52 protein-coding genes and 1 tRNA gene (2 of these 53 only partly in view) are annotated in these 55,539 nt (G+C 72.9%); 27 read left to right on the top strand and 26 right to left on the bottom strand.

All coding sequences use genetic code 11. The annotated features are described in order from the left end of the window. From LY05_RS05785 to LY05_RS05765, 5 genes are all read right to left on the bottom strand, one after another. Nucleotides 1–1,332, bottom strand: partial view of an ABC transporter substrate-binding protein gene (locus tag LY05_RS05785; RefSeq protein WP_148922450.1) — the 5' portion only. Its footprint begins 321 nt before the window's first position; only the first 1,332 of its 1,653 coding nucleotides appear in the window; it begins with the start codon at nt 1,330–1,332; its stop codon lies beyond the left edge, outside the window. A gap of 82 nt (nt 1,333–1,414) precedes the next feature. Beyond that, nucleotides 1,415–2,248, bottom strand: a complete 834-nt coding sequence (locus LY05_RS05780; protein ID WP_148922449.1) for a pentapeptide repeat-containing protein — start codon at nt 2,246–2,248, stop codon at nt 1,415–1,417. Nucleotides 2,249–2,289: 41 nt separating this feature from the next. After that, on the bottom strand, nt 2,290–3,903 hold the full coding sequence (locus LY05_RS05775; protein ID WP_148922448.1) for a DEAD/DEAH box helicase: 1,614 nt from the start codon (nt 3,901–3,903) through the stop codon (nt 2,290–2,292). A 196-nt stretch (nt 3,904–4,099) separates the two neighbouring features. Then, a complete protein-coding gene (locus LY05_RS05770) occupies nt 4,100–4,243 on the bottom strand; it encodes an entericidin A/B family lipoprotein (RefSeq protein WP_072745819.1) in 144 nt (47 codons plus the stop codon). A gap of 51 nt (nt 4,244–4,294) precedes the next feature. Then, nucleotides 4,295–5,902 (bottom strand): peptide chain release factor 3, encoded by a 1,608-nt coding sequence (locus LY05_RS05765; protein WP_148922447.1) that lies wholly within the window; start codon nt 5,900–5,902, stop codon nt 4,295–4,297. 118 nt (nt 5,903–6,020) lie between these two features. Between LY05_RS05765 and LY05_RS05760 the strand changes: the two genes are divergently transcribed. From LY05_RS05760 to LY05_RS05725, 8 genes are all read left to right on the top strand, one after another. Continuing rightward, nucleotides 6,021–6,800, top strand: coding sequence for an SDR family oxidoreductase (locus LY05_RS05760; RefSeq protein WP_072745817.1), 780 nt, complete (start codon nt 6,021–6,023; stop codon nt 6,798–6,800). A 7-nt stretch (nt 6,801–6,807) separates the two neighbouring features. Continuing rightward, on the top strand, nt 6,808–7,350 hold the full coding sequence (locus LY05_RS05755) for a GNAT family N-acetyltransferase (protein ID WP_148922446.1): 543 nt from the start codon (nt 6,808–6,810) through the stop codon (nt 7,348–7,350). 334 nt (nt 7,351–7,684) lie between these two features. Beyond that, complete coding sequence (locus tag LY05_RS05750) at nt 7,685–8,767, top strand: ABC transporter ATP-binding protein (RefSeq protein WP_091764151.1); 1,083 nt, start codon at nt 7,685–7,687, stop codon at nt 8,765–8,767. 133 nt (nt 8,768–8,900) lie between these two features. Next, nucleotides 8,901–9,131, top strand: coding sequence for a twin-arginine translocase TatA/TatE family subunit (locus LY05_RS05745; protein ID WP_072745815.1), 231 nt, complete (start codon nt 8,901–8,903; stop codon nt 9,129–9,131). A 39-nt stretch (nt 9,132–9,170) separates the two neighbouring features. Next, entirely contained in the window at nt 9,171–9,698 is a 528-nt protein-coding gene (gene tatB, locus LY05_RS05740) for a Sec-independent protein translocase protein TatB (RefSeq protein WP_148922445.1), read from the top strand. 85 nt (nt 9,699–9,783) lie between these two features. Beyond that, nucleotides 9,784–10,599, top strand: a complete 816-nt coding sequence (gene tatC / locus LY05_RS05735; RefSeq protein WP_148922444.1) for a twin-arginine translocase subunit TatC — start codon at nt 9,784–9,786, stop codon at nt 10,597–10,599. Then, a complete protein-coding gene (locus LY05_RS05730) occupies nt 10,596–11,465 on the top strand; it encodes an ATP-binding protein (RefSeq protein ID WP_148922443.1) in 870 nt (289 codons plus the stop codon). The genes tatC and LY05_RS05730 overlap by 4 nt, the downstream gene beginning before the upstream one ends. 179 nt (nt 11,466–11,644) lie before the next feature. After that, nucleotides 11,645–12,709 (top strand): Leu/Phe/Val dehydrogenase, encoded by a 1,065-nt coding sequence (locus LY05_RS05725; RefSeq protein ID WP_148922442.1) that lies wholly within the window; start codon nt 11,645–11,647, stop codon nt 12,707–12,709. Between the two features lie 20 nt (nt 12,710–12,729). Here LY05_RS05725 and LY05_RS05720 read toward each other — a convergent pair whose 3' ends face one another. From LY05_RS05720 to LY05_RS05695, 6 genes are all read right to left on the bottom strand, one after another. Then, a complete protein-coding gene (locus tag LY05_RS05720; protein WP_148922441.1) occupies nt 12,730–14,133 on the bottom strand; it encodes a LysM peptidoglycan-binding domain-containing protein in 1,404 nt (467 codons plus the stop codon). A 39-nt stretch (nt 14,134–14,172) separates the two neighbouring features. Then, nucleotides 14,173–14,859 carry a protein-L-isoaspartate(D-aspartate) O-methyltransferase gene (locus LY05_RS05715; RefSeq protein WP_148922440.1) on the bottom strand — a complete coding sequence of 229 codons (687 nt, stop codon included), beginning with the start codon at nt 14,857–14,859 and terminating at the stop codon, nt 14,173–14,175. Nucleotides 14,860–14,871: 12 nt separating this feature from the next. Next, on the bottom strand, nt 14,872–15,657 hold the full coding sequence (surE, locus tag LY05_RS05710; RefSeq protein ID WP_072745808.1) for a 5'/3'-nucleotidase SurE: 786 nt from the start codon (nt 15,655–15,657) through the stop codon (nt 14,872–14,874). Between the two features lie 156 nt (nt 15,658–15,813). Beyond that, nucleotides 15,814–17,106, bottom strand: a complete 1,293-nt coding sequence (gene serS / locus LY05_RS05705; RefSeq protein WP_072745807.1) for a serine--tRNA ligase — start codon at nt 17,104–17,106, stop codon at nt 15,814–15,816. Between the two features lie 101 nt (nt 17,107–17,207). Next, nucleotides 17,208–18,917 carry a methyl-accepting chemotaxis protein gene (locus tag LY05_RS05700; protein WP_148922439.1) on the bottom strand — a complete coding sequence of 570 codons (1,710 nt, stop codon included), beginning with the start codon at nt 18,915–18,917 and terminating at the stop codon, nt 17,208–17,210. After that, the gene (locus tag LY05_RS05695; protein WP_148922438.1) at nt 18,914–19,210 is read right to left on the bottom strand and encodes a hypothetical protein; all 297 of its coding nucleotides are present in this window, start codon (nt 19,208–19,210) and stop codon (nt 18,914–18,916) included. The genes LY05_RS05700 and LY05_RS05695 overlap by 4 nt, the downstream gene beginning before the upstream one ends. Before the next feature lie 164 nt (nt 19,211–19,374). On the opposite strand from LY05_RS05695, the gene yajC reads away from it, so the two are divergent. The 6 genes from yajC to rarD all read left to right on the top strand — a co-directional run bounded on the left by yajC (nt 19,375) and on the right by rarD (nt 24,667). Next, nucleotides 19,375–19,701, top strand: coding sequence for a preprotein translocase subunit YajC (yajC, locus tag LY05_RS05690; RefSeq protein WP_072745804.1), 327 nt, complete (start codon nt 19,375–19,377; stop codon nt 19,699–19,701). Between the two features lie 67 nt (nt 19,702–19,768). Beyond that, nucleotides 19,769–21,436, top strand: coding sequence for a protein translocase subunit SecD (secD, locus tag LY05_RS05685; RefSeq protein WP_148922437.1), 1,668 nt, complete (start codon nt 19,769–19,771; stop codon nt 21,434–21,436). A gap of 10 nt (nt 21,437–21,446) precedes the next feature. Continuing rightward, nucleotides 21,447–22,415, top strand: a complete 969-nt coding sequence (gene secF, locus LY05_RS05680) for a protein translocase subunit SecF (RefSeq protein ID WP_072745802.1) — start codon at nt 21,447–21,449, stop codon at nt 22,413–22,415. A 17-nt stretch (nt 22,416–22,432) separates the two neighbouring features. After that, nucleotides 22,433–22,813 carry an Mth938-like domain-containing protein gene (locus LY05_RS05675; protein ID WP_072745801.1) on the top strand — a complete coding sequence of 127 codons (381 nt, stop codon included), beginning with the start codon at nt 22,433–22,435 and terminating at the stop codon, nt 22,811–22,813. Nucleotides 22,814–22,939: 126 nt separating this feature from the next. Beyond that, nucleotides 22,940–23,551, top strand: coding sequence for a superoxide dismutase (locus LY05_RS05670; RefSeq protein WP_072745800.1), 612 nt, complete (start codon nt 22,940–22,942; stop codon nt 23,549–23,551). Between the two features lie 63 nt (nt 23,552–23,614). Next, nucleotides 23,615–24,667, top strand: coding sequence for an EamA family transporter RarD (rarD, locus tag LY05_RS05665; protein ID WP_148922436.1), 1,053 nt, complete (start codon nt 23,615–23,617; stop codon nt 24,665–24,667). On the opposite strand, the gene LY05_RS05660 is transcribed toward rarD, so the two are convergent. Then, nucleotides 24,568–25,128 carry an LOG family protein gene (locus tag LY05_RS05660; protein ID WP_148922435.1) on the bottom strand — a complete coding sequence of 187 codons (561 nt, stop codon included), beginning with the start codon at nt 25,126–25,128 and terminating at the stop codon, nt 24,568–24,570. The genes rarD and LY05_RS05660 overlap by 100 nt on opposite strands. An 89-nt stretch (nt 25,129–25,217) precedes the next feature. Between LY05_RS05660 and LY05_RS05655 the strand changes: the two genes are divergently transcribed. After that, nucleotides 25,218–26,474 carry a LysM peptidoglycan-binding domain-containing protein gene (locus LY05_RS05655; protein WP_148922434.1) on the top strand — a complete coding sequence of 419 codons (1,257 nt, stop codon included), beginning with the start codon at nt 25,218–25,220 and terminating at the stop codon, nt 26,472–26,474. 72 nt (nt 26,475–26,546) lie between these two features. Beyond that, nucleotides 26,547–28,445 (top strand): ABCB family ABC transporter ATP-binding protein/permease, encoded by a 1,899-nt coding sequence (locus LY05_RS05650; RefSeq protein WP_148922433.1) that lies wholly within the window; start codon nt 26,547–26,549, stop codon nt 28,443–28,445. Nucleotides 28,446–28,775: 330 nt separating this feature from the next. On the opposite strand, the gene LY05_RS05645 is transcribed toward LY05_RS05650, so the two are convergent. After that, nucleotides 28,776–32,177, bottom strand: a complete 3,402-nt coding sequence (locus tag LY05_RS05645; RefSeq protein WP_148922432.1) for an efflux RND transporter permease subunit — start codon at nt 32,175–32,177, stop codon at nt 28,776–28,778. Continuing rightward, a complete protein-coding gene (locus LY05_RS05640) occupies nt 32,174–33,355 on the bottom strand; it encodes an efflux RND transporter periplasmic adaptor subunit (protein WP_148922431.1) in 1,182 nt (393 codons plus the stop codon). Before LY05_RS05640 ends, LY05_RS05645 begins: the two co-directional genes overlap by 4 nt. A gap of 193 nt (nt 33,356–33,548) precedes the next feature. On the opposite strand from LY05_RS05640, the gene LY05_RS05635 reads away from it, so the two are divergent. The 4 genes from LY05_RS05635 (at nt 33,549) to LY05_RS05620 (ending at nt 37,535) form a co-directional block, all read left to right on the top strand. Continuing rightward, on the top strand, nt 33,549–34,211 hold the full coding sequence (locus LY05_RS05635) for a hypothetical protein (RefSeq protein ID WP_072745795.1): 663 nt from the start codon (nt 33,549–33,551) through the stop codon (nt 34,209–34,211). 39 nt (nt 34,212–34,250) lie between these two features. Beyond that, nucleotides 34,251–35,591 (top strand): outer membrane protein assembly factor BamB family protein, encoded by a 1,341-nt coding sequence (locus tag LY05_RS05630; RefSeq protein WP_148922430.1) that lies wholly within the window; start codon nt 34,251–34,253, stop codon nt 35,589–35,591. A 133-nt stretch (nt 35,592–35,724) separates the two neighbouring features. Then, the gene (gene der / locus LY05_RS05625; RefSeq protein WP_148922429.1) at nt 35,725–37,092 is read left to right on the top strand and encodes a ribosome biogenesis GTPase Der; all 1,368 of its coding nucleotides are present in this window, start codon (nt 35,725–35,727) and stop codon (nt 37,090–37,092) included. A gap of 35 nt (nt 37,093–37,127) precedes the next feature. Continuing rightward, the gene (locus LY05_RS05620; protein ID WP_148922428.1) at nt 37,128–37,535 is read left to right on the top strand and encodes a (R)-mandelonitrile lyase; all 408 of its coding nucleotides are present in this window, start codon (nt 37,128–37,130) and stop codon (nt 37,533–37,535) included. 66 nt (nt 37,536–37,601) lie between these two features. Here LY05_RS05620 and LY05_RS05615 read toward each other — a convergent pair whose 3' ends face one another. From LY05_RS05615 to LY05_RS05575, 8 genes are all read right to left on the bottom strand, one after another. Further along, entirely contained in the window at nt 37,602–38,276 is a 675-nt protein-coding gene (locus LY05_RS05615; protein ID WP_148922427.1) for an SDR family NAD(P)-dependent oxidoreductase, read from the bottom strand. Beyond that, nucleotides 38,273–39,763, bottom strand: a complete 1,491-nt coding sequence (gene purF, locus LY05_RS05610; RefSeq protein WP_148922426.1) for an amidophosphoribosyltransferase — start codon at nt 39,761–39,763, stop codon at nt 38,273–38,275. The genes LY05_RS05615 and purF overlap by 4 nt, the downstream gene beginning before the upstream one ends. A 113-nt stretch (nt 39,764–39,876) precedes the next feature. Beyond that, a complete protein-coding gene (locus LY05_RS05600) occupies nt 39,877–40,506 on the bottom strand; it encodes a CvpA family protein (RefSeq protein WP_148922424.1) in 630 nt (209 codons plus the stop codon). A 43-nt stretch (nt 40,507–40,549) separates the two neighbouring features. After that, nucleotides 40,550–41,926: a DNA repair protein RadA gene (gene radA / locus LY05_RS05595; RefSeq protein WP_148922423.1), complete on the bottom strand. Its 1,377-nt coding sequence runs from the start codon at nt 41,924–41,926 to the stop codon at nt 40,550–40,552. 46 nt (nt 41,927–41,972) lie between these two features. Next, nucleotides 41,973–42,719 carry an ABC transporter ATP-binding protein gene (locus LY05_RS05590; RefSeq protein WP_148922618.1) on the bottom strand — a complete coding sequence of 249 codons (747 nt, stop codon included), beginning with the start codon at nt 42,717–42,719 and terminating at the stop codon, nt 41,973–41,975. 17 nt (nt 42,720–42,736) lie between these two features. Further along, complete coding sequence (locus tag LY05_RS05585; RefSeq protein ID WP_072746088.1) at nt 42,737–43,522, bottom strand: MlaE family ABC transporter permease; 786 nt, start codon at nt 43,520–43,522, stop codon at nt 42,737–42,739. A gap of 44 nt (nt 43,523–43,566) precedes the next feature. Further along, nucleotides 43,567–44,691 (bottom strand): alanine racemase, encoded by a 1,125-nt coding sequence (alr, locus tag LY05_RS05580; protein WP_148922422.1) that lies wholly within the window; start codon nt 44,689–44,691, stop codon nt 43,567–43,569. Beyond that, nucleotides 44,678–46,285: a replicative DNA helicase gene (locus LY05_RS05575; protein ID WP_249041869.1), complete on the bottom strand. Its 1,608-nt coding sequence runs from the start codon at nt 46,283–46,285 to the stop codon at nt 44,678–44,680. Before LY05_RS05575 ends, alr begins: the two co-directional genes overlap by 14 nt. Before the next feature lie 233 nt (nt 46,286–46,518). On the opposite strand from LY05_RS05575, the gene LY05_RS05570 reads away from it, so the two are divergent. Further along, nucleotides 46,519–47,169 (top strand): peroxiredoxin, encoded by a 651-nt coding sequence (locus tag LY05_RS05570; RefSeq protein ID WP_148922421.1) that lies wholly within the window; start codon nt 46,519–46,521, stop codon nt 47,167–47,169. Nucleotides 47,170–47,280: 111 nt separating this feature from the next. Here LY05_RS05570 and ppa read toward each other — a convergent pair whose 3' ends face one another. After that, nucleotides 47,281–47,817, bottom strand: coding sequence for an inorganic diphosphatase (gene ppa / locus LY05_RS05565; RefSeq protein WP_148922420.1), 537 nt, complete (start codon nt 47,815–47,817; stop codon nt 47,281–47,283). 133 nt (nt 47,818–47,950) lie between these two features. Then, complete coding sequence (locus LY05_RS05560; RefSeq protein ID WP_249041868.1) at nt 47,951–48,643, bottom strand: aspartate/glutamate racemase family protein; 693 nt, start codon at nt 48,641–48,643, stop codon at nt 47,951–47,953. 201 nt (nt 48,644–48,844) lie between these two features. Between LY05_RS05560 and LY05_RS05555 the strand changes: the two genes are divergently transcribed. From LY05_RS05555 to LY05_RS05540, 4 genes are all read left to right on the top strand, one after another. Beyond that, a complete protein-coding gene (locus LY05_RS05555) occupies nt 48,845–50,119 on the top strand; it encodes an NAD(P)/FAD-dependent oxidoreductase (protein WP_148922418.1) in 1,275 nt (424 codons plus the stop codon). Nucleotides 50,120–50,225: 106 nt separating this feature from the next. Beyond that, nucleotides 50,226–51,194: a TRAP transporter substrate-binding protein gene (locus LY05_RS05550; protein WP_148922417.1), complete on the top strand. Its 969-nt coding sequence runs from the start codon at nt 50,226–50,228 to the stop codon at nt 51,192–51,194. Nucleotides 51,195–51,275: 81 nt separating this feature from the next. Further along, complete coding sequence (locus LY05_RS05545) at nt 51,276–51,806, top strand: TRAP transporter small permease (protein WP_072745781.1); 531 nt, start codon at nt 51,276–51,278, stop codon at nt 51,804–51,806. Further along, nucleotides 51,803–53,116, top strand: coding sequence for a TRAP transporter large permease (locus LY05_RS05540; protein ID WP_072745780.1), 1,314 nt, complete (start codon nt 51,803–51,805; stop codon nt 53,114–53,116). The genes LY05_RS05545 and LY05_RS05540 overlap by 4 nt, the downstream gene beginning before the upstream one ends. A 394-nt stretch (nt 53,117–53,510) precedes the next feature. Here the strand turns inward: LY05_RS05540 and LY05_RS05535 are convergent. Further along, nucleotides 53,511–53,595: transfer RNA gene (locus LY05_RS05535), tRNA-Leu, on the bottom strand. Nucleotides 53,596–53,725: 130 nt separating this feature from the next. Continuing rightward, nucleotides 53,726–54,466 carry a competence/damage-inducible protein A gene (locus LY05_RS05530; protein WP_249041879.1) on the bottom strand — a complete coding sequence of 247 codons (741 nt, stop codon included), beginning with the start codon at nt 54,464–54,466 and terminating at the stop codon, nt 53,726–53,728. A 207-nt stretch (nt 54,467–54,673) separates the two neighbouring features. Between LY05_RS05530 and sfsA the strand changes: the two genes are divergently transcribed. After that, complete coding sequence (gene sfsA, locus LY05_RS05525) at nt 54,674–55,420, top strand: DNA/RNA nuclease SfsA (RefSeq protein WP_148922415.1); 747 nt, start codon at nt 54,674–54,676, stop codon at nt 55,418–55,420. Then, nucleotides 55,417–55,539 carry the start of a type I methionyl aminopeptidase gene (map, locus tag LY05_RS05520; RefSeq protein WP_249041867.1) on the top strand. It continues 732 nt past the right edge of the window, so 123 of the gene's 855 nt are visible here — the first part of the coding sequence; its start codon is at nt 55,417–55,419; its stop codon lies off the right edge, out of view. Before sfsA ends, map begins: the two co-directional genes overlap by 4 nt.

The following is a 55,539-nucleotide window of genomic DNA, read 5'->3' as shown; positions in this document are numbered from 1 at the left end:
GAAGGGATGGCGCGTCCAGTCGCGCCAGAACGCGTCGGCGCGCAGCAGCCGCCGGCGCACCCGGATCCCAGCATCCAGCAGCTGCGCGGCCACCGCGTCGCCGGTGTCGCGGCGCCAGTCGTCGTCCAGCGAGATCAGCTCGTGTTCGAAATCGGCCAGCCCGGTCTGCGCGATCAGGCGCCGCGCCTCGGCCGGGTCGGGGGCGCGCCGCGGCAGGGGGAAATAGTCGGGATGCATCGGGCCGACATGGTGGTTCTCGGCGATCCAGCCGCGATTGGCGTGGCCCAGCTCGAGCACCACCGTGTTGTCCACCGCCAGCTGGAAGGCGCGGCGCAGGCGCGGGTCGGCATAGGGCCGCAGCGCGCCCAGGCGCGCGTCCACCCGCATCCGCGCCACCGCCGTCGCGCCCGAGATCACGTCCGAGCGGTTGAGCCCCATCTCGTCGAAGCGGACCACGAACGAGGCGCCCGTCTCGTGAGTCATGTCGATCTCGTCGCGGGCGAAGGCCTCGGCCCAGTCCGAGGGATCGGCGCCCAGGTCCAGATACTCGATCCGGTCGAGCGCGACGCGCCCGCCCCACCAGCCCTCGCGGCGGATCAGCGTCGCGCGCCGCCCCGGCTCGAGCGCGGCCAGCGCGAAGGGGCCGGTTCCGACCGGATGGGCCATCAGATCGCCCCCCGCGCGGTCGAAGTCGCGATGAACCAGCAGGGCCGGATAGTCGGCCATGCCGGCGACGAGGGTGGCGTCGGGAACCAGCGGGCGCAGCTCGACGGTGTGGGCGTCGATCGCGCGCGCGGCGCCGGCCGCCAGGCGCCCCTCGGCCGGATCGATCAGCGAGGCCATGCGCGCGGCCATCGAGTTGCCCGGCGTGGCGCGGTCGCACCAGCGTTCGAGGTTGAACAGCACGTCGCGCGCATCGAACGGGTCGCCGTTCGACCAGCGCACGCCCTTGCGCAGGCGCAGAACGGTGCGCCGCGCATCGCGCGAGACGCTCCAGCTTTCGGCCAGCCATGGCTCGAAGGCGTAGTCGGCCGTGTATCGCACCAGCGTCTCGCAGGTTCCGCGCGCAAGGTTGGCCTGCTCGGGCGTGTCGAACAGGCGCGGATCGCCGGCGGCGCGCACCGGCATCTGGCAGCGCAGCACGCCGCCGGGCGGCGCGGGCGGCTGCTGCGCGACGGCCGGCAGCCCAGCCAGCGCGCGCGCCAGCCCCGGCGCCGCGCCGAAGATGGTGGCCAGAGCCATGAAGCTGCGACGGTCGAGCAGCCCCGCGCGCGCCTCATGCGCAAGGCGCGCGAGGCGGTCGTCGGGGGGCGAGGGCGGCGGCTTGCTCATCGCGCGATCGGCCCGGTCGGCTGCGGGGCGTTCATGCGGTCATCATCCCCGCCGGCACCGCGCTTGGCAAGGCTTGCGCCCGTCAGTCGCAGGGGTCGATCGAGAATCCCTCGGGCAGGCGGGTCGTTTCGTCGCCGCAGGCCATGCGCAGCCGCTCCTTGGTCAGGCCGCGCGCGCCGCGCAGGTCGGCGCCCGTCAGGCGGGTGCGGCGCAAGAGCGCTCCCTCGAGCTGCGCGCCGCGCAGATCCGCCCCGCGCAGGTCGGCGCTGGACAGGCGCGCGTCGGTCAGGTCGGCGCCGCGCAGGATCGCGCCGGCGGCGTGGATGCGGTCCATGTCGGCCCCGCGCAGGCGGGTTTGCGACAGGTCCGCGCCCGCCGCCTCGGCGCGCTCGAGCATGGCCTCGTCGGCCAGCGCGCCGGCCAGCTGCGCGCCGGTGAGGTCGGCGCGCCTGAACTCGGCGCCGCGCAGGTCGGCGTCGCGCAGATCCGCGCCGGTCAGCACGCTGGACGCCGCGTCCGCCTCGCGCAGATCGGCGCCGCGCAGATCCGCGCCGCTCAGCTCGGCCTTCTCGATGTCGGCCCCCCGCATGCGCGCGCCGCGCAGATCGGCGTCGCGCAGGCTGGCGCGCTCGAGCTCGGCGCGGCGCAGATCTGCGCCGGCAAGGATGCAGCCGTCGAGCCGCGCCTCCTTCAGATCGGCCTCGCGCAGGATCGCCCTGGACAAATCGCAGCCGCGCAGGACGATCGCGCGCAGGCCTGCCGCGCGCAGGTCGCAGCCCGGACAGCCGCCCGATTGCGTCAGGCGCTGCGCCAGGGCCGCGTCGTCCGCGCGCTGCGCAAGATCGGCGAGGGGCGGTCGGGGCGCCGTCGCCGCAGCGAGGGCGGCGAGGGCCAGCAATGCGCGCAGCGGCTTCATGACGCGATGATAGGCCGGCGGCGCGGGCGCGTCGACCCCGCTCAGACCGCCGCGCCTTCGCCCGACGGGCTGTCTTCGGCGGGGGAGGGGGCGTCGGCCTCTTCCTCCTCGGGGTCTGCGTCGCGGGCGCTGGCGGCGATCAGCTCGTCCACGTTGATCGGCTGCAGCAGGAAGGCCGGCACATGATCGCCCAGCCCCACCACCTGCCCGCCGCGGCGGCGCTCGGGGCGGGCGCGGGGGGCGGGAGCCTCGTCCTGCTGCGCCGAAGGCTCGGCGCGCTTGCCCTCGCCGCGGCGGGCGCGGACGGGGCGCGGCGTGGGCGCGTCGGGGGCGGGCGCGTCGGGCGCGGCCGCCTTGGGCGCGGCATCGGGCTCGGGCGCGCGTTCGGCCGCGGGGGGCTGCGCGGGCGCGGCTTCGGCCGCGGCCTCGGCGGCGCTCTTGCGGCGGCCGCGGCGGCGCGGGCGCGCCTCGGCCTCGGGCGCTTCGCCCTCGGGCGCGGGCGCCGGCGCGGCAAGGGGCGAGGGCACGCGCGGGATCCTGGCCTTGACCAACTCTTCGATCTTGTCGAGGTGCTTTTGCTCGTGCGGCAGGCACAGCGTCACCGCCACGCCCTTGCGCCCGGCGCGGCCGGTGCGGCCGATTCGGTGGACGTAATCCTCGGAATGGATGGGCACGTCGAAGTTGAAGACGTGGCTGACCGAGGGAATGTCCAACCCGCGCGCGGCCACGTCCGAGGCGACGAGGATCTGGATCTCGCCGTCGCGGAAGCCGTTGAGCACGCGCGTGCGGATCGACTGGTCCAGGTCGCCATGCAGCGCGCCGGCGTTGAAGCCGTGCTTGACCAGCGACTTGTGCAGCACGGACACGTCGCGCTTGCGGTTGCAGAAGATGATGGCGTTCTTGAGCGCCTCGCCCTCGGCGCGCATCAGCGCGCGCAGCGCGGCGCGCTTTTCCGAATCGGCGCGGTCCTTGCGCGAGGGGGTCAGCTCGCACACGCGCTGCTCGATGTTCTCGCCGGTCGTGGACTGGCGCGCCACCTCGACGCGCACGGGCGCGTGCAGGAACTGCTCGGTCAGGCGCGTGATCTCGGGCGGCATGGTGGCCGAGAAGAACAGCGTCTGGCGGGTGAACGGGGTCAGCGAGAAGATGCGCTCGATGTCCGGGATGAAGCCCATGTCGAGCATGCGGTCGGCCTCGTCCACGACCATGATCTGCACGCCGGTCAGCATCAGCTTGCCGCGCTCGAAATGGTCCAGAAGCCGGCCGGGCGTGGCGATCAGCACGTCCACGCCGCGGTCGATCAGGCGGTCCTGATCCTTGAAGCTGACGCCGCCGATCAGCAGCGCCATGCTCAGCTTGTGGTATTTGCCGTAGATCTCGAAATTCTCGGCCACCTGGGCGGCCAGCTCGCGCGTGGGGCACAGCACCAGGCTGCGCGGCATGCGCGCGCGCGCGCGGCCCTGCGCCAGGATCGAGATCATCGGCAGGGTGAAGGCGGCCGTCTTGCCGGTGCCGGTCTGGGCGATTCCCAGAACGTCGCGGCCCTTGAGCGCCTCGGGGATGGCCTTTTGCTGGATGGGGGTCGGCGTTTCGTAGCCGGCCTCCTGGATGGCCTGAAGGACCTTGGGATCAAGGTCGAGGTCGGAAAACTTCATGTAGGTCCTTGCGTGAGAGGATCCATGCGGATCTGCGGTCCATGTCGGCCGCTAACTCTCAGGCGGCCGCGTCCTGCGCGCCCGGATCGGCGCGGCGCTGCGGCGCACCATACGCCGATGGCGGCGCAAGTCAAGAATCCTTGCGAATCGCGCCGCCCCGGCAAGCGCCCCGCCCCGTCCGGAGCGGGGCGGCGGGTCACTGCGAGATGGCCTTGCTGGTCTTCTCGGCGGCCTTCTCGATCGCCTTGCCGCCGGCCTGGATGTCCTTGCCGGCGCCTTCGACGGTGTTGCACGCGGCAAGGGCCAGCGCGGCGGTCAGGATCGCTGCTGCTCGGATCATCTCTTGCTCCTTTGGTCGCTCGTGCGCGTCGCCCGGCGGAGGGCGCGCGGGTCAGGCATGGGTTTCCTTGACGGCCGACAGGCGCACCTCGGGATGGTCGCGCGCGGCCCGGTCCAGATCCCATTGCATGCGCGTCATGTAGACCGGGTCGCCGTCGTGATCATAGGCCATGTGCCCCCGGTTCGCCTTGATGAAGGCCTCGACCGCCTCGCGCGGGCCCGAGATCCAGCGCGCGCCGTTGAACTGGGTCGGCTCGAGGCGCACGGGAAGGCCGTACTCCTGCTCGATCCGGCTGGCCAGCACCTCGAACTGAAGCGCGCCGACCACGCCGACGATGAAGCCCGAGCCCACCGCCGGCTTGAAGAGCTTGGCCGCGCCCTCCTCGGCGAACTGGGTCAGGGCCTTTTCCAGATGCTTGGCCTTCATCGGATCGCCCGCGCGCACGCTTTGCAGCAGCTCGGGCGCGAAGGCGGGAATGCCGGTGAAGCGCAGCTCCTCGCCCTCGGTCAGCGCGTCGCCGATGCGCAGTTGGCCGTGATTGGGCACGCCGATGATGTCGCCGGCCCATGCGTCGTCGGCCAGTTCGCGCTCGGCCGCCATGAACAGCACCGGGTTGGCGATGGTCATGGTCTTGCCCGAGCGCACGTGCCGCAGCTTCATCCCGCGCCGGAAATGGCCCGAGCACAGGCGCAGGAAGGCCACGCGGTCGCGGTGCTTGGGGTCCATGTTGGCCTGCACCTTGAACACGAAGCCGGTGACGGCGGGCTCTTCGGGGCGCACCTCGCGCGAGGCGGCGGGGCAGGGGCGCGGGGGCGGGGCGTATTGCGCAAGGCCGCGCATCAGCTCCTGCACGCCGAAGGAATTGATGGCCGAGCCGAACCAGATCGGCGTCAGCGTGCCCTCGAGAAACGCCTTGCGGTCGAAGGCGGGCAGCAGGCCGCGGGCCATCTCGACCTCTTCGCGCAGCTCGGCCAGCAGGTCGGCGGGCACATGCTCGGCCGCGCGCGGATCGTCCAGCCCGTCGAGCTGCACCGCCTGGGCGCGCACGTTGCGCTCGGCGCGGTCCATCAGCACCAGGCGGTCGTGGATCAGGTCGTAGCAGCCGATGAAGTCGCGCCCCTTGCCGATGGGCCAGCTGGCGGGGGCGACGTCGATGGCCAGGCTTTCCTGGATCTCGTCGATGATCTCGAAGGTGTCGCGGCTTTCCCGATCCATCTTGTTGCAGAAGGTCAGGATGGGCATGTCGCGCAGGCGGCAGACCTCGAACAGCTTGCGCGTCTGGCTTTCCACGCCCTTGGCGCCGTCGATGACCATCACCGCCGCGTCCACCGCGGTCAGCGTGCGGTAGGTGTCCTCGGAGAAATCCTCGTGCCCGGGGGTGTCGACCAGGTTGAACCAGTGGCCCTCATGCTCGAAGGACATGGCCGAGGCCGAGACCGAGATCCCGCGCTCCTGCTCCATCTTCATGAAGTCCGAGCGCGTGCGCCGCGCCTCGCCCTTGGCGCGCACCTGGCCGGCCATCTGGATCGCGCCGCCGTAAAGCAGCAGCTTCTCGGTTAGCGTCGTCTTGCCCGCATCGGGGTGCGAGATGATGGCGAAGGTCCGGCGCCGGGCGATCTCGGGCGGCAGATGGGGCGATATGTGTCCTTGGTCCAGCATGGCGGCTATGTAGCGCCGCGCCGCGCCGCTGGAAAGGGGCAAGCGCGCCGGGCGTTGCGAAGGCGCGCGCCGCGGCCTAGGCTCGGCGCCCGAAGCATCGCCAGGCAGGGAGCGAGTCATGGATCTGGGCATCAGGGGCAGGCGGGCGCTGGTGTGCGCCTCGTCGAAGGGGCTGGGGCGCGGCTGCGCCGAGGCGCTGGCCGAGGCGGGAGTCGATCTGATCATGAACGCGCGCAGCCCGGGGCCGCTGGCGCGCGCGGCCGAAGAGATCCGCGCCGCCCATGGCGTGAAGGTCGAAGAGGTCGCCTGCGACGTCACGACCGAAGAGGGGCGCGCGCAGCTGATCGCGGCGGCCGAGGGCGTGGACATCCTCGTCACCAACGCCGGCGGGCCGCCGCCGGGCCTGTGGTCGGACTGGGAGCGCGAGGACTGGCTGGCCGCCATCGAGGCGAACATGCTGACGCCCATCATGCTGATGAAGGCGCTCATGCCGGGCATGATCGCGCGCGGCTGGGGGCGGGTGGTCAACATCACCTCGCAGTCGGTGCGCGCGCCGATCCCGCAGCTGGGCCTGTCGAACGGAGCGCGCACGGGCCTGACGGGCTTCGTCGCCGGCACGGCGCGCCAGGTCGCGCCGCATGGGGTCATCGTCAACAACCTGCTGCCGGGCATCCACGCCACCGACCGCGCCGACGCGCTGGACGCGGCCGTGGCGGCGGCCGAGAACATCACCATCGAGGAGGCGCGCGCGCGCCGCGCCGCGACCATCCCCGCCCGCCGCTATGGCACGCCGCGCGAGTTCGGCGCCATGTGCGCCTTCCTGTGCTCCGAGCATGCGGGCTTCATCGTCGGCCAGAACATCCTTCTGGACGGCGGCGCGGCCAATCTGACGATGTGAGCGCCCGATGAGCGGCCCCGGCCCCGGCCGAGGCGCGCCGCGCGTCGAGGCGGGCCGGCGCGCCGACGGCGCCGATTGCGCGCGCATCGAACACGCTTGCGCGCGCATGTTCCTCGCCAGCCCCCATCCCGAGGTCGCGGCCGACGGGCCCGCCCCGGCCGCCGCCTTCGCCGACTGCGCCGAGGCCGGGCGGCTTCTGGTGGCGCGCATCGGCGGCCGCGTCGCGGGGTTTCTGGTCTGGGAGGTCGAGCGCGACAGCCTGCATGTGTGCGAGCTGGACGTGGACCCCGCCTTCCAGCGCCGCGGCGTGGCGCGCGCGCTGATCTCGGCGCTGGCCCGGCGCGCGCGCGCCATGGACCGCGCCGCGCTGACGCTGACCACCTATGCCGACGTTCCCTGGAACGCGCCGGTCTATGCGCGCCTGGGCTTCGCGCCGATCCCGCCCGAGGAGTGGACCCCCGAATGCCGCGCCGACGTCGCCGCGCTGCGCCGCGCGGGGCTGGACGCCTCGTCGCGCATCGCGATGCGGCGCGATCTGGAGGCGCGATGACGCCGCTTGCGCGCTCGCGCCTTGCCCCGGGGCCCTCGGATTGCTATCTGCCATGTCAACCTGAGCGAAATCATCGGCAATATCGTCGCCGAGCGACGAGGCGGGAGCGGCCGTGACGCACGACATCGAGAACACCGGCGGCGCCTCGGGCGCGGCGGCCCGCGCGGTCGAGCGCGAGGCGCAGGACGGGCGGGCGGACGAGGCGTCCGCCGCCCGCGCGCGCTCCGAAGCGGGGCCGCAGACGCGCGCGCATCCGCGCCCCGAGCTCCCCGCGCGCGAGCCGGCGCACGAGCTCGCCCCCCGGCGGCCCGCCCGCCCCGCGGCGCCGCCCCTTCTGGCGCCGCCGCGCCTGGCGCTGGCGGGCCTGCGCAAGGATTACGACGGGCGGCGCGTGGTCGACGACGTCTCGCTCGAGGTCGAGCCGGGCGAGCTCGTCTGCCTGCTCGGCCCCTCGGGCTGCGGCAAGTCCACCACGCTGCGCATCGCCGCCGGCGTCGAGCGGCAGGACGCGGGCACGGTCGCGCTGGACGGGCGCGTCGTTTCCGACGGCGTCCGGCACGCGCCGCCCGAGGCGCGCTCGATCGGGCTCATGTTCCAGGATTTCGCGCTGTTTCCGCATCTGACGGTGGCGCAGAACGTGGCCTTCGGCCTGCCGCGCGCGCGCGCCGCCGAGGCCGAGACCTATCTGCGCCGCGTGGGCCTGGGCGGGTATGGCGACAAGTTCCCGCACATGCTTTCGGGCGGCGAGCAGCAGCGCGTGGCTCTGGCGCGCGCGCTGGCGCCGCGGCCGCGGGTGATGCTGATGGACGAGCCCTTCTCGGGCCTCGACCAGCGCCTGCGCGACGAGATCCGCGACGACACGCTGTCGGTGCTCAAGGAGGAGGGGACGGGCGTGCTGCTCGTCACCCACGAGCCCGAAGAGGCCATGCGCATGGCCGACCGCATCGCGCTGATGCGCGGGGGGCGCATCGTGCAGGTGGGCGCGCCCTATCACATCTACAACCACCCGGCCGATCTCGAGGCGGCGGCCTTCTTCTCGGACGTCAACGTGATCCGCGCGGTGGTGCGCTCGCGCCAGACGGACACGCCCTTCGGCCTGTTCCTGACGCCCGACCTGCCCGACGGGGCCGAGGTCGAGATCGTCATCCGCCCGCAGCACCTGCGCATCGAGCTCGACCGCGGCCAGCCCGCCCCGCGCGAAAGCGCCGAGCATGGCGTGCCCGCCTATGGCCGCGTCGAGCGCGCGCGCTTCATGGGTTCGGAAAGCCTGATCGAGGCGCGGATGGAGCATGACGGCGCGATCCTGCGCGCCACCACGCCCGGCGCCTTCCTGCCCGAGCGCGGAACGGGGCTGTGGCTGTCGATGCGCCGCGACCGCTGCTTTCTGTTCCCCGCGCGCCCCAGGGCGGGCGCGTGAGGGCGCGCGGGGGGCGCGTCGGGACGCCTGGTCGCGCCCGCGCGCCGTTTTGGCCCTTTCGCCCGGGCGCGGCATTCAATATGTGTGAAGCGGAGCCGGGCGCGAGGCGCCCGCGGAATTGGGAGTATCCGGCATGAGCCCGAGCATCTGGCAGATTCTCATCGTCGTCCTTCTGGTCGTGGTCCTTTTCGGTCGGGGCAAGATCTCCGGCCTGATGGGCGACGTGGCCAAGGGCATCAAGAGCTTCAAGAAAGGCCTGGCCGAGGATGACGAGCCGCAGAAGGTGGCCGACGAGCGCCGCGCCGAGGACGGCAAGGTGATCGACGTCACCCCCAGCGCCGAGGCGCAGAAGAAGGAAGGCTGATCGGGCCGCCGCCCCAGCCGCCGCCACGGAGGTCCGCGCATGTTCGACATCGGCTGGTCCGAGCTGCTGGTCATCGGCGCGCTGGCGCTGATCGTGGTCGGTCCCAAGGACCTGCCGGTCATGCTGCGCACGCTGGGCCGCTACGTGGGCAAGGCGCGGGGCATGGCGCGCGAGTTCCAGCGCACGCTCGAGGACGCCGCGCGCGAGGCGGACCTGCCCGAGCTGCGCGACGTGCAGCGGCAGGTCTCGGGCCTTTCGCGCGACATCGGCTCGAGCGCGCGCGCCTATGCCGACCGGCTGGGCGAGGACAGGAAGCCCGCCAAGCCGGCCCCAGGCTCGCTCGACGCCGCCGACGAGGCCGAGAACGCCGCCTGGCAGGCCGAGCAGGCCGCGCGCAAGGCCCGCGCCGAGAAGCTGGCGCAGATCGAGGCGGACGCCGCCGCGCTCGAGGCCGAGGCCAGGGGCGAAACGCCCCCCGCGCCCGCGCCCGACGCCGCCCCGCGGGCCCCGGCCGACAACCCGTCCGGCGCGCGCCCCGCCGTTCCGCCCGCCGCGCCCGACGCCTGACCGCCCGCCAGGCCCGCGCCGTCGCCCCGGCGGCCGGCCGGGCGCGGCCCTTCGCCCGCCGCTCGCCCTGAAGGCCACGCAAGACATGACCGACGACGACATCGACGCCTCGACCGCGCCCCTGATCGAGCACCTGGCCGAGCTGCGCCAGCGGCTGATCTACTCGCTGATCGCGCTGGCGGTGGCGGCCGTGATCTGCGGCATCTTCGCGCGCGAGATCTACGATTTCCTCACCGCGCCGCTGCGCCACGAGCTGATCGCGCGCGGGCAGGACGCCAAGCTGATCTACACCCAGCTTTACGAAAAGTTCTTCGTCCATCTGAAGATCGCCGTCTGGGGCGGGTTCTTCCTGGCCTTCCCGGTCATCGCCATGCAGGTCTGGCGCTTCGTCGCCCCGGGGCTTTACGCCAACGAAAAGCGCGCCTTCCTGCCCTTCCTGATCGCCACGCCGGTGCTGTTCCTGATGGGCGCCTCGCTGGTGTATTTCCTGGTCATGCCCATGGCGATCGACTTCTTCCTGGACTTCCAGGCGCCGGGGTCGGACGGGGATACGGGCATCGAGTTCCTGGGCAAGGTCAACGAGTATCTGAGCCTCGTCATGACCTTCATCCTGGCCTTCGGCATCTGCTTCCAGCTGCCGGTGCTGCTGACGCTGCTGGGGCGGGCGGGGCTGGTGACGGCCGACGGGCTGGCCAACATGCGCCGCTACGCCATCGTCGGCATCGCGGCCGCGGCGGCGGTGCTGACGCCGCCCGATCCGATCAGCCAGCTGGGCCTGGGCATCCCGATCTACCTGCTTTACGAGATCTCGATCTTCCTGGTCCGCGCGGCCGAGCGCAAACGCCGCGAGCAGGACATCGCCGACGGGCTGATCGACCCTGACGACGAGGACGAGGCATGAGCGAGCCCGCCTTCGCCAACGCCGACGCGCTGACGCGCATCGCCGAGGCGCTCGAGCGCATCAGCCCGCCGCCCGCCGCCATGCCCGACTGGAGCGCCGAGGCCTATGTCTGGCACGTCGCGCCCGACCGGCTCGAACCCGTGCGCCGGGTGGCGCGGGTGGATCTGGCGCTGCTGCGCGGGATCGACCGCGCGCGCGACACGCTGCTCGAGAACACGCGCCGCTTCGCGCAGGGTCTGCCGGCGAACAACGCGCTGTTGTGGGGCGCGCGGGGCATGGGCAAGTCCTCGCTGGTCAAGGCTGCGCATGCCGCGGTCAATGCCGGCGCGACGCCGCCGCGGCTGATCCTGGTCGAGATCCAGCGCGAGGACATCCCCTCGATCGGCCGCCTGATGCAGCTGCTGCGCCGCGCCGAGGACCGCCGCTTCATCCTGTTCTGCGACGATCTGAGCTTCGATCACGATGACGCCCATTACAAGTCGCTCAAGGCGGTGCTGGACGGCGGCGTCGAGGGGCGGCCCGAGAACGTGATCTTCTACGCCACCTCGAACCGCCGCCACCTGATGCCCCGCGACATGATCGAGAACGAGCGCGCCTCGGCCATCAACCCCTCCGAGGCGACCGAGGAGAAGGTCTCGCTGTCCGATCGCTTCGGCCTTTGGCTGGGCTTTCATCCCTGCTCGCAGGACGAGTTCCTCGAGATGGTGCGCGGCTATCGCGACGCGCTGGGCATCGAGATCGACGACGACGCGCTGCGCGCCGAGGCCATCGAGTGGCGCCAGACCCGCGGCGCGGTCTCGGGGCGCGTGGCCTGGCAGTTCATCACCGATCTGGCGGGGCGCAAGGGCGTGCGCCTGCGCGGCTGACGGGCGAGTCGCGGCGCATTTCCTGCTTGGCCGCAAGATTGGGACAGGATTGCGCCTCACCGCCTTCCAAGGGGCGCGCATCCTCAAACGGTCCCCGAACGGCCCCGCATCCGCAAAACCGGCCTCGGGCTTCGGCGCTACTCTTTACGCTAGGTAAAGGCGAAAGAGGGAGGAACGCCATGACGCCCTTCGACCATCCCGAATTCGACGATCACGAACAGGTCGTCTTCGTGCGCGACGCCGAGGCCGGCCTGTTCGGCATCATCGCGCTGCATGACACGACGCTTGGCCCGGCGGCGGGGGGCTGCCGCATGCACCCCTACGCGACGCATGAAGAGGCCCTGCGCGACGTGCTGCGGCTGAGCCGGGGCATGACGCTCAAGAACGCGGCGGCGGGCCTGCCGCTGGGCGGCGGCAAATGCGTGATCGTCGCCGACCCGGCCCGCCCGGACAAGGAGCGCCTGCTCGAAGCCATGGGCCGGCATGTGCAGTCGCTTGGCGGGCGCTACTGGACCGCGATCGACGTGGGCGTGAGCCCGCGCGACGCGGACGTGATCGCGCGCGCCTGCGACTACGTCTTCTGCAAGGCGTCCGAGTATCCCGACGGGTTCGACCCGTCGAAATTCACCGCTTGGGGCGGCTTCGTCGCCATCAAGGCGACGCTTCGGCGCCTGTTCGGCGACGAGAGCCCCGCCGGGCGGCGCATCGCCGTTCAGGGGCTTGGCGGCGTGGGGCGCGAGCTGTGCCGCCTGCTGCGCGAGGCGGGGGCCGAGCTGGCCGTGGCCGATGTGAACGAGCCCGCGCTGCGCCCGGTGGTCGAGGGTCTGGGGGCCGAGGCCGTCGATCCCGCGCGCATCCACGCGGCGCCGGCCGATGTGTTCGCGCCTTGCGCGCTTGGCGGGGTGCTGAACGACCGCACCATCCCCGAGCTGGGCGCGCGCGCCGTCTGCGGTCTGGCCAACAACCAGCTCGAGGCCCCGCGCCACGCCGAGGCCCTGCGCGCGCGCGGAGTGCTCTACGCCCCGGACTTCATCGCCAATGCGGGCGGGGTGATCGGCGCCTCGGCGCCGATCTGGGGCGGCCCCGACCGCGCCGCGGCCATGCGGCGGATCGAGGGGATCGGTCAGACGCTGGACGCGATCTTCGCCCGCGCCGAGGCCGAGGGCCTGACCACCGAGGAGGTGGCCGAGCGCATGGCCGCCGAGCGGATCGCCGCCGCGCGCGCCGCGCGCAATGCCGCCTGAGGGCCCGGCGCGGCGCGGCGTCAGAAGTGGTTCTCGGGATCTTCCGAGAAGGCGCCGCGCCGCACCTCGAAATGCAGCGTCGTCGGATCGCCCTCGGCCACCGTGCCGATGGTCTGGCCGCGCGTCACCCGCTGACCTTTCGACACGCGCGCATCGGCCAGGCGGCCATAGACGGTCATCAGCCGGTCGGGATGGCGCACCAGCACGATGGTGCCCCAATCGCCCAGCGACTTGGACACCAGCGCCACCTCGCCATCGGCCGCGGCGCGCACCGGATCGCCCGGCTTGGCGGCGATCTCGATCCCGTCATTGCGCCCGGCCGGGCCGCCTTGCCCAAAGCGCAGCACGATCGGACCGTCGATGGGGCGCATCAGCTTGCCCTCGGCGGCCTTGGCGGTCTGCGAGGCGCCCGGCGCGGCGGTTTCGCTCGCCGTCTTGGGCGGCGTCGCGCCCGGCGCTTCGGGGGGCGTCTCGGCCGCCGGCCGCGGCGCCGGCGCCGGCTCGGGCCGGGCGTCCGCCTCGGCGGCGCGCTCGGCCGGGGTCTGGTAGCGGCTGAGCTGCGGCGACTTCAGCCTGGGCGGCGGAACCGTGTCGGCCGGCAGCGGCGCGCCCGCGACGGCGGGCGGCGGCGCGCCCGCGCCGGCGCCGGGCGCCGCAACGCGCGCCGGCGCCTCGTCGCTGGGCTTTTGCGGCGCGTCGGCGGGCAGGGCCAGCACCTGCCCGGGCATGACCGCGTAACTGGGCGCGCGCAGCCCGTTCCAGGAGATGATCGCATCGGCGGGCACGCCGGTCTCGCGTGCGATGGAATAGACGGTCTCGCCCGGCTTGACCGTGCGGTAGACGATGCGCGTGCCGCCATCCGGGACGTCGGCGGCGGGCGCCGCGCCGGGCGCATTCGCGGCCGGGGCGCTCTGGCCCGAGGCGTCGGGGCCCGGCGCGCGTTCGATGGCCGCGCCGATGGCGGCGGGGTTCCAGCCCTGGGCGGGTTCGGGCGCGGGCGCCGCCGCGGCGGGCGCCGGCGCCGGTTCGGGCGCGGGCGCGGCGGCGCCATAGCCCTCGGCGCGGGGCGGCAAGACCAGCTCGTCGCCCGGGCGGGGGCGATAGCCCGTCGGCAGGCCGTTATAGGCGGCAAGCTCGGACGGGCGCAGGCCAACGCGAGCGGCCATCGCCTCGAGCGTGTCGCCGGGCCGGGCCTGGACCACGGCGTAGTCGCCATAGTCGATCACCCCGCGCGAATCGCTGGCGGGCGCCTCGGACAAGGGCTGGGGGCGAGGCGCCTCGGGGCGCGCGACGGGCCTTGGCGCGACGGCGGTCGGCGCGCCGGGAACGGGCGCGCGCGGCTCGTCCCAGCCGCAGGCGGTCAGCGCCAGCAGGCTCAGCGCCACGGGGCCGGCGCGCAGCGAAAAGGCGTTGGGCTTGGTCATGGCGTCCTCGTTCGGTTGGGTGCGGGCCGCGGCCGCGGTCTAGCCCTCGTCCGGGTCTTCGGCCATGCCCTCGAGCAAGGGCACGAAACGCACGGGCGCAAGGTCCTGATAGTCCAGCCCCTCGGGCGTGCGGCGGATGCGGATCAGCTGCTGGATCTCGTCGCTCTGCCCGACGGGCAGCACCATGACGCCGCCCACCCTGAGCTGCGCCAGCAGCTCGGAGGGCGTGTCCTCGGCCGCGCAGGTCAGGATGATGCGGTCGAAGGGCGCCTGCTCGGGCAGGCCCGAGGCGCCGTCGCCGGCGATGACGGTGACGTTGTGCAGGTCGAGCTCGCGCTCGAGCAGGGCGCGCGCGCGCCGCGCCAGCGGGCGGTGGCGCTCGATCGTGTAGACGCGCCGCGCCAGTCGCGCCAGAACCGCGGCCTGATAGCCCGAGCCGCAGCCGACCTCGAGCACCTTGCAGCGCGGCGTGACCTCGAGCGCCTGCGTCATCAGCCCCACGATCGAGGGCTGCGAGATGGTCTGCCCGCAGGCGATCGGCAGCGCCACATCCTCGAGCGCGCGATCGCGAAAGGCCCGGTCCAGGAACAGCTCGCGCGGGGTGCGTTCGATGGCGTCGAGCACGCGCGCATCCGTCACCCCGCGCGAGCGCAGGGCGAAGACCAGCTTCATGCGCCCCTCGCGCAGGGCGTCGGGGGCGTCGTCATGCTCGGGCGCCGCGCTCATGGACCCCTCTCCTCAGCCGAGCGCGGCGGCGATCTCGTCCAGCCGGTCGGCGGCGGTGAGATCGGCGCGCATGGGCGTGACGGTGATCCAGCCCTCCGAAGCCTCGCGCGCGTCGACGCCGGCGGCGGCCTCGCGGTTGCCGCGGCCATGGGCCAGCCAGTAATAGGTGCGCCCGTTGGGGGCGATGTGCTCGCGCACCTCGAAGGCGCCGCCGGGGCGCCGGCCCTGGCGGGCGGCGCGCACGCCGCGCACCTTGTCGGCGGGCAGGGGCGGGAAATTCACGTTGTAGAACAGGCCGTAATCGGCCTTCTCGTCCCAGGGCAGCTCGAGGATCCGGCGCACCACGCGCGGGCCAAGGCGCCGGGCGGCCTCGAACGGATCGGCGGCGTCGATGTTCTCGGGTCCGTAATACTGGCTGAGCGCGATGGCGCGCACGCGCTGCAGCGCCGCCTCGATCGCGCCGCCGACCGTGCCCGAATAGACCACGTCCTCGGCCACGTTGTGGCCGCGGTTGACGCCGGAAATGACCAGATCGGGCGGCGCCTCGGCCATCAGGCGGCGCAGCGCCACGATCACGCAATCGGCGGGCGAGCCGTCGACCGCCCAGCGGCGCGCGCCCAGCGGCACGAGGCGCATGGGCTTGGTGTAGGAGATGCAGTGCGCGACGCCGGACTGCTCCATTTCCGGCGCGACGACCCAGACTTCGCCGTTCGGTCCGGCGACCTCGCGCGCGATGTCCTCGGCCGCGGCAAGCCCCTCGGCCGTGATTCCGTCGTCATTGGTGATGAGAATACGCATGCGCCCTCTTTCCGCTTGTCGGCGAAGACTTAGCGGCTTGATCGGGGCGCGTCCAGCGCCCGCGCGCGGATGTCGGGTCCGCGCGCGGGCGGCCGCATCGGGCGGCGAGGATGATCCGCGGCGATCTCGGCTCCGATCCGCGCGCGGGCGGCCGGATCAGGCCAGCGCGCCGTCGGGGCGGATGACGGCGGCGCCGCCCATGTAGGGGCGCAGGGCCTCGGGCAGGCGGATCGAGCCGTCGGCCTGCTGGCCGTTCTCGGCCACCGCGATGAGCGTGCGCCCGACCGCCAGGCCCGAGCCGTTGAGGGTGTGGACGAACTCGGGCTTGGCGCCGTCCTCGCGGCGGAAACGGGCGTTCATGCGCCGCGCCTGGAAGTCGCCGCAGTCCGAGCAGGAGCTGATTTCGCGATACTTGCCCTGGCCGGGCAGCCAGGCCTCGACGTCATGCGTGCGGCGGGCGCCGAAGCCCATGTCGCCGGCGCACAGAACGACGGTGCGGTAGGGGATCTCGAGCGCCTCGAGCACGGCCTCGGCGCAGCGCGTCATGCGCTCGAGCTCGTCGCGGCTGTCTTCGGGGCGGACGATCGAGACCATCTCGACCTTCTCGAACTGATGCTGGCGCAGCATTCCGGCGGTGTCGCGGCCGGCGCTTCCGGCTTCCGAGCGGAAGCACTGGGTGTGCGCGCACAGCCGCCGGGGCAGGGCGCCGGGTTCCAGAATCTGCCCGGCGACCGTGTTGGTCAGCGTCACCTCGGCGGTGGGGATGAGCCACCAGCCGTTCTCGGTGCGGTAGCTGTCCTCGGCGAATTTCGGAAGCTGACCCGTGCCCAGCATGGCCTCGTCCTTGACCAGAACCGGGGTCCAGGTTTCCTCGAGCCCATGCGCGCGCGTGTGAAGATCAAGCATGAACTGCGCCAGCGCCCGGTGCAGGCGCGCCATGGCGCCGCGCAGCATCACGAAGCGGCTGCCCGACAGCCGCGCGGCGGTCTCGAAGTCGAGGCCCGCCGCGGCCGCCGGGATCTGGTAGTGCTCGAGCGGCGCGAAGTCGAAGGCGCGCGGCGTTCCCCAGCGGCGGATCTCGACATTGTCGTTCTCGTCCGTCCCGTCCGGGACGTCGTCGTAGGGAAGGTTGGGGATTTCCATCAGCATGGCGCGCAGGCGCTCGTCGAAGGCGCGCGCCTCGTCCTCCAGGCGCGCGATCTCGTCCTTCTTCTGCGCCACCAGTTCGCGCAGCCGGGCGAACTCGGCCTCGTCGCCGGCGGCCTTGGCGGCGCCGACGCGTCTGGATGCGGCGTTTCGTTCGGCCTGGGCGGCTTCGGCGGCGGCGATCTTCTCGCGCCGCGCGGCGTCCAGCTCGAGGATGCGCGCCGCGACCGGCGCGAGCCCCCGGCGCGCCAGGGCGGCGTCGAAGGCGGACGGGTTTTCGCGGATCTGGCGGATGTCGTGCATGGCTCGCGTTTCCGGTGGTTTCCTGAGAGCCGCGGTTATGCCCGAACCGACGCGAATGTAAAAGAGCCCCGCCGCGCCGGCGCGCGGCGGGGGCGGGCCGGTCAGGCGGCCGCCGCGCGGCCGCCGGCCCCCAGATCGAAGGCCGAGACCAGCTCGGACAGCGACGTCGCCTCGGTGCGCACATGGCGCGCGGCGCGGGCGGCCTTTTCCGCTTCGGCGGCGTCGGCCTGCGTGGCCTGATCGAGACGCGAGACCGAGGCCGAGGTGGCGGCGACGCTGGCGGTCTGCTCGCGGCCGGCTTCGGCGATGGCGCTGACGGTGGAGGCGAGGCCTCGCACGCGCTCGGCGATCAGCTTGAGGGTGTCGCCGGTTTCGCCAACCAGACGCACGCCGTCGGCGACGCTGGCCGAGCTTTCCGAGATCAGCGCCGAGATGTCGCGCGCGGCGTCGGACGACTGGCGGGCCAGGGCGCGCACCTCGGTGGCGACGACGGCGAAGCCCTTGCCCGCCTCGCCGGCGCGCGCAGCCTCGACCGCCGCGTTCAGGGCCAGCAGGTTGGTCTGGAAGGCGATCGCCTCGATGACGTCGATGATCGAGGCGATGCGCGCCGAGCCGTCCTCGATGCGGCGCACGGCGCCGATGGCGTCGGCGATGCGCCGCTCGCCGGTTTCGGCGGCCGAGGCGGCGTCGCGCACCATGCCCTCGGCCTCGTCGAGGCGCGCGCCGTTCGAGGCGACCGAGGCGGCCATCTCTTCCATCGCGGCGGCGATCTCCTCGAGCGAGGCGGCGTTCTCCTCGGCGCGGCGGGCGGTGCCCGTGGCCGACTGCTCGATCTCCTGCGAGGCGTCGCGGACGGCGGCGACGGTTTGGACGATCTCGGCGATCATGGCCCGCTGCCGCTCGGCGGTGCGGTTCAGGGTGTTGCGCAGGGTTTCGAAACGGCCGCGGCGCGGGCGCTCCATGCGCGCGTTCAGGTTGCCGGCGGCCATCGCCTCGGCCTGGGTCTCGATGTCCTCGAACACGCCGTCGATCTCGGCGTAGAGCTGGTTGAGGCCCTCGGCCAGCTTGTTCAGCGTCTCTTCGTCGAAGCGCGCCTTGATCCTTGCCCCAAGGTCGCCCTCGAGGCCGCGCGCGACCGCGGCCGAGAATTCCTTCTCGAGCGTTTCGAGCATCTGGGCGCGGCGGGCGGCGTCGCGGGCTTCGGCGGCGCGAGCCTCTTCATGCGCGGTCTGGGCGGCGCGCGCCTGCTCGGCCGCTTCGGCCTGCGCCCGCTGCGCGCTTTCATGCAGCGCCTTGCGGTCGATCGCGGCAAGGACGAGGACGATCGTCTCGATGACCAGAATCGCCGCGTGCACGCCCACGCGGGCAAGAGTGGACGCAAGATCGGCCGATCCCGGGAAGACGAGCTGAGGCGCGGCAAGCGCGAAGACCACGTGATGGACCGCGGCCAGACCGGCGCCCGCCAGCAGGGCGCGCGCGTCGGCCATGGCCGAGAGCGCGGCGAGGAGCGCAAAGAAATACATGTGCGCGTCGATCTGCCACGGATGGCCCGTGAAGGCCGCGACCAGCGCGCAGGCCTGGCCCATGATCGCCAGCGCCAGCGCCGCGCGGCCGGCCGGCCCGCCCACGCGCGCGGCGCCCTCGGCCATGAGGCAGAGCGCGACGGCCGCCGCGCCGACCCACAGCGCGGGCCCGCCGGCCATCCAGGCGATCGCGGGCAGCAGCGCCGCATGCGCCCAGTTGGCGGCGGCCAGCTTGCGCGCCGCCCGCTCCTGACCGGCGGCGAAGGAGGAATCGGATGGGTGCGTCATTGGGAAACTCCACAGATCATGGCGAGCGTCGCGCCGTCGAGGACCGTCCAGGCGCCCGCCGCCACAAGGCGGCGAGGCAGGTCCGGGCCGCCTTCGACCAAGGCCCCGAAGGGCGCCCGGAAGGGGAGCAGCGGCGCCCCGCCGGCCCTGTCGATGACCGCGTCCGCGTCGCGCCAGGGCGGCACGACGGCGACGTAGGGGCCGGAGCCGGGCGTCGGCGCCGCCACCAGCGCGCCCAGCGGCGCGGCGAGGGCGATGGCGACGGACGCGGCGGCGATCAGGCTTGCGCGCATGGCGGGCTCCGGCACAGGGGCGTGGGCGGGTTGCGCGCCCAGCTAAGCGCGCTTTCCTTAAGGGCGCGCTAACGCGGCGCGCCTTGCATCGGCCGCGCCCGGGGCTATAGTCCGGCCGAGTTCAAGCAAGCGGGGCCCGAGCGCCCCCGGCATATGGAGAGACCATGTTCGTGACCCCGGCCTACGCCCAGGCGGCGGGCGGCGCGCCGATGGGGGGCTTCGGCTCCTTCATCCCGCTGATCCTGATCTTCGTGATCTTCTACTTCTTCCTGATCCGTCCGCAGCAGAAGCGCGCCAAGGAGCACCGCGAGATGCTGGCCGCGCTGCGCCGCGGCGACCAGATCATCACCCAGGGCGGCATCATCGCCAAGGTGGTCAAGGTCAAGGACGACGAGGTCGAGGCCGAGATCGCCGACGGCGTGCGCGTGCGCGTGGTCAAGAACACCATCGCCACGGTGGTGTCGCGCACCGAGCCGGCGAAGGAAGCCTGAGGCCGCGCCTCGCTCTGGCGGCCCGGCGCCCGCGCGTTGGGCCGCGCGTCGTTCAGGAAAGGCGCCCATGCTTTATTTCCCTGCCTGGAAGAAGGCGGTCGTGATCCTGGCATGCCTTGCGGGCGTGCTGTTCTCGCTGCCGAACCTGTTCTACGACCGGGTCGAGCGCGCCAATGACGCGCGCAAGGCGCTCGAGGCGGGCCGGACCGATCCGGGGCTGGCCGAACAGGCGGCGCTGTGGCCCGCCTGGCTGCCCTCGGGGCTGGTCAATCTGGGGCTGGACCTGCGCGGCGGCGCCCATCTGCTGGTCGAGGTCGAGCTGGCCGACGTCTATGCCGAGCGCATGGACGCGCTCTGGCCCGAGGCGCGCAAGACGCTGCGCGAGATCCGCGACCTGATCGGCGGCTTTCGCCGCGTCGATCAGGGCGGCCCCGAGCTGCGCATCCGCCTGAACGATCCGGCGGGCATGCCGCACGCGATCAAGGCGCTCGAGGCGCTGGCGACGCCGGTGGGCGGCGGCCTTCTGGGCGCGGGCGGGCCCGACATCGAGGTCGAGGCCCAGGGCGACGAGGTGGTGGTGCGCCTGACCGAGGCCGCGCGCCGCCAGATCGACGAGTCGACCATGGCGCAGTCGCTCGAGATCATCCGCCGGCGCATCGACGCCGCTGGCACGCGCGAGCCCACCATCCAGCGTCAGGGCCGCGACCGCATCCTGGTGCAGGTGCCCGGCGTCGGCTCGGCCGAAGAGGTGCTGGCGCTGATCGGCACCACGGCCAAGCTGACCTTCCACCTGGTCGACAGCGCCTCGGCCGACGCCAACACGCGCCCGGGCCCGGGAAAGATCAAGGTTCCCGACGCGGACGATCCCCAGCGCTTCTACATTCTCGAGCGCGAGGCGCTCATCACCGGCGACCGGCTGACCGACGCGCAGCCCGGCTTCGACCAGCAGACCGGCCAGCCGGTGGTCAATTTCCGCTTCGACACCGCCGGCGCGCGCCGCTTCGGCCAGGTGACGGCGGCCAATGTCGGGCGGCCCTTCGCCATCGTGCTGGACGGCAAGGTCATCACCGCCCCCGTGATCCGCGAGCCGATCACCGGCGGCGCCGGGCAGATCTCGGGCTCGTTCACGGTCGAAAGCGCCACGCGCCTCGCGATCCTGCTGCGCGCCGGCGCGCTGCCCGCGCGCATCAAGGTGCTCGAGCAACGCACCGTCGGGCCCGATCTGGGCGCGGACTCGATCGCCGCGGGCGAGCGAGCGGTGGTCGTCGCCTTCGTCGCCGTGCTGGTCTTCATGGTGCTGGCCTACGGCCTGTTCGGCGTCTTCGCCGACATCGCGCTGATGTTCAACCTGGCCATGCTGATCGGCGCGCTCAGCGCGCTGGGGGCCACGCTGACGCTGCCCGGCATCGCCGGCATCGTGCTGACGGTGGGCATGGCGGTGGACGCCAACGTGCTGATCTTCGAGCGCATCCGCGAGGAGCTGCGCGCCGGCAAGGGCCCCGCCCGCGCCATCGAGCTGGGCTATGAGCGCGCCTTCTCGGCCATCGTGGACGCCAACGTCACCACGCTGATCGCGGCGGTGATCCTGTTTGCCATGGGCTCGGGCCCGGTCAAGGGCTTCGCCGTCACGCTGGGCATCGGCATCCTGACCTCGGTCTTCACCGCGGTGCTGGTGACGCGGCTCATCATCTCGATCTGGTTCGCCGCCCGGCGTCCCCGAACGCTGACCGTCTGAGGAGCGCGCAATGAGACTCAAGCTGGTTCCCGACGAGGTCCGCTTTCCCTTCATGCGCTGGACGCGCCTTGCCGTGACGCTGTCGGCGGCGGCGGTGCTGGCCTCGATCGTGCTGCTCTTCACGGCGGGGCTGAATTTCGGCATCGACTTTCGCGGCGGCACGATGATCGAGGCCCGCACCCCGCAGCCGGCCGAGATCGCGCGCGTGCGCGCGGCGGTCGGCGCGCTGGGGCTGGGCGACGTGCAGGTGCAGGAGTTCGGCGACCCGCGCGACATCCTCGTGCGCGTCGAGGCCCAGCCCTCGGACGCCGAGGGCGACCAGATGCAGACCGTCAAGCGCGTGCGCGAGGCGCTCGAGGCCGAGATCCCCGGCGTCGAGATCCGCCGCGTCGAGGTGGTCGGCCCCAAGGTCTCGGGCGAGCTGATCGTGCAGGGGGCGCTGGCGGTGGCGCTGTCGGTGCTGTCGGTGCTGGTCTATATCTGGCTGCGCTTCGAGTGGCAGTTCTCGCTGGGCGCGGTCATCGCGCTGGTCCACGACGTGGTGCTGACCATGGGCGTGTTCTCGGCGCTGCAGCTGCAGTTCAACCTGTCGACCATCGCGGCGCTGCTGACCATCGTCGGCTACTCGCTGAACGACACGGTGATCGTGTTCGACCGCGTGCGCGAGAACCTGCGCAAATACAAGGAGATGCCCCTCGACAAGCTGCTGGACCTGTCCATCGGCGAGACGCTGAGCCGCACGCTGATGACCTCGGGCACCACGCTGCTGGCGCTGCTGGCGCTGTATTTCCTTGGCGGCGAGACCATGCGCGGCTTCACCTTCGCCATGATCTGGGGCATCGTGGTGGGCACCTACTCGTCGATCTTCATCGCCGCGGCGGCGGTGCTGCGCCTTGACGTCAAGCGCGACTGGTCGGGCGGCGCCGGCGGCGCGGCCAAGGGGCCGACGGGGGTGAACTTCAACGGCGCGCAGGTCTGAGCGCAGCGGAGGGCGCGATGCGCATCACCGAGATCGACTTCGAGGACCGCCAGCCCATCGACGCCTATGGCGCCGGCGGCTTTCGCGTCGGCGGCGCGCGCTACGAGGGGGCGCTGGCGCTGCTGCCCTCGGGCCCGCGCCCCTGGCCCGAGGCGCCGGCCGCGGCCGCGCAGCTGAGCTGCGAGGTCTTCGCGCCCGTCCTGGCCGAGGCGGCCGAGATCGACGTTCTTCTGGTCGGCATGGGCGCCGACGTCGCGCCCCTGCCGGACGAGGCGCGCGCCGCGCTCGAGCAGGCCGGCATCGGCGTCGAGATCATGGGCACCGGCGCCGCCTGCCGCACCTACAACGTGCTGCTGGCCGAGGGGCGCCGGGTGGCCGCGGCGCTGCTGCCCGTTTGATCCGCCGGATGGGAAAGGGTTGAAACCTTTTGCTTCCATCCGCTTTTTGTCGGACTAGATGAGCGGCGAGGGCGCGGCATGATTCCGCCGCGCCGCTCATGCGACTTCGCTCAGAGGAGGACCAAGATGGCTTTCGAACTTCCCGATCTTCCCTACTCGCACGACGCGCTGGCCGATCTTGGCATGTCGCGCGAGACGCTCGAATACCACCACGACATCCACCACAAGGCCTATGTCGACAACGGCAACAAGCTGGTCGCCGGCACCGAGTGGGAAGGCAAGCCGATCGAGGAGATCATCCGCGGCAACTACCAGCCCGGCGCGGTCGCCCAGAACGGCATCTTCAACAACGTCGCCCAGCACTGGAACCACACCCAGTTCTGGCAGATGATGGGGCCGAAGGGCCGCGCGATGCCGTCCGAGCTCGAAGCCCGGCTCAAGGACGCCTTCGGCTCGGTCGAGAAGTTCAAGGAAGAGTTCGCCGCCGCCGGCGCCGCGCAGTTCGGCTCGGGCTGGTGCTGGCTGGTCAAGGAGGGCGACGCGCTCAAGGTCACCAAGACCGAGAACGGCGTGAACCCGCTCTGCTTCGGCCAGACCGCGCTGCTGGGCTGCGACGTGTGGGAGCACTCCTACTACATCGACTACCGCAACCGGCGTCCGGCCTATCTGCAGAACTTCCTCGAGAACCTGGTGAACTGGGAGAACGTCGCCGAGCGTCTGGCCGCCGCCGGCGGCTGACGCGGACGGCGCCGAGGCGCAAGGCCCCCGCCCATCGCGGGGGCCTTTCTTGCGAGGACGGCCATGAGCGCGGGCACGAGTCGGCGACGCGACGCCCAGCCTCCGCGCCCCGGCGCGGCGGCGGCGGCGATCGTGGCGGCGGCCACGGTTTGGGGGCTGTCGCCGATCTACTACAAGGCGCTCTCGCATGTGCCGCCGATCGAGATCCTGGCGCATCGCACGCTCTGGAGCCTGTTCTTCATCGGCGGCTTCGCGGCGCTGAGCGGGCGCGGCCCCGAGGCGCTGCGCGCGCTGGCCGAGCGCGCCTCGGCGCGGGCGCTGGCCTTCGCGGCGGCGATGATCTCGGTCAACTGGCTGCTGTTCATCTGGTCGGTGCAGTCGGGGCGCGCGGTCGAGGCCAGCCTCGGCTATTACATCTTTCCGCTCGTGGCGGCGGGGCTTGGCGCGGCGTGGCTGGGCGAGCGCTTCAACCGCGCCCAGGCGGCGGCGCTGGCGCTGGCGCTGGCGGCGACGGGGTTGCTGACCTGGGGGATCGGGCGCCCGCCCTGGATCGCCCTCGCGCTGGCTTTCAGCTTTGGCCTCTACGGCATTGCGAAAAAGGGGCTTTCCGTCGGACCGATCGCGGGCGTGGCGGCCGAGGTCGCGCTGCTGGCGCCGATCGCGGCGCTGTGGCTGGCGGGGGCGCATCTGTGGGGGTGGAGCGACTTCACGGGCAAGCCGGGCGGCCTGTTCGGAGAGGGTTGGCGCGACAGCGCCATGCTGGCCTTTTCGGGGGTGCTGACGGGCGCGCCGCTGATCCTGTTCTCGCTGGCGGCGCGGCGGCTGCGCTATGCGACGGTGGGATTGATAAGCTACCTCAACCCGACGCTGCAATTCCTTTGCGCAACGCTGCTTTTCGCCGAGCCGCTCAGCCCCTGGCATGGTCCGGCGCTGGCGTTGATCTGGCTTGGCCTGGCGATCTACACCCGCGACGGGCTGGCGCAGGAGCGGCGCGCGCGCCGCGCGGCGGCCGAGCTTCAGCGCGCCTGCGCCTCGACCAGGTCGAGCGCGGCCTCGGCGTCGGGCGCGGCGGCCAGCGAGGCCGGCACGTCCGCGCCGCAGAACCCGCGCGCGTGAAAATGCGCGATCAGCGCCAGCAGCGGATCCCAGAACCCCGCCACGTTCAGCGCCACGATCGGCTTGCGGTGCAGGCCCAGCTGGCGCCAGGTCAGCGCCTCGAACAGCTCGTCCAGCGTTCCGGCGCCGCCGGGCAGGGCGACGACGGCGTCGGCGTTCATGAACATCACCTTCTTGCGCTCGTGCATGGTCTCGGTGACGATGAGCGCCGAAAGATCGGCCTTGCCCACCTCGCGCGCGCGCAGATGCTCGGGGATCACGCCCAGCGTCCAGCCGCCCGCCTGCTGCGCGGCGCGGGCGACCTCGCCCATCAGGCCCACATCTCCCGCGCCATAGACCAGACGGTGCCCGCGCCGCGCCAGGGCGGCGCCGAAGGCGCGCGCGGCCTCGGCATAGGTGGGGTCGTCGCCCATGCGCGAGCCGCAATAGACGCAGATGGAAAGGGCAGGGCTGTCGGTCATCGGAAGGCTCCGCGAAGGGCGCCGATTGCCGGCGCGCGGCGGCGACTATATATCGGTGTCATGAAGGTTTTCCAGACGATGAGGGCGCGATGAGACGGGGCGCGCTGAGGGCGACGGTCGCCCTGGCGGCGCTTGCGGCGCTGGGCGCGGCGGGGCTGCGCGGCTGCGCGCCGCCCGAGCTGCGCCTGGCCGCGCCGGACAGGCCGGCCGGGGGCGCGGCTTCGGCCGTCGAGACCGCGTCCGCGCCCGAGCGCGCGGCGGCGCCCGAAATAGCCGCCGCGCCCGCCGCCGAACCCGGTCCCGGACCGGGCCGCGAACCGGGCGCGGCATCGCCCGCCGCGCCGGCGCCGGCTTCGGCCAGCGCTCCCGTCCCCGATCAGTCCGCCGCTGAATCGGCCCCGGCTTCGACCTTGGGCACGGGGTCCGAGGCCGTGCCGGCCGAAGGGCGCGAAGCCGCCGCCGCGCCCAGCTTCGACATCGCGCGCGTCGAGCCCGACGGCGCGGCGCTGATCGCCGGCCGCGCCGCGCCGGGCGCCGAGGTCGAGCTGACGGCCGACGGCGCGCCCGTGGCCCGCGCGCGCGCCGGCGCCGACGGCGCCTTCGTGCTGATGGCCGAGCTGCCCGTCCGCGCGCCCGGCGGAGCGCTGCGGCTGGGCCTGCGCGCCTTCGGCCCGGACGGGACGGCCGCGACCGGCGCGCAGGAGGTGATCGTTCTGGCTCCCTCGGCCCCCGCCGCCCCCGGCCGCGAGGACGCGCCACGCGCGGGCGCGCCCGGCGCCGAGCCGGCGGCGGTCGCGGGCGGCGCCCCGACGCCGCCCCCCGCGAAGGCCGAGGCTGCGCCCGCGGTGGTCGCGCTCGGCCCCGAGGGCGCGCGACTTGTGCAGCCGCAGGCGCCGGCCGACGGTGCGGTGACGCTCGACCTCGTCAGCTATGACGAGAAGGGCGCGGTCACCGTCTCGGGCAGGGGCAGCCCGGGCGCTGTCGCGCGCGTCTACGCCGACGGCGCGCATCTGGGCGACGCGGCGGTGGACGGCGCCGGCGCGTGGAGCGCGCAGCTCGATGCGCTGGACGCGCCGGGCGACTACACCTTGCGCGTCGATGAGGTGGACCGCGCGGGCAAGGTGCGCAGCCGCCTCGAGACCCCCTTCCGCCGCGAGCCCGCCCGGGCGCTGACCCCCGGCCAGGTGGTCGTGCAGCCGGGCGCCAGCCTCTGGCGCATCGCCCGCGCGCATTACGGCGCGGGCGCGCGCTATGTGGTCATCTACGAGGCCAACCGCGCGCGCATCCGCGACCCCGACCTGATCTATCCGGGGCAGGTGTTCGACCTGCCCGGCGCGCCGCGCTGAGCGCGCCGTCCTTCCTTTGCGCCATCGGCCCCGGGCCGCCCGCAACCCCGCATTCTGGCAGGAGCCGCCCTCATGTCCGCATTCCGCCGCTCTGCGCGCGCCCGGCCCCCGGCCGAAGATCCCGCCTCGGGCAAGGCGCGTCGGCGCGCCAGCCTGCGCATCATCGCGCGCGTCGCGCCCTATCTGTGGCCGGCGGATGCGCCATGGGTGCGGCGGCGCGTGGTCGCGGCGCTGATCCTGCTGGCGCTGGCCAAGGTGGCGACGGTGGCGACGCCGTTCTTCTACAAGGCGGCGGTCGATGCGCTGGCGCCGGCGCCGGACGCGCCCCAGGCCGTGGGCTTTGCGCTGGCGGTCGGCCCGATCGGGCTGGTGGCGGCCTATGCGATGGCGCGGCTCATGGGGGTGGGCTTCGCCCAGCTGCGCGACGCGCTGTTCGCGCGGGTGGCGCAACGGGCGCTGCGGCGCATGGCGCTCGAGACCTTCTCGCACATTCACGCGCTCAGCCTGCGCTACCACGTCTCGCGGCGCACGGGCGGGCTCAGCCGCATCATCGAGCGCGGCGTCAAGGGCGTCGAGTTCCTGCTGCGCTTTCTCGTCTTCTCGATCGGCCCGCTGGCGCTCGAGCTGGCCATGGTCGCGGCGGTGTTCGCGGTCGAGCTGGACCTGCGCTATTTCCTGGTGGTGGCCGCGACCATCGCGCTTTACGTCTGGTTCACCTTCGCCGTGACCGAATGGCGCGTGAAGATCCGCGCCGAGATGAACCGCCAGGACGCCAGCGCCAGCCAGAAGGCGCTGGACAGCCTGCTCAACTACGAGACGGTCAAGTATTTCAACGCCGAGCGGCGCGAGGCCGCGCGCTACGACCGATCGATGGCGGCGTATGAGGGCGCGGCCGTGCGCACGGGCGTCTCGCTGGCCTTCCTGAACCTGGGGCAAAGCCTGATCATCACCGCCGGGCTTGGCGTCGTGATGGCGATGGCCGCGCAGGGGGTGATGGAGGGGCGGCTGACGGTGGGCGACTTCGTGATGGTCAACGCCTTCATCATCCAGATCACCATGCCGCTGAACTTTCTGGGCACGGTGTATCGCGAGATCCGCCAGGCGCTGACCGACATGTCCGATATGTTCGAGCTGCTCGACCAGCCGCCCGAGATCGTCGACCGCCCCGGCGCGCCCGATCTGAAGGTCACCCGCGGCGAGGTCGCCTTCGAGGACGTGCGCTTCGGCTACGAGCCCGACCGGCCGATCCTCAAGGGCGTGAGCCTGCGCGCCGAGGGCGGGCGCACGCTGGCGGTGGTCGGGCCGACGGGCTCGGGCAAGTCGACGCTGGGGCGGCTTCTGTATCGCTTCTACGACGTGCAGGGCGGGCGCGTGACCATCGACGGGCAGGATGTGCGAGAGGTCGCGCAGGACAGCCTGCGCCGCGCCATCGGCGTGGTGCCGCAGGACACGGTGCTGTTCAACGACACGATCGGCTACAACATCGGCTACGGCAAGGAGGGCGCGACCCAGGCCGAGATCGAAGAGGCCGCGCGCGCCGCGCAGATCCACGATTTCATCGCCTCGCTGCCCCAGGGCTACGAAACCATGGTGGGCGAGCGGGGGCTCAAGCTGTCGGGCGGCGAGAAGCAGCGCGTGGCGATCGCGCGCGCCATCCTCAAGAATCCGCCGATCCTGATCCTGGACGAGGCGACCTCGGCGCTCGACACCGAGACCGAACGCCAGATCCAGGACAGCCTGCGGCGGCTGAGCCGGGGGCGCACGGTGCTGGTGGTGGCGCACCGGCTTTCGACCGTGGTCGATGCGGACCGGATCGTGGTGCTCGAGAACGGCGAGGTGGTCGAAAGCGGAACCCATGCCGAGCTGCTGGCCCGCGGCGGCCGCTACGCGCAGCTGTGGAAGCGTCAGGAAAGCGGCGAGGGCGAGGGCGAGGGCGACGCCGAAGCCGCCCCGGCGGACGAGGCGCGCTGAGCGCGGCGCGTCGGCGACGACGCGCCGCCCAAGCCATGCAGGATCCGCCCGCCCGGCGCCCTTGCGCGCCGGCTCAACCCTTCGCACCGCCTTTGGACTGCGCGCCCGGCGCACTTGGCGCCCTTGGGCGCCCGCCGGAATGTCAGCCTGGTTGGCGATCCGTCCGATGCCTAGGGCGCCATGCCGGACCCGCCTGCCGGGATCGCCCTCGGGTTCCTTCGCGCGCCCGGGGTCAAGCCGTCGCGTCGCGGATGGGCGGCGCATCGGGCCGCTTGCGACGCCGAGGCCGCCCGGCGACGCGGCAATCGCCCCGGCCGCGTCCTGGCGGGCCTACTCGGCGGCCTCGGCCGGTGGGCCGCCGTCCTTGTTGCGCCCCTGTTCCGGGGTCGCTTCGGGGGTCGGGCGGCGCGGCGCCCTGGCGGGGGCGGGGGGCGCGTCGGCCCGGATGGCGGCCGCGCCCAGGGGGGCCGCGGCGCTCCAGATCAGATCGCCGGCGCCGGCGCGCCGGGCCGCGCGCGCCAGGCGCAGATCGTCCCGCGCGCGCGCCGAGAACAGGGCCCGCAACCGCAGCGCCGCCGCCTCGCGCCCGCGCCCGACCCACACCCGCGCGGCCAGGGCGGCGGGGGTGAAGATCAGCGTCAGCGCCGTCGCCAGCCCCAGGCCGAACACCACCGCCGTGGCCAGCTGCTTCCACCACAGCGCCGTCGGCGCGTCGATGGTGTAGCCGCCGTTGAGGAAATCGACCGACACGCCGAACATCATCGGCGTCAGGCCCGCCATGGTGGTGATGGTGGTCAGCAGCACCGGGCGGATGCGCTGCTCGGCGGTGCGCACGATGGCCTCGATCGGCGGCATGATGCGCGCGAACTCCTGGTAGGTGTCGATCAGCACGATGTTGTTGTTCACGACGATTCCCGCCAGCGCGACGATGCCCGTTCCCGTCATGATGATCGAGAAGGGCTGCTCCATCACGATCATGCCCACCAGCACGCCGGCCACCGACATCACCACCGCCGTCAGCACCAGCGCCGAGTTGTAGAACGAGTTGAACTGCGCCAGCAGGATCACGAACATCAGTCCCAACGCGCCGACGAAGGCCTTCATCAGGAACTGCTGGCTTTCGGCCTGCTCTTCCTGATCGCCGGCGAAGGCGGCCGAGACGCCCGCGGGCAGCGGGTTGGTCTTCAGCCACTCGTTCAGCTCGGCGATTTTCTGGTTGGCGTTCACGCCGGGCGCCACGTCGGCCTTTACGAAGAAGAAGCGCTCGCCGTTGTAGCGCTGGATCTGGCCCAGCTTGGGCTCGGGCGCGCGCGAGACGAAGTTGCTCAGCGGCACCAGCCCCTGGGGCGTGCGCACGCGCATGCCGTCCAGCGTGGCCAGGGTGCGCTGATCCTCGGGATAGCGCACGCGGATCTCGATCTCGTCATCCGAGCCGTCGGGGCGCATGGTGTCGAGCAGGACGCCGCGCGTGACCAGGCTGACCATGGCGCCGATGGTGCTGACGTCGGCGCCGAAGCGGCCGGCGGTGGCCACGTCCACGTCCAGCTTCCAGTCGATGCCGGGCAGGGGGCGCGTGTCCTCGATCTCGACAAGGCCGGGGGTGGCGTCGAAGCGGGCGCGGGCGATGCGCGCCGCCTCGAGCAGCGCGTCCCAGTCCTGCCCGGTCAGGCGCAGCTGCACGGGCTTGCCCTGCTGCGGGCCCTGGCGCTGCTGCTCGATCTCGGCGAAGACGCCGGGATAGATCGAGATGCGCTCGTTGATCTCGGCCAGGATCTCGTCGCCCGGGCGCCGCGTTCCCCAGGGGGCCAGCTCGATCTGGATCTGCCCGACCGCGTCCAGCGGCTTGTTGCCGCCGCGCTGGTTCAGCCCGCCCTCTCCGGCGAAGGAGAAGACCGACGCCACGCCGTCGACCCCGATGATCAGGTCCTCGACCGCCTTGACCAGGCGGTCGCGCTCGGCCAGCGACAGGTTCCCGCGCGCGCGCACATAGGCGTTGGCGCGCTCGGGCTCGGTCTTGACGAAGAACTCGACGCCCTTGTTGTTCGCGCCATACCAGGTGAAGGCCGAGAACACCGCCGCGCAGGTCAGCGCGATGGCGACGAAGGGCATGACCGGGTTGCCGACGATGAAGGCGGTGAAGCGCCCGAAGGGCGTGCGGCGCACGCCCGCCTGCGGAACGGGCCGCGGCGCGCGGCGCGGCGCGCGCCCCAGCATCGCCCCGAGGCCCGCGCCCGCGCGCTCGACCGCGCGGCTCATGCGTCCGGCGACGCCGCCAAGCACGGGCAGGTAGATCAGCGCCACCACCAGCGAGGCCGACAGGACGAAGATCAGCGTCACCGGCAGGTTGCCCATGAACTGACCCGGAATGCCCGGCCAGAACAGCATGGGCAGGAAGGCGCACAGCGTCGTCGCGGTGGACGAGACGATGGGCCAGAACATGCGCCGCGCCGCCTCGGCGTAGGCGCGCATGGGGCCGGTCCCCTCCCTGATGCGCTGGTCGGCGTATTCGACGACCACGATGGCGCCGTCCACCAGCATGCCCACCGCCAGGATCAGGCCGAACATCACGATGTTGGTGATGGACATGCCGAAGATGGCCATGAAGGCGAAGGTCAAGAGGAACGAGGTCGGGATGGCGAAGCCCACCAGCAGCGCCGAGCGCAGCCCCAGCGCCCCCAGAACCACCACCATCACCAGCGCGATCGCCGTCAGCACCGAGCCTTCGAGCTGGCTGACCATGCCGGCCACCTTGGTCGATTCGTTCATCGCGTAGCTGACCTTGACCGCCTGGCGCAACGGCTCGGGCCAGGCGGCGACGGCCTGCTCGACGCGCGCGCGCACGGCCGCGACGGTGTCGATCACCGGCTGGCCCTTGCGCTTGACGATCTGCAGCGCGACGGTGGGCTTGCCGTTGTAGCGGGCGGTGCCCTTGGCGTCCTCGAAGGTCAGGCGGATGGCGGCCACGTCGCCCAGCGTCACCACACGGTCGCCGTTGGTCTTGACCGGCAGGGCGTAGACGTCGCGCGGGGTCTCGAAGCTGCCGGGCAGCTTGATCGAGAACTGCCCCGAGCCCGACTCGAGCGCGCCGGCGGCCACCAGGCGGTTGTTGGCGGTGACCACGCGCGTCAGCTCCTGGGCGGTGATGTCGTAGGCCTCGAGCTTGAGCGGGTCGATCACCACCTCGAGCATCTCGTCGCGCTGGCCCGCAAGGCCCGCCTCGAGCACATGCGGCAGGCTTTCGATGTCGCGCTGCAGGTCCTTGGCCAGGCGCAGCATGGTGCGTTCGGGCGCGTCGCCCGAGAGCGCCACCACGAGGATCGGGAATTCCGAGAAGTTGAACTCGTCGACGCTGGGCTCTTCGGCGCCGGCGGGGAACTCGGTCCGGGCCTTGTCCACCGCCTCGCGCACGGCGGCGATGGTGGCGCTCTTGTCCCAGCCGAATTCGAATTGCAGCAGCACGCCGGCGTAGTTCTCGGCCGCGAAGGAGGTCATCTTGTCAAGACCCGTGACCCCGCGCAGCTCCTGCTCGAGCGGCTTGACCAGAAGCCGCTCGCTGTCTTCGGCCGAGATGCCGGGGAAGGGCGCCGAGACGAAGATCATCGGGATGTCGATGTCCGGCTCGCCCTCCTTGGGCAGCGAGACATAGGCGATCCAGCCCGCGCCGAGCGAGAGGGCGATGAAGGCCAGGATCATGCGGGCCCGCGCGACGGCCCAGTCGACCATGCCCGTCATCGCGCGTCGCCCGCCTCGGCGCCCGCGCCGCCGCGCGCGGCGTCGCCCGCGGCGTCGCCGGCCAGCGCGTGCGCGGGCGGCGAGACCACGCCCCCGTCCTCGGGCGTCCAGCTCACCTCGGTGACCAGGACGGGCCTGCCCTCGCCGACATATTCCTGGCCGACGACGATGACCATGGCCTCGTCGGGCAGCCCGCGCACCCACACGCCCACCGGTTCGTCGCGCAGGATCTCGACGGGGACGAAGCGCGCGCGCCCGCCTTCGGCCACGCGCACGCCCAGCCGGCCCGAATCGTCCAGCGTCAGCGCCGCCTGCGGCAGCATGTGCGCGCGCTCGCCCGTCAGCGGCACGGCGATCTCGGCGGTCATGCCGTCGCGGATGGCGGCGTCGGGATTGGGGGCCTGGACCTCGACGCGGAAGGTGCGCGTGGCCGGATCGGCCGAGCGCGAGACGAAGCTGATCCGCCCCGCCAGCGGCCGCCCCGAGGCCAGGCGCCCACGCGCCTCCATGCCGGGGGCCAGGCGGTCGACGTCCACCTCGGGCACGAAGCCGACCAGCTTGATGGGATCGAGGGCGATGACCGTCGCGCACACGTCGCCGTTGCGCAGGAGCGCGCCGGTCTCGGCCGCGTCCGTTTCCAGAAAGCCGTCGAAGGGCGCGGTCATCACCAGCTTCTCGATGTCGCGCCGAATCGCGGCCAGGCGCGCGCGCGCGGCCTCGAGCTGGGCGCGGCGCGCGGCGGCCACGATGTCCGAGGCGTAGCCCTTGCGCGACAGGGTCTGCGCGGCGCGGTCGTCGGCCTCGGCGCTGGCCAGCGCGGCTTCGGCCTCGGCCAGCTGGGCGGCGCGCGCGCCCATCTCGATGCGGCACAGCACGTCGCCCTTGCGCACCTCGGCGCCGGCGCGCAGCGGGTCCGAGATCACCAGCCCCGAGGTCTCGGCCCGCACCTCGACGCGGCGCTGCGCCTCGGTGCGTCCGCGCAGCGCGATCTCGCTTTCCACCGGGCGCGCGCGCGACAGGAAGCCGGCCACGCGCATCGGCTTCTCCTCGGCGTGGGGGGCGGCCTGGGCGGCGCCGGCGGGGGGCGGCGGCTCCTGCCCGCGGGGGGGCGTGGCGACGACCCACCAGTAAAGCCCGGCCGCGACCAGCGCGGCGGTCAGAAGATGTGCAAGGCGCATGACCAGCTCCGTTCGACGCATGCGGCCGCGGCGGCGCATGCGGGGGCACAATATGGCCTGCATGCGCGGGGCGGCAAGGTTGCGCGCGGGCGGCCTTGACAATATACGCCCGATCAGCGCCTTTCGGTCGCAGGACGGACGGAATTTTTCCGCGCCGCCGCCCGCGCGCGGCGCGAGACGGGAGTGCAGGCAGTTGAGCGACACCGACAGCTTCATCCAGGAGGTCACCGAAGAGCTGCGCCGCGACCGGCTCTTGCGGCTGTGGCGGCGCTTCGGCCCGGCGGTGATCGCGGGGCTGACGCTGATCGTCCTGGCCGCGGCCGTGTTCAGCTGGCGCGAGCACCGGCGCGAGGAGGCCGCGCGCGAGACCGGCGGCCGGCTGATCGCCGCCGCGCGCATCGACGACCCCGCCCGGCGCGCCGAAGCCTTCGCCGCCGTCGCCGAAGCGGCCGCCCCGGGCGCCGCGCTGCTGGCGCGCATGAGCGAGGCGGGCGCGCTGGCCGATGCGGGCAAGCCCGAAGAGGCGGCGCGGCTGCTCGACGCGATCGCCGCCGATGCGGGCGCCGATCCCCTCTGGCGCGATCTCGCGGGCTGGAAGGCGCTGATGCTGCGCGCCCCCGACATGAAGCCCGAGGCGCTGGCCGAGGCGATCGCGCCCTTCGCCGCCGAGGGGGCGACGCTGCGCCCGCTGGCGCTCGAGGCGCGCGCCGTCGCGCGGCTGCGCGCGGGCGACGCCAAGGGCGCGCGCGAGGACATGGCCGCCGCGATGTCCGACCCGCGCGCCACCGCCGAGCTGCGCGAGCGGCTGGGCGCTCTGGCCGAGGCGCTGCCCGCCTCGGGCGAGGACGGCGCCTGAGCGCGCCGCGCGCCGCGCCTTGCAGTCAGGAGGATACGCATGACCCGTCGCCTTGATCTCGCTCGCCGCGCGCTGCGCATCGGGGGGGCGGCCTGCGCGCTTGCGGCGCTGGGCGCGTGCGCGTCCGACGACGAGGCGCGCCTTGCCGGCGAGCGGCTGCCCGTCTTGCCCGCCGGCGCCGCCGAGCAGGCGCCCGCAAGCCCCGAGACGCGCCCGATCCCGCCCGCCATCTCGGTCGCCGACTGGACGCATGTGAACGGCGACGCGGCCCATTCGGCCTTCGACGGGGCCGGTCACGTCGCCGCGCCCGCCGCGCCGCGCGCGGTCTGGAGCGTCGACGCCGGCGCCGCCTTCGAGGACATGCCCGCCCCCGGCCAGCCGGCCGTGGCGGGCGGGCGCGTCTTCGTGCGCGACGGCGAGGCGGCCCTCTTGGCCTTCGACGCCGCCTCGGGCGCGCAGCTCTGGCGCGTGGACCTGACCCCCGAGGGCGAGGACCCCGAGGCCGGCTTCGGCGGCGGCGTCGTCGCGGCCGACGGGCGCGTCTACGCCACGACCGGCTTTGGCGAGGCGCTGGCGCTCGACCCCCGGGACGGGCGCATCATCTGGCGCCGGCGGGTGGACGGGCCGGTGCGAGTGGCGCCCGCGGCGGCGAACGGGCGCGTCTTCGTCGTCACGCGCGCCAACACGGCCCACGCGCTGAACGGCGAGGACGGCGCCGAGCTGTGGCGCATGGACGCGGCCAGCGCCCGCGCCGGCGCGCTGGCGGGCGCGCCGCCGGCGACGCTGCGCTCGGTGGTGGTTCTTCCCTTCGGCTCGGGCGAGCTGACGCTGGCGCGCGCCTCGGGCGGGCTGCAGCTGTGGACGGCGAACCTGGCGGCGGGGGGGCTCGGCGCCTCGGGGCTGGCGGCGTTTCCCGACGTGACCTCGGCGCCGGTGATCGTGGGCACGGACATCTATGCCGGCGGGGCGGGCGCGCAGCTGACCGCCATCGACGGACGCACGGGCCGGCGCAAGTGGACGCGCGCCTTCGGCGCGCTCTCGCCGGTCTGGCCGGCGGGCGACAGCGTCTTCGTCGCCTCGACCGAACCCGCGCTCATGCGCCTCGACGCGCAGACGGGCCGCACGCTGTGGCGCGTCGAGCTGCCGGGCTACGCCGACCCCGACGACCGCGAGGGGCCCATCGCCTGGCGCGGCCCCATCCTGGCCGGCGGGCGGCTGCTGACCGTCTCGTCCGACGGGCGCATGCTGGCGCATGATCCTGTCACCGGCGCCCAGCTGGCCGAGACGCGGCTGAGCGGCGGCGCGTATTCCGAGCCGCTGGCGGCGGGCGGCGCGATCTATGTGCACACCGCCGACGGCCGCCTGACCGCGCTGCGCTGAAGCGCGCGCAAGACACGCCGCGGGCCGCCCCGCCGCGCAACGCGCGGGCGGCGCGGCCCGTCGCCGCATTGGGCCCCGCCCGCCGGGCGCGGGCCGCGAACTGGTTCCGCGCGCAGCGCGGATGGAGCATGACATGTCATTCAAGCTGGCGATCGTCGGAAGACCGAACGTTGGAAAATCGACCCTCTTCAACCGCCTCGTGGGCAAGCGCCTGGCGCTGGTGGACGACCAGCCGGGCGTCACCCGCGACCTGCGCGAGGGCGAAGCGCGGCTGGGCGATCTGACCTTCACGGTCATCGACACCGCCGGCCTCGAGGAGGCCGACCCCGAAAGCCTGCCCGGGCGCATGCGCGCGCTGACCGAGCGCGCCGTGGACATGGCCGACGCCTGCCTGTTCCTTCTGGACGCGCGCGCCGGCGTGACCCCGCAGGACGAGGTCTTCGCCGACATCCTGCGGCGCAGGAACGGGCGCGTGATCCTGGGCGTCAACAAGGCCGAAGGCGCGCAGGGCGAGGCCGGCGTGCTCGAGGCCTGGCGCCTGGGGCTGGGCGAGCCCATCGGCCTGTCGGCCGAGCATGGCGAGGGCATGGGCGATCTTTACGCGGCGCTCGAGCCGCTGGTGGCCGAGCACGAGGCGCGCGAGCTGGACGCGCCGCGCCCCGACCGCCCCATCCAGCTGGCCGTGGTCGGTCGGCCCAATGCCGGCAAGTCGACGCTGGTCAACGCCATACTGGGCGAGGACCGGCTGCTGACCGGCCCCGAGGCCGGCATCACCCGCGACGCCATTTCGGTGAATGTGTCGTGGGGCGGGACCGATTTTCGCATCTTCGACACCGCGGGCATGCGCAAGAAGGCGCGCGTGGTCTCGAAGCTCGAGAAGCTCAGCGTCTCGGACGGTCTGCGCGCGGTGCGCTTCGCCGAGGTGGTGGTGCTGCTGGTCGACGCCCAGAACCCCTTCGAGACGCAGGATCTGCGCATCGCGGACCTGGCCGAGCGCGAGGGGCGCGCGGTGGTGGTGGCGGTGAACAAGTGGGACCTGGTCGAGGACAAGAATCGGCGCCTGCGCGAGCTGCGCGAGCAGTTCGCCCGCCTTCTGCCCCAGCTCAAGGGCGCGCCGCTGGTGGCGGTCTCGGCCATCCAGGGCAAGGGGCTGGACAAGCTGCGCCAGGCGGTGCTGGACGCGCACGAGGTCTGGAACGCGCGCATCTCGACCTCGCAGCTGAACCAGTGGCTGCGCGAGCAGACCGAGGCCCACCCCCCGCCCGCGCCCGGCGGACGGCGGATCAAGCTGCGCTACATGACGCAGATCAAGAGCCGCCCGCCCAGCTTCCTGGCCTTCTGCCAGCGCGCCGACGAGATGCCCGAAAGCTACACGCGCTTTCTCGTCAACGGCTTGCGGCGCGATTTCGGGCTTGAGGGCACGCCGATCCGCCTGACCTACCGCAAGGGCGAGAACCCCTTCGAGGGCAAGGCGCGCGCGCGCGGCAAACCGCGCGGCTGACCGCCGGCCCGCCGGCCGGCCAGAAGGAGGACGCCATGAAGATCGAGACCCTGCGCGAACGCGCCGCCCGCCGGGCGCCGGAGGACTATTTCGTCGGCGAGGTCTGGATGCAGACCGTCGCCGCGCCCGAGGCGCCCTCGCGCCTGTCGGCGCTGACGGTGTCCTTCGCGCCGGGCGCGCGCACGGCCTGGCACACGCACCCGGCGGGGCAGACGCTGCTGATCCTGTCGGGGCGCTGCCGGGTGCAAAGCCGCGGCGGTCCGGTGCGCGAGCTGGGGCCGGGCGACGTGGTGCGCTTCGCCCCGGGCGAAGAGCACTGGCACGGCGCCGCGCCCGATCAGCCGATGACGCATCTGGCGATGCAGGAGGCCGTCGACGGCGTGACCGCGCACTGGCTCGAGCAGGTCTCGCAGGACGACTACCTGACGCCGCCGCAGGATTGAACCTCGGGGGCCGGGGCGCGGGGCCGGGATGCCGGCCCCGCGCCGCCTTCGGCCGCGCGCCCGCCTTCAGCCCAGCGCGTCGAGAATTTCCGGCAGCAGCCGGGCCGCCGCCGCCGGCGGCGTCGCCAGCGCGGCGCGGTCCTCGCCGGGGCGAAAGCGCGCGCGCACCGCCGTCGCCATGAGCGGCGGCGTCAGAAGCAGCACCTTCGGCCCGAGGCGGCGGCACTCTTCGGCCCAGCACAGCGCCGCCGCGCGCGCCGCCGCCTTCGAGGCGGCGTAGGCGCCGTGGAACGCCCCGTCATTGCGCGGATCGTCCATCAGCGCGGCCACGCCCGACGGCGCCGCGCGCAAGAGCGGCTCGAGCATGCGCACCAGCTGCGCCTGCGCGCGCGCATTGACCGCCATGGCTCGGTCCCAGTCCTTGACGTTCAGATGCGACGCGGGGGTGAGCGGCGGCGCATGGACGGCGCAGTTCACCCACAGGTCGAGCTTGCCCCAACGCTGATGGATCGCGGCGCCGAGGCGGGGCAGGGCGTCGTCGTCCGACACGTCGGCCGGAACCAGCGTCGCCTCGCCGCCGCGGGCGCGGATGGCGTCGTCCAGCTCCTCGAGCCCGCCGACGGTGCGCGCCAGCGCGATCACATGCGCGCCGCGCGCGCCCAGCTCCTCGGCCAGAGCGCGGCCAAGCCCGCGGCTTGCGCCCGTGACCAGGGCGATCTTGCCGGCCAGCGGCGCGCTCATCGCGCGTCCTCCAGCTCGAGCGCGCCCTCGCTCAGCGCGTCCGAGGGCGGGATCGGATACTGCCCCGAGAAGCACGCGTCGCAATAGCGCGGCGCCGAGGGGTCGCGGCCGTTCTCCTCGCCCACGGCGCGGTAAAGCCCGTCGAGCGAGATGAAGCGCAGGCTGTCCACGCCCAGATAGGCGCGCATCTCTTCCTCGGTCATGCGCGCGGCCAGAAGCTTGTCGCGCTCGGGCGTGTCCACGCCGTAGAAGCAGGGCCAGGCGGTGGGCGGCGAGGCGATGCGGAAATGCACCTCGGCCGCGCCGGCGTCCACGATCATCTCGCGGATCTTGCGCGAGGTGGTGCCGCGCACCACCGAATCGTCCACCAGCACCACGCGCTTGCCGCGGATCAGCGCGCGGTTGACGTTGAGCTTGAGCCGCACGCCCATGTTGCGGATCTGCTCGGAGGGCTCGATGAAGGTGCGGCCCATGTACTGGTTGCGGATGATCCCCATGGCGTACGGAATGCCGCTTTCCTGGCTGTAGCCGATGGCCGCCGGGGTGCCGCTGTCGGGGATTGGGCAGACCAGATCGGCCTCGACCGGCGCCTCGCGCGCCAGCTCGACGCCGATGGCGCGGCGGCTCTCATAGACCGAGCGGCCGCCGATCACGCTGTCGGGGCGCGAGAAATACACATGCTCGAAGATGCAAAAGCGCGGGCGCGCCGGCTCGAAGGGGCGGAAGCTTTCGACGCCCTTCTCCGAGATGATGACCATCTCGCCCGGCTCGATCTCGCGCACGAACTCGGCGCCGCAGATGTCGAAGGCGCAGGTCTCGGAAGCCAGCGCCCAGCCCTCGCCCAGACGCGCCAGCGACAGCGGGCGCACGCCCAGCGGGTCGCGCACGCCGATCATCTTCGAGCGCGTCAGCGCGATGATCGAGAACGCGCCCTCGACGCGGCGCAGCGCCTCTTTCATGCGCTCGGGGATGTTCTTCTGGAAGCTGCGGGCCATCAGATGGATGATGACCTCGGTGTCGGACGAGGACTGGAAGATCGAGCCGCGCTCGATCAGCTCCTTCTTGATGGCGCGGGCGTTGGTCAGGTTGCCGTTGTGCGCGACGGCGCAGCCGCCCATGGCCAGGTCCGCGTAAAGCGGCTGCACGTCGCGGATGGCGGTCTGCCCCTTGGCGCCCGAGGTCGAGTAGCGCACATGGCCGATGCCGCTGCGGCCGGGCAGGGCCTCTATCGTCTCGCGCTGGGTGAAGTTGTCGCGCACATAGCCCAGCCGGCGCACCGAGCTGAAGCCGATCTCGGGGTCGTAGGTGACGATGCCCGCCGCCTCCTGTCCGCGATGCTGCAGCGCATGCAGGCCCAGCGCCACGAAGCTGGCGGCGTCGGTCACGTTGAAGGCGCCGAACAGGCCGCATTCCTCGCGCAGCTTGTCCGGGTCGTCGCTGTCGAAGGGGTGACGCGGGAAGCGGGAGGCGATGTCGGCGTCGGTCATGGTCGATGCGCCCTCGGTCGGCGTTGGCGGGCGGCCCGCGGCGCGGGCGCGGGGAAGGTTCGGTGGCCTTATATCGGCCGCCCGCGGCGCTGTCACCCGCCGCGGGCGCCGGCTCAGCGCTCGGCGGGCGCGGCGCGGCCGTTCGGGGTCAGCGCGCCGGCGCCGGCGCCGGGGGCGTCCAGCTCGAAGAAGCCGCCGCACTCGGCGGTCAGCTGGTTGACGGGCCGGCGGATCCAGTCGGGCACGGTGCGCGGGGCGTTGTTTTCGATGATGTTGGCGGCCTCCTTGATGAGGGCGACCGAGCGCGCCTTCTCGATGGCGGGCAGGCGTTCGGAGGGCGGCATGATCTGCGCGTAGATCAGCCAGGCCACGGCCACCAGCGCCACGCCGCGCGCTAGGCCGAACAGGAAGCCCAGCGCCTTGTCCACCGCGCCGAGGGGCGATTCGCGCACCGCCGAGGAAAAGAGCGGCGTGAAGATCGACAGGAAGATCAGCGCGATGGCGAAGACGACCGCGAAGGCCACCAGCTTGGACAGGTTGCAGTTGCGCTGCAGGATGTCGCCGATGGTGGGGGTCTCCTTGAGGATGGGCTCGACCAGCGGCGCGCCGTAAAGGGCCAGGATCGCGGCCAGGATCCAGCCGCCGATGGCCAGCGCCTCGCGCGTGAAGCCGCGGGTGAAGGCCAGCAGCCCCGAGACCAGCGTCACCACAAGAACCGCCCCGTCCGCGATCGTATACTCCATCAGGTCGCCCCCATGCCTTTCAACGCCACTCGCGCGCCGCGCCTCAGCCCTCGGCGAAGACCTGGCCGACGAATTGGGCCAGGTCGTCGAATCGCCGGACCGTCATGCCAGATTTCGCCGCCAGCTTCACCTGCGAAGGCGTCAGCGCGGCGCGAAATCCCAGCTTCTCGGCCTCGCGCAGCCTCAGGTCGGGCTGCGGCGCCGGACGCAGAGCGCCCGACAGGCTGATCTCGCCGAACACCACCGCATCGGCCGGCGCCGCCGCGCCGCGCACCGCGCCCAGCAGCGCCGCCGCCACGGCCAGGTCGGCCGCCGGCTCGCTGACGCGCAGGCCGCCGGCCACGTTCAGATAGACGTCGTGCTGCGCCAGCGAGACCCCGCAGCGCGCCTCGAGCACCGCCAGCAGCATGGCCAGGCGGCTCGAATCCCAGCCCACCACCGCGCGCCGCGCCGAACCGGGCTGCGCCGGCGCGACCAGGGCCTGGAACTCGACCAGCACCGGGCGCGTGCCCTCGAGCCCGGCGAACACCGCCGAGCCCGGCGCGGTCGTCTCGCGGTCCGACAGGAACAGCGCCGAGGGGTTGAGCACCTGCTTGAGCCCCTTGCCGGTCATCTCGAAGACGCCGATCTCGGAGGCCGGGCCGAAGCGGTTCTTGACCGCGCGCAGGATGCGGAACTGATGGCCGCGCTCGCCCTCGAAATAGAGCACCGTGTCGACCATGTGCTCGACCACGCGCGGGCCGGCGATCTGGCCGTCCTTGGTCACATGCCCGACCATGATCACCGACACGCCGCGGCGCTTGGCGAAGCTGGTCAGCTCGTGCGCCGCGGCGCGCACCTGGCTGACCGAGCCGGGGGCGCTGTCGACGTTGTCGGCCCACATGGTCTGGATCGAGTCGACGATGGCCACCGCCGGCCGCTCGGCCTCGAGCGTGGTCAGCACGTCGCGCAGATTGGTCTCGGCCGCCAGCAGCACCGGCGCCTCGGCCAGGCCCAGACGCGCGGCGCGCATGCGCACCTGCGCCGAGGCCTCTTCGCCCGTGACGTAGATCGTCTTGGCCCCGCGCCGGGCGAAGGCGGCGGCGGCCTGCAGCAGAAGGGTGGACTTGCCGATGCCCGGATCGCCCCCGACCAGGATCGCCGAGGCCGGCACCAGCCCGCCGCCCAGCACGCGGTCCAGCTCCTCGACGCCGACGGCGAGGCGCGGCGGGTCGGGCTCGGTCCCGCTCAGCGCCGACAGCTCGAGCACCCGCCCGCGCGCCCCGCCCAGCGAGCGCGAGGCCGGCCCGGCGGCGGAAAGGGCGGTTTCTTCCTCGATCGCGTTCCACGCGCCGCAGGCGTCGCAGCGCCCGGCCCATTTGCGGTGCGCCGCGCCGCATTCGCGGCAGACGAAGGCGGCGGGGGTCCGGGCCTTGGCCATCGCCCTCAGCCCTGCGGGCGCGCGCGCGGCGCGGCGGCGCGCGGGCTCATCTGACCGCCTCGATCGGACCCTCGGCGCGGCCGTGGATGAACTGGTCCACATAGGGATCGCCGCTGTCGTCCAGCCGCGAAACCGGGCCGCGCCAGCGGATCCGCCCCTCGTGCAGCATGGCCACCGTGTCGGCGATGGCGCGCACCGAGCTCATGTCGTGGGTGATGGTGATGGCCGTGGCCCCCATCTCGGTCACGAGCTCGCGGATCAGGTCGTTGATGACGCCGGCCATGATGGGATCGAGGCCGGTGGTGGGCTCGTCGAAGAAGATGATCTGCGGATCGGCGGCGATGGCGCGCGCCAGGCCGACGCGCTTTTGCATGCCGCCCGACAGCTCGGCCGGGTAAAGGTCGGCCACGTCCGGCCCCAGCCCCACGCGGCGCAGCTTGTCGACCGCCAGCGCGCGCGCCTCGGCGCGCGGGCGCCGCGCGGGGCCGCGCAGCAGCCGGAAGGCCACGTTCTCCCACACGCTCAGGCTGTCGAACAGCGCGCCGCCCTGGAACAGCATGCCGAAGCGTTCGAGCATGCGCGCGCGCCGCTCGGGCGTCAGGGGCTGGCCTTCGAGCAGGATCTGCCCCGAATCGTGCGGGATCAGGCCGAGGATGCATTTGAGCGTGACCGACTTGCCCGTGCCCGATCCGCCGATGACGACCAGGCTTTCGCCCCGCGCCACCGCCAGGTCCACGCCGCGCAGCACATGCTTGGCGCCGAAGCTCTTCGAGACGCCGCGCAGCTCGATCATGGGGGTGCCTGCGTCGCTCATGAGGAGAACAGCGCCTCGGTCAGGATGTAGTTCGCCGCGAAGATCAGGATGCAGGCCGAAACGACCGCGTTGGTCGTCGCGCGCCCGACGCCCTGCGCGCCGCGGCCCGAATTGTAGCCGTGATAGCAGCCCATCAGCGCGACGATGAAGCCGAAGGCCGCGGCCTTGATCAGGCCCGAGGTCACGTCCTGAAGCAGCAGGTAGTCGGCGGTGTTGCGCAGATAGGCGCCGGGGTTGAAGCCCAGCCGCTCGACCCCGACCAGGTAGCCGCCCATCACCCCGATCACGTCCGAGACCGCCGCCAGCATGGGCATGGCGATGACGGCCGCCAGGATGCGCGGCGCGACCAGGTATTTCATCGGGTCGGTGGACAGGGTGGTGAGCGCGTCGATCTGCTCGGTCACGCGCATGGTGCCCAGCTCGGCCGCGATCGAGGCCGAGACGCGCCCGGCCACCATCAGCGCCCCCAGCACCGGGCCCAGCTCGCGCACCATGCCGATGGCGACGATCGAGGGCACGACCGACTCGGCGTTGAAGCGCGAGCCGCCCAGATAGATCTGCAGCGCCAGCGCGCCGCCGGTAAACAGCGCCGTCAGCCCCACGACAGGCAGGCTGAAATAGCCGATGCGCAGGATCTGGCGGCCCAGCTCGGCCGGATACCAGGGCGGGCGCGCGGCATGGGCGACGGCCGAGACGGCGAAGAGCGCCAGCGCGCCGATGGCGCGGCACAGCTCGAGCGTCGCCGCGCCGATGGCGGCCAGAAAGCCCTGGATCGAGGTCATCACGGTCATGCGCGCGCCGCGTCCTTTCTTGCCTGGGGCGGGGCTCAGCCCGCCGCCTCGTGCGGATCGGCCTCTGTGTAGCGGCGTTCGTAGCGCGCGCCAAGAGAGGTGAGGATCTCGTAGCCGATCGTGCCCGCGGCGGCGGCCAGCTGGTCGACGCTCTGATTGGGGCCGAGGATCTCGACCATGCGGCCGGGGGCGGCGCGCGGATGGTCGGTCAGATCGACGGTGAGCATGTCCATGCTCACCCGGCCGACCAGCGGGGCGGGGCGCCCGTCGAGCCACACCTTCGCCCCGCGCAGCGCGCGCGGCAGGCCGTCGGCGTAGCCCGCCGGCAGCACCCCGATCATGCTGTCGCGCGGCGCGGTCCAGCTAGCGCCGTAGCCCACGGATTCGCCGCGCAGGATGCGCCGCACCTGAAGGATGGGCGCCTCGAGCCGCACCACCGGGTCGGCCTGGGCGAAGGGCAGGCCGCCGTAAAGCCCGATCCCCGGGCGCGTGAGGTCGAAGTGGAACTTCTCGCCCAGCAGGATGCCGCCCGTGGCCGCAAGCGACATGCGCGCCCCCGGCGCCGCCGCCGCCAGCAGCGCCGAGCGCCCCGCGAAGGCGCCGCGCTGGCGCAGGTTCATGCCGTGCTCGGGCTCGTCCGCGCAGGCCAGGTGCGAGAGCAGCAGCGTCGCGCGCGCCTCGCCCAGCCCCTCGGCGCGCAGCGCGTCCAGCTCGTGCATGCCGAAGCCCTGGCGGTTGATGCCGGTCTCGATGTGCAGCCCGACCTCGAGCCCCTCGGGCAGATCGGGCAGGGCGGCGCGGAACTCGCGCAGCTGGCGCAGCGAACACAGCACCGGGAAGAGGCGCGCCTTGGCGAAGAGTTCGCGCTCGGCCGGGGTGAAGCCGTTGAAGATCCAGATGTCGGGCCCCGGCCCCAGGATGCGCCGCAGCGCCGCGCCCTCGCGCGCATTGGCGACGAAGAAGCTGCGCGCCCCCGCCCGCGCCAGCGCCGGCGCCACCCGCGCCATGCCCAGCCCGTAGGCGTCTGCCTTGACCACCGCGCCCGTTTCGGCGCCGGGCGCGCGCGCGGCCAGGGCGCGCCAGTTGCGCGCGATCGCGTCCAGATCGACCGTCAGCCGCGCCGTCTGCGACCAGGGGGCCTCGGGATCAGAATCCGCCATCGGGCGCCTGCTCGGGACGGGCCAGGTTGCCGAAGCGGGTGAAGCGGCCCTCGAAGGCCAGCTCGACCGTGCCGATGGGGCCGTGGCGCTGCTTGCCGATGATGACCTCGGCCTTGCCCGCGACGCGCTCCATCACCTCCTGCCACTTCATCATCGCCTCCACGTCGTGCTCCGAGGGCTTTTCGCGCTCCTTGTAGTATTCCTCGCGGAAGACGAACATCACCACGTCCGCGTCCTGCTCGATCGAGCCCGACTCGCGCAGGTCCGACAGCTGCGGGCGCTTGTCCTCGCGCGCCTCGACCTGGCGCGAGAGCTGCGAGAGCGCGATGACCGGGATGTTCAGCTCCTTGGCGATGGCCTTCAGGCCCTGGGTGATCTCGGACACCTCGTTCACGCGGCTGTCCTTGGCGCTGGCCGGACGCACCAGCTGCAGATAGTCGATCACCAGAAGGTCCAGCCCGTGCTGGCGCTTGAGCCGGCGCGCGCGCGCGGCCAGGGTCGAGATGGGCAGCGCCGGCGTGTCGTCGATGTAAAGCGGCATGCGCTCCAGCTCGCGGCTGGCGTCCACCAGGCGCTGGAACTCCTCCTCCTCCATGTCGCCGCGGCGGATCTTCTCGGAGGGCACGCGCGCGGCCTCGGAAAGGATGCGCGTGGCCAGCTGCTCGGCCGACATCTCGAGCGAGAAGAACCCCACCTTGCCGCCGTCGATCGTGCCGAAGGTGCCGTCGGGGCGCTCGCCCTCGCGATAGGCGCGGGCGACGTTGAAGGCGATGTTGGTGGCCAGCGTCGTCTTGCCCATCGAGGGGCGCCCGGCCAGGATCAGCAGGTCCGACGGGTGCAGACCGCCCAGCTTGCGGTCCAGGTCGATCAGCCCGGTGGGAATGCCCGCCAGCCCCCCGTCGCGCTGATAGGCCTGGTTGGCGACGTGGATCGCCTCGATCGAAGCGGACAGGAAGCTCTTGAAGCCGCCCTCGTATTTGCCCTTCTCGGCCAGAGAGTAGAGGGCCTGCTCGGCCTCGACGATCTGCTCGCGCGGCTCGGTCTCCAGATCCATGCGCGCCGCCTTCCAGCGGATCTCCTCGCCGATGCGGATCAGGTCGCGCCGCACCGCCAGGTCGTGGATCGTGCGCGCGTAATCGGGCGCGGCCGAGACCGACACCGCCGCCCCCGCCAGGCGCAGCAGATACTCGGCGCCGCCGATCTCGCGGATGCCTTCGTCCTGCTCGATGAAGGCCTTGAGCGTGACCGGCGTGGCCAGCATGCCCTTGTTCACGCGGCTGGCGATCAGCTCGTAGATGCGCTGGTGGACGGGGTCGTAGAAATGGTGCGGCTCGATGATCGAGGCGATGCGGTCGAACACCTCGTTGTTGACCAGCAGGGCGCCCAGAACGGCCTGCTCGGCCTCGATGTTGCACGGGGCGGGCAGGCCCTGCGCGGCCGCGGCGCCCGGGGGCGCCGGAACCGCCGCCGGATCGGGGCCCGGATCGGGGGCCGCATCGTCGTGGGGCCGCGCGCCCGCGTCGCCGGCGCCGGCGGGATCGGGATAGGCGCCGGCCATGGGATCGGCGGCGGGGGGCGGAATGTCGTCGTGCATGGCGTGCTCCGAGTCGGGCCGCGATCCTACCCTCGCGCGCCGCCAAGGGCGAGGGGGCGCGTCCGCCCTTCAAGCGCATGGCGCCGCCGCGCCGGCCGCGCGGCGGTCGTGCGGCGATGTGGCGCGCGCGGGCGGTTGCAACCGGGCGCGCCGCGGCCCATCTTCTGCCGGACGACGCAGGCGAGGCCTGCGAAGCCGGGCGGCAGACAAGCCCCGCAGACAAGGAGAGAGTCATGAGCCTTCGCATCAACGACATCGCCCCCGATTTCGAGGCGGACACCACCCAGGGCCGCATCCGCTTTCACGAGTGGATCGGCGACAGCTGGGCCATCATGTTCTCGCACCCCAAGGATTTCACCCCGGTCTGCACCACCGAGTTCGGCGCCGTCGCGCGCCTGTCGCAGCAGTGGGCGACGCGCGGCGTGAAGGTGATCGGCCTGTCGGTGGACCCGGTCGAGGAGCACCGCAAATGGGCGGCCGACATCGAATCCTTCTCGGGCGCGAAGGTGGACTTTCCCATCATCGCCGACCCCGATCTGAAGATCGCCAAGGCCTATGACATGCTGCCCGCCGAGGCCTACAAGGCCGAGACCCCCGCCGACACCGCCACGGTGCGCGCGGTCTACGTCATCGGGCCGGACAAGAAGATCAAGCTGATGATGATCTATCCCATGTCCGTGGGCCGCAACTTCGACGAGATCCTGCGCGCCGTCGATGCGCTGCAGCTGTCCGAGGGCGTTCCCGTCGCCACCCCCGCCAACTGGCGCCCGGGCGAGGAGGTGATCGCCGCCCTGTCGCTGTCGGACGACGAGGCGCGCCAGAAGTTCGGCGGCTTCGACGCCAAGCTGCCCTATCTGCGGCTGGTCAAGCTGCAGGGCTCGTAAGCCGCGCCATCGGCGCAAGGCGCATGCGAAAAGGCCCCGCCGGAGCGCTCCGGCGGGGCCTTGCCGTTGCAGCGGTCGCGCGGGGCGCCGGGCCGGGCGCCCCGCGGGGCGTCACTTGCGCGCGGCCTCGACCGAGGCCTGCAGGATCGCCTCGGCCTCGGCCTTGTCGCCCCAGCCGATGACCTTGACCCACTTGCCCTCTTCAAGATCCTTGTAGTGCTCGAAGAAGTGCTTGATGCGCTCGCGGGTCTTGAGCGGAATGTCCTCGAGGTCGCGGATGCCCGCCTGGAAGGGATCGACCTTCTCGACCGGGACGGCGATCAGCTTGTCGTCCATGCCGCCGTCATCCTCCATCTTCAGCACGCCGACCGGGCGGCAGCGGATGACCACGCCCGGCGCCAGGTCGAAGTCGCACAGCACCAGCACGTCGGTCGGATCGCCGTCGGCGTGCAGCGTGTTGGGCACGAAGCCGTAGTTGCAGGGGTAGAACATGGGCGTGTTGACGATGCGGTCGACGAAGACCGCGCCCGAGTCCTTGTCGATCTCGTATTTCACCGGCGCGCCGCCGCCCGCGCCGCCGGTGATCTCGATCACCACGTTGATGTCCGAGGGGGGGTTCTTGCCGGCGGGGATCTTGTCGATGTTCATGCTCGCTCCTGCTTGTCCGGGCCCGCTGCGGGGCTTGTCGAGGCGGTGATGAGGGCGGGCGCCCCGAGCCGGTCGCGGCGCCGTCCGGGCGGGCCATAGCACGGCTTGCCGCAGCGCAAAAGAGGGCCGCGCCTCAGGGCGCGCGAAAGCGCGGCGGGCGCAGCCCGGCATGGAACCAGGTCAGGAAATCATGCGCCGAATGGGTCGGCAGGCCCGTCGCCTCGGCCACGTCGGCGGCATAGGGGCACATGTTCGCGCATTCCAGCACCAGCGCCCCGACGCGCGGATGCGCCGCGACCAGCGCGCGCGCGGCGCGGATCATCTCGGCCCGCGCGGCCTCGCGGTCCAGCTCGGGCAGGTCCTCGAGCAGCGTGCGCGCGAAGGCCGAGCGCGGATCGAGCCCGCCCACCGGCGCGCCGGGCGGCACGTCGGCGGCGCGCAGATGCGCCGCCGTCAGGCTTCGCGCGCTGACGGTCAATATGCCCGGAACGCGCCCCGGCGGCAGCGTCGCCGCCACGAGCCGCGCCTGCATGAGCGACGAGCTGGCCACCGGAACCTCCAGCGCCGCCGCCAGCGCGTCCTGGAACACCGACAGAAAGCCGCAGGTGGTCGCCACCCCCGCGCAGCCCGCCGCCGTCAGCGCGCGCCCGGCCTCGATCACGGCCTCGAGCAGGGCCGGCGGCGCGCGCCGCGCCCCGCGCAGCACCGCCGCCTCGGGCGTCGCGCCGCGCGCCACGGCGAAGCGCACCGGAAAGGGCCAGCTTGCGCGCGCGCCCACATCGCCGGGAATGCGCGGAAAACGGGTGTCGAGAACGATGATCCCCAACGCCGGCGCGCCTTCGGCCGCGTCTGGAAGGGGGCCGGGCGGCCGGACGGCCTCGGGAGGCGGGATCGACGGCATGTTCGGCCCGATCGTGCAGGGGCGCCCGGGCGGGCGCGTTGACAAGCCGCGCGCGCGGCGGAAACCTGCCCGCAGTCTGCCGGCGGCGCGCGGCGCGCGCAAGGCCGCGCGAAGGAGGGCGAAGACATGCGCGAAGTGGCGAAGGGGGGCGGCGAAGCGCCCTCGGCGCTGGTGATCGGGGCGGGCATCACCGGCGTGGCGGCGGCCGAGCGGCTGCGCCGCGAGGGCTGGCGGGCGACGCTGGTCGATCCGGTCGAGCCCGGCGATCCCGAGCAGGCCTCGTTCGGCAATGGCGGCATCCTGGCGCGCTGCGCGGTCGTGCCCGTCTCGACGCCGGGGCTGGCGCTGCGCGCGCCGCGCATGCTGCTCGACCCGGGCAGCCCGCTCTTCCTGCGCTGGCGCGACCTGCCGCGGCTCATGCCCTGGCTGGGTCCCTTCCTGCGCGCCGGGCGCGAGGCCGAGGCCCGCCGCATCGCCGCCGCGCTGGCCATGCTGACCGAGGACAGCGTGCGCCAGCACCAGGAGCTGGCCGCGGGCACGCCCGCCGCGCCCTTCATCCGCACGGGGGAATACGCCTATCTCTACGCCTCGCGCACCGCCTTCGAGAAGGACGCCTGGGGCTTCGCCCTGCGCCGCGAGCTGGGCTTCGCCTGGCGCGAGGCCGACGGCGCGGCGCTGCGCGCGGCCGATCCGGCGCTGAACCCGCGCTACGATTTCGCGGCGATCTTCGAGGATCACGGCTGGATCGCGTCGCCCGGCGGCTACGTCGCCGCGCTGGCGCGCCATTTCCTGCGCCAGGGCGGCGCGCATGTGAAGGCGCGCGCGCGCGCCATCGCCCGCGACGGGACGATGACGCTGGAAGACGGGCGCACGCTGCGCGCCGACCGGGTGATCCTGGCGGCGGGCGTGCGCTCGCGCGAGCTGGCGCGCGGGCTGGGGCTCGAGATCAACATGATCGCCGAGCGCGGCTACCATCTGGAGCTGCGCGGCGCGCGCCCGGCGCCGCCGATCCCCTACATGATCGCCGACGCCAAGTTCGTCGCCACGCCCATGGAGGGCGGCCTGCGCTGCGCGGGCGTGGTCGAGCTGGCCGACGCCGACGCGCCCCCCTCGGCCGCGCCCGTGCGGCTGCTGCGGCGCGGGGCGGCGCGGCTGTATCCGCAGCTGCGCTGGGACGAGGCGCGCAGCTGGATGGGGCGCCGCCCCTCGACCGCCGACAGCCTGCCCGCGCTCGGCCCCGTTCCGGGCGCGCCCCGCGTCATCTGCGCCTTCGGCGGCCAGCATGTGGGGCTGACCATCGGCCCGCGGCTGGGGCGCATGGCGGCCGACCTTGCCGCCGGGCGGGCGCCGAACGCCGATCTGCGCGCGCTGGCGCCCGAGCGCTTCGGCCCCGCGTCTTGACAAGCGCGCCTGCGCCCATGAGCGTTGAGGCGCCCGCCGCGCCGCCAGCGGGCGCGCGGTTCGCGACAAGGGCCGAAAAGGCCGGAACAACGACAGGGAGACGACGATGAAGCGCATTCTTCTCGCCGCCGGAGGCGCGATGCTTCTGGCCTCGGCGGCCGCGGCCGAGACCTGGGACATGCCCATGGCCTATGCCGACGGCAACTATCACACCCAGAACGGCAAGCTCTTCGCCCAGGCGGTGGGGCTGTGCACGGGGGGCGATCTGAAGATCACCGTCCATGGCGGCGGCTCGCTGTTCAAGGGCAACGAGATCAAGCGCGCCGTGCAGACCGGACAGGCGCAGATCGGCGAGCGGCTGCTCTCGGCCCATCAGAACGAGAACCCCCTCTTCGGCGTCGACAGCGTGCCCTTCCTGGCCACCAGCTTCGAGGCGTCGGACAAGCTGTGGGACGTGGCGCTGCCCAGGATCGAGGCCGCGCTCGAGGCGCAGAACCTGGTCTATCTCTACTCGGTGCCGTGGCCGCCGCAGGGGCTTTACGTCAACAAGCCCGTCGAGTCGCTGGCCGACCTCAAGGGCCTGAAGTTCCGCGCCTACAACGCCGCGACGGCGCGGCTGGCCGAGCTGGCCGGCATGGTGCCGGTGCAGATCGAGGCGGCCGAGCTGAGCCAGGCGCTGGCCACGGGCGTGGCCGAGGCGTTCATCTCGTCGGGATCGACGGGCTATGACCGCAAGGTGTGGGAGCATCTGAGCCACTTCTACGACGCCCAGGCCTGGCTGCCGCGCAACACGGTCTTCGTGAACAAGGACGCCTGGGACGGGCTGTCCGAGCACAACCGCAACTGCCTGCGCTCGGCGGCGATGATGGCGCGCGTCGCCGGCACCACCCGCGCGCGCGAGCTGTCGGGCTGGTATCTGCAGCAGCTGGCCGCGAACGGCATGAAGGTGCAGGCGCCCGGCCCGCAGCTGGCCGCGGATCTCGAGAAGATCGGCAAGACCATGGCCGCCGAGTGGGCCGAGGACGCCGGCGCCGACGGCAAGGCGATCCTCGAGGCCTTCGCCGCGGCCAGGTGACGGCCGCCGCGCCCGCCCTCGGCGGCGGGCGCGCCACCTTGCGGGGCGCGGCGGCGCCGCCCCCGAACGATCCGCCGGGCAATGATCGGGAGCGATGCGATGAAGGCGCTGCGCAAGGCGCTGGACGGCCTCTATCTGGCCGCGGGCGCGCTGGGGGCGATGTTCCTGCTGGCCATTCTGTGTCTGATCGTGCTGCAGATGCTGGCGCGCTGGACGGGCCAGACCTTTCCGGGCGCGACCGACTATGCGGGCTATTGCATGGCGGCCTCGTCCTTTCTGACGCTGGCCTATGCGCTGCGGCGCGGGGCGCATGTGCGCGTCTCGATCCTGCTGGGGGCGCTGGGGCCGCGCCGGCGCTGGGGCGAGCTGGCCTGCACGCTGATCGGCGCCATCGTGGCGACCTTCTTCGCGCGCTACGCGGTCAAGGCCACGATCTGGAGCGCGAAGCTGGGCGACGTCAGCCAGGGGCAGGACGCGACGCCGCTGTGGATCCCGCAGCTGGCCATGTCGGCGGGAACGATCCTGCTGGCGCTGGCGCTGTGGGACCGGCTGATCTGGATCGCGGCCGGGGGCGACCCCGCCGCCGACGCGCCCGAGGGGCTTGAGCCATGAGCGGCGATCTGGCGCTGACGGCGGTGTTCCTCTTCGCCCTCTTCGGGCTGCTGGGCGCGGGGGTGTGGGTGGGGCTGGCGCTGATGGGCGCGGCCTGGGCGGGCATGGCGCTGTTCACCACGCGCCCGGCGGGCGACGCGATGATCACCACCGTGTGGACCGGCGCATCGAGCTGGACGCTGACGGCGCTGCCGCTGTTCATCTGGATGGGCGAGATCCTTTACCGCACGCGCCTGTCCGAGGACATGTTCCGCGGGCTCAGCCCCTGGATGGCGCGGCTGCCGGGCGGGCTTCTGCACACCAACGTGGTCGGCTGCACGATCTTCGCCGCGGTGTCGGGCTCGTCGGCGGCCACGCTCAGCACCGTCGGGCGCATGTCGATCCCCGAGCTTCTGCGCCGCGGCTATCCCGAGCGCATGACGCTGGGCACGCTCGCCGGAGCGGCGACGCTGGGGCTGATGATCCCGCCCTCGCTGACGCTGATCGTCTACGGCGTGACGGTGAACGAGAGCATCACCCAGCTGTTCATGGCCGGCGTGCTACCCGGCCTGACGCTGGCGGCGCTGTTCATGGGCTATGTCGCGGCGTGGGACCTTCTGCATCCCGACCAGCGCCCGGCGCCCGAGCCGCCCATGCCGCTGGCCGAGAAGCTGCGCAACTCGCGCCATCTGGCGCCGGTGATCGGCCTGGTGCTGCTGGTGATCGGGTCGATGTATCTGGGCTACGCCACCGCCACCGAGGCCGCGGCCTTCGGCGTGCTGGGCGCGCTGGCGCTGGCGGCGGGGCAGGGGTCGCTGAGCCGCGAGTCCTTCGCGCAAAGCCTGATGGGGGCGGCGCGCACCTCGGCCATGATCGCGCTGATCCTGATGGGCGCGGCGTTTCTGAGCCTGTCGATGGGCTTCACCGGGCTGCCGCGGCGGCTGGCCGAGTGGATCGCCTCGCTGGGGCTGACGCCGGTCGAGCTGATCGTGGCGCTGACCCTGTTCTACATCGTCATCGGCATGTTCCTGGACGGGATCTCGTCGGTGGTGCTGACCATGGCCGTGGTCGAGCCCATGATCCGCCAGGCGGGAATCGACCTGATCTGGTTCGGCATCTTCATCGTCGTGGTGGTCGAGATGGCGCAGATCACGCCGCCCATCGGCTTCAACCTGTTCGTGCTGCAAGGCATGACCGGCAAGCCCATCGGCTACATCGCCCGCGCCGCGGCGCCGATGTTCGCGATCATGGTGGCGATGGTGGCGATCCTGACCGCCTTTCCCGAGCTGGCGCTGTGGCTGCCCGAGGCGTTGCGCGCGCGCGGCGGCTGAGCGGCGGGCGCGTCACGTTTCGATCACGGCGAATCGGATAGGCCCAAAAGCAAGAACCGGCGGGGTTTGGGGACCCCCGCCGGCCGCTAGCTTGGTCACGCTGCCCAATAACGCCGGGCCTGTCTTCAGGAAGCCGTTCACTACGCAGAACGCTTGCCACTCGCCATGCTGTGCATCGACGATGCGCTTCCTGCAACGCTTCACGCTACGCTACGGGGAGTAAAGTTGCACATTTTCGCGCCGCTCGTCCACCCCCCGAAAATTGCGGGGAAGGCGCGCGCAAGTCATTGAAAGAAAAGGTTCATTATCCATTCAAGAGGCTTTACGGAACGTCACCCGATTCGTTGAGGGGCGAATCCGTGCGCTTCCATACAACCTGAGCGGGAAAAGCGGCTGGTGGCCGCTGGGGGACTCGAACCCCCACGCCCGAAGGCGCCCGATTTTAAGTCGGGTCTGTCTACCGGTTCCAGCAAGCGGCCCCGAGGCGGGTATAGGCCGCGCCCGCCGCACCGGCAAGCCGCGCCGCGCGGCCGGGCGGGGGAAGGCGGGCGGGGGCAGGCGGGCGGGAACGCGTTCGGGCGCGCGGGTCAGGCCCCTCGGGCGCGCGGGTCAGGCCCCTTCGGGCGGCGGCGTCTCTTCGATGCGCGCCGCGCCCAGACGCGCGCACATCTCGCGCAGGTCGCGCACCGCCGCCTCGAGCGCCGCGCGATCGCGCGCCCGCGCGACAAGCGTCGTGCCCAGGCCGCCGCGATAGAAGGGATACGAGCCGATCGACACCTGCGGATGGGCGCGCGCCGCCTCGGCCAGGGCGTCGGCGATGTCGCCCTCGGCCAGGGGCACGCGCAGCGCATGGGACAGGACGGGCGGGCCGCCGACGATGCGCGGCTTCACCTCTTCGAGCATCGCGGCGAAGATGTCGGGCACGCCCGCCATGACATAGACGTTGCCGATCTGAAAGCCCGGCGCCTGGCTGATCGGGTTCGGGATCAGGACCGCGCCCTCGGGAATGCGCGCCATGCGCAGCCGCGCGGCGTTCAGCGCGCCCGAGTCGCCGTAATAGGCCTCGAGAATCGCGCGCGCGTCCTCGCGCACGTCGATCGGCACGCCGAAGGCCTCGGCCACGGCGTCGGCGGTGACGTCGTCATGGGTCGGGCCGATGCCGCCCGAGGTGAACACATGGTCATGCGCCGCGCGCAGCGCGTTGACCGCCGCGACGATCGCCGCGCGCTCGTCCGGCACCACGCGCGCCTCGCGCAGCGCCACGCCCATGGCCGTCAGCTCGCGCGCAAGGTGGTGCATGTTGCTGTCGCGCGTGCGCCCGGACAGGATCTCGTCGCCGATGACGATCATGGCGGCCGTGGGAACGCGCGCGGGCGAAGGGGCGCCGTCCCCGGCGGCCGGGTCGGGGACATGCTCTGGGGCGTGGTCTGCGGTCATGCGGCTTCTCCTGACGCGGGGCCGGGCCTGTCCGCCACGGGCGCCCGACGGGTTGCACTTAGGCCGCGGGCCGCGCGCGCGCAAGTTGCCTTCGCCGGCCCGCCGCGCTAGGTCGCGCGCATGGACTTCGATCGCCCCCTGCAGCCCGCGCGCCTCTTGCGCCGCTACAAGCGCTTTCTGGCCGACATGCGCCTCGATGACGGGCGCGAGGTCACCGTCCACTGCGCCAATCCGGGCGCGATGACGGGGCTGGCCGACCCCGGCCTGCGCTGCTGGATCGAGCCGAACGACGATCCGCGCCGCAAGCTGCGCTGGAGCTGGAAGCTGGTCGAGACGCCCGGCGGGGGCCTTGCGGGCGTCGACACCTCTATCGCCAACCGCGTGGTCGCCGAGGCCCTGGCCGCCGGCGCCATCCCCGAGCTGGCCGGCCGCGAGGTTCGCCCCGAGGCCCGGCTGGGCGCGCGCTCGCGCGTGGATTTCGCGCTGACCGCGCCCGGGCGCCCGACGCTGTGGCTCGAGGTCAAGACCGTCAGCCTGCGCCGCCGGGGCGATCTGGCCGAGTTTCCCGACGCGCGCACCGCCCGCGGCGCCCGCCACCTGGACGAGCTGGCCGCCGCCGCCCGCGCGGGCGACGAGGCGGCGCTGCTGTTCTTCGTGCAGCGCGACGACGCCGCGCGCGCCGCCGTTGCGCGCGACATCGATCCGGCCTATGCCGAGGCCTTCGACCGCGCCCGCGCGGCCGGGGTGCGCGTCCTGGTCCGGCGCGCGGCCCTCTCGCGCGCGGGCGTCGCGCTCGGCCCCGCCCTGCCTTTGGCCGAGGCCCCGCCCGAACGGGCGGATCGCGCCGCCGCGGGCGATGCGCTATGATCCCGACCGACCGACTTGACGAGGACGCCGCCATGGACACCCCCAGCCCCGCGATCACCCCCGAAGGGATCAAGCTCTACCGCCCCGAGGATTTCGAGGGCATGCGCCGCGCCGGCCGC

This window comes from Oceanicella actignis (assembly GCF_008124525.1).
GTDB lineage: Bacteria > Pseudomonadota > Alphaproteobacteria > Rhodobacterales > Rhodobacteraceae > Oceanicella > Oceanicella actignis.
Note: the sequence above shows the minus strand (reverse complement) of the source record. Positions and strands in the feature narration are given on the sequence as shown.

Excerpts from the sequence above, each read along its gene's own strand:
- LY05_RS05780 (WP_148922449.1), bottom strand. The coding sequence starts at position 2,248 with ATGAAGCCGCTGCGCGCATTGCTGGCCCTCGCCGCCCTCGCTGCGGCG.
- LY05_RS05775 (WP_148922448.1), bottom strand. The coding sequence starts at position 3,903 with ATGAAGTTTTCCGACCTCGACCTTGATCCCAAGGTCCTTCAGGCCATC.
- LY05_RS05770 (WP_072745819.1), bottom strand. The coding sequence starts at position 4,243 with ATGATCCGAGCAGCAGCGATCCTGACCGCCGCGCTGGCCCTTGCCGCG.
- LY05_RS05765 (WP_148922447.1), bottom strand. The coding sequence starts at position 5,902 with ATGCTGGACCAAGGACACATATCGCCCCATCTGCCGCCCGAGATCGCC.
- LY05_RS05760 (WP_072745817.1), top strand. The coding sequence starts at position 6,021 with ATGGATCTGGGCATCAGGGGCAGGCGGGCGCTGGTGTGCGCCTCGTCG.
- LY05_RS05755 (WP_148922446.1), top strand. The coding sequence starts at position 6,808 with ATGAGCGGCCCCGGCCCCGGCCGAGGCGCGCCGCGCGTCGAGGCGGGC.
- LY05_RS05745 (WP_072745815.1), top strand. The coding sequence starts at position 8,901 with ATGAGCCCGAGCATCTGGCAGATTCTCATCGTCGTCCTTCTGGTCGTG.
- tatB (WP_148922445.1), top strand. The coding sequence starts at position 9,171 with ATGTTCGACATCGGCTGGTCCGAGCTGCTGGTCATCGGCGCGCTGGCG.
- tatC (WP_148922444.1), top strand. The coding sequence starts at position 9,784 with ATGACCGACGACGACATCGACGCCTCGACCGCGCCCCTGATCGAGCAC.
- LY05_RS05730 (WP_148922443.1), top strand. The coding sequence starts at position 10,596 with ATGAGCGAGCCCGCCTTCGCCAACGCCGACGCGCTGACGCGCATCGCC.
- LY05_RS05725 (WP_148922442.1), top strand. The coding sequence starts at position 11,645 with ATGACGCCCTTCGACCATCCCGAATTCGACGATCACGAACAGGTCGTC.
- LY05_RS05720 (WP_148922441.1), bottom strand. The coding sequence starts at position 14,133 with ATGACCAAGCCCAACGCCTTTTCGCTGCGCGCCGGCCCCGTGGCGCTG.
- LY05_RS05715 (WP_148922440.1), bottom strand. The coding sequence starts at position 14,859 with ATGAGCGCGGCGCCCGAGCATGACGACGCCCCCGACGCCCTGCGCGAG.
- surE (WP_072745808.1), bottom strand. The coding sequence starts at position 15,657 with ATGCGTATTCTCATCACCAATGACGACGGAATCACGGCCGAGGGGCTT.
- serS (WP_072745807.1), bottom strand. The coding sequence starts at position 17,106 with ATGCACGACATCCGCCAGATCCGCGAAAACCCGTCCGCCTTCGACGCC.
- LY05_RS05700 (WP_148922439.1), bottom strand. The coding sequence starts at position 18,917 with ATGACGCACCCATCCGATTCCTCCTTCGCCGCCGGTCAGGAGCGGGCG.
- LY05_RS05695 (WP_148922438.1), bottom strand. The coding sequence starts at position 19,210 with ATGCGCGCAAGCCTGATCGCCGCCGCGTCCGTCGCCATCGCCCTCGCC.
- yajC (WP_072745804.1), top strand. The coding sequence starts at position 19,375 with ATGTTCGTGACCCCGGCCTACGCCCAGGCGGCGGGCGGCGCGCCGATG.
- secD (WP_148922437.1), top strand. The coding sequence starts at position 19,769 with ATGCTTTATTTCCCTGCCTGGAAGAAGGCGGTCGTGATCCTGGCATGC.
- secF (WP_072745802.1), top strand. The coding sequence starts at position 21,447 with ATGAGACTCAAGCTGGTTCCCGACGAGGTCCGCTTTCCCTTCATGCGC.
- LY05_RS05675 (WP_072745801.1), top strand. The coding sequence starts at position 22,433 with ATGCGCATCACCGAGATCGACTTCGAGGACCGCCAGCCCATCGACGCC.
- LY05_RS05670 (WP_072745800.1), top strand. The coding sequence starts at position 22,940 with ATGGCTTTCGAACTTCCCGATCTTCCCTACTCGCACGACGCGCTGGCC.
- rarD (WP_148922436.1), top strand. The coding sequence starts at position 23,615 with ATGAGCGCGGGCACGAGTCGGCGACGCGACGCCCAGCCTCCGCGCCCC.
- LY05_RS05660 (WP_148922435.1), bottom strand. The coding sequence starts at position 25,128 with ATGACCGACAGCCCTGCCCTTTCCATCTGCGTCTATTGCGGCTCGCGC.
- LY05_RS05655 (WP_148922434.1), top strand. The coding sequence starts at position 25,218 with ATGAGACGGGGCGCGCTGAGGGCGACGGTCGCCCTGGCGGCGCTTGCG.
- LY05_RS05650 (WP_148922433.1), top strand. The coding sequence starts at position 26,547 with ATGTCCGCATTCCGCCGCTCTGCGCGCGCCCGGCCCCCGGCCGAAGAT.
- LY05_RS05645 (WP_148922432.1), bottom strand. The coding sequence starts at position 32,177 with ATGACGGGCATGGTCGACTGGGCCGTCGCGCGGGCCCGCATGATCCTG.
- LY05_RS05640 (WP_148922431.1), bottom strand. The coding sequence starts at position 33,355 with ATGCGCCTTGCACATCTTCTGACCGCCGCGCTGGTCGCGGCCGGGCTT.
- LY05_RS05630 (WP_148922430.1), top strand. The coding sequence starts at position 34,251 with ATGACCCGTCGCCTTGATCTCGCTCGCCGCGCGCTGCGCATCGGGGGG.
- der (WP_148922429.1), top strand. The coding sequence starts at position 35,725 with ATGTCATTCAAGCTGGCGATCGTCGGAAGACCGAACGTTGGAAAATCG.
- LY05_RS05620 (WP_148922428.1), top strand. The coding sequence starts at position 37,128 with ATGAAGATCGAGACCCTGCGCGAACGCGCCGCCCGCCGGGCGCCGGAG.
- LY05_RS05615 (WP_148922427.1), bottom strand. The coding sequence starts at position 38,276 with ATGAGCGCGCCGCTGGCCGGCAAGATCGCCCTGGTCACGGGCGCAAGC.
- purF (WP_148922426.1), bottom strand. The coding sequence starts at position 39,763 with ATGACCGACGCCGACATCGCCTCCCGCTTCCCGCGTCACCCCTTCGAC.
- LY05_RS05600 (WP_148922424.1), bottom strand. The coding sequence starts at position 40,506 with ATGGAGTATACGATCGCGGACGGGGCGGTTCTTGTGGTGACGCTGGTC.
- radA (WP_148922423.1), bottom strand. The coding sequence starts at position 41,926 with ATGGCCAAGGCCCGGACCCCCGCCGCCTTCGTCTGCCGCGAATGCGGC.
- LY05_RS05590 (WP_148922618.1), bottom strand. The coding sequence starts at position 42,719 with ATGATCGAGCTGCGCGGCGTCTCGAAGAGCTTCGGCGCCAAGCATGTG.
- LY05_RS05585 (WP_072746088.1), bottom strand. The coding sequence starts at position 43,522 with ATGACCTCGATCCAGGGCTTTCTGGCCGCCATCGGCGCGGCGACGCTC.
- alr (WP_148922422.1), bottom strand. The coding sequence starts at position 44,691 with ATGGCGGATTCTGATCCCGAGGCCCCCTGGTCGCAGACGGCGCGGCTG.
- LY05_RS05575 (WP_249041869.1), bottom strand. The coding sequence starts at position 46,285 with ATGCACGACGACATTCCGCCCCCCGCCGCCGATCCCATGGCCGGCGCC.
- LY05_RS05570 (WP_148922421.1), top strand. The coding sequence starts at position 46,519 with ATGAGCCTTCGCATCAACGACATCGCCCCCGATTTCGAGGCGGACACC.
- ppa (WP_148922420.1), bottom strand. The coding sequence starts at position 47,817 with ATGAACATCGACAAGATCCCCGCCGGCAAGAACCCCCCCTCGGACATC.
- LY05_RS05555 (WP_148922418.1), top strand. The coding sequence starts at position 48,845 with ATGCGCGAAGTGGCGAAGGGGGGCGGCGAAGCGCCCTCGGCGCTGGTG.
- LY05_RS05550 (WP_148922417.1), top strand. The coding sequence starts at position 50,226 with ATGAAGCGCATTCTTCTCGCCGCCGGAGGCGCGATGCTTCTGGCCTCG.
- LY05_RS05545 (WP_072745781.1), top strand. The coding sequence starts at position 51,276 with ATGATCGGGAGCGATGCGATGAAGGCGCTGCGCAAGGCGCTGGACGGC.
- LY05_RS05540 (WP_072745780.1), top strand. The coding sequence starts at position 51,803 with ATGAGCGGCGATCTGGCGCTGACGGCGGTGTTCCTCTTCGCCCTCTTC.
- LY05_RS05530 (WP_249041879.1), bottom strand. The coding sequence starts at position 54,466 with ATGATCGTCATCGGCGACGAGATCCTGTCCGGGCGCACGCGCGACAGC.
- sfsA (WP_148922415.1), top strand. The coding sequence starts at position 54,674 with ATGGACTTCGATCGCCCCCTGCAGCCCGCGCGCCTCTTGCGCCGCTAC.